We start from the raw sequence: 57,671 nt of genomic DNA, 5'->3' as shown, positions 1-57,671 counted from the left end.
CGGCGTCGACCGCGCCCCGGTGGGCAACGGCCTTCAGCGACTTGATGGCCATCTCGACGATCTCGCGCCGGGGCTTGCCGTCGATGGCGCAGACCAGGCCCACGCCGCAGGCGTCGCGCTCCGACGAGGGGTCATAGGCGCCGCTCTCGATCAGGCGGGCGCGGTTCTCTTCGTATTGCGACAGCCAGTCGGTCATGCCGCGGCCTCCTCGGTGCGCGCGCGCAGGTAACGGTCGATTTCGGCCGCGGCGTCCTGGCCGTCGCGCACGGCCCAGACGACGAGAGAGGCGCCGCGCACGGCGTCTCCGGCGGCGAACACGCCGGGCAGGGTGGTGGCGAAACCGCCACGCGCCACCTGCAGGGTGTTCCACCGGGTCAGTTCCAGGCCGGCGTCGAGCTGCTCGGCGAAGGCCTCGGGCTCGAAGCCGAGGGCCTCGATCACCAGGTCGGCGGGCAGGTCGAAGTCCGAGCCGGGGACGGGGGCGATGTCGCGACGCTGGCCGGGGGCGGCCTCGGCCAAATTCTGGGCAAGCGCCATGCGCTGGGCGCGGACGGCGACGACGGCCTCGCCCTTGGACATCAGGGCCTTGGGCGCGCCCAGCCATTCGAAGCGGACGCCTTCTTCCTCGGCGTTCTGCACCTCGCGGGCCGAGCCGGGCATGTTGTCACGGTCGCGGCGATAGAGGCAGACGACGCTGTTCGCCCCCTGACGGATCGCCGTGCGGACGCAGTCCATGGCCGTGTCGCCGCCGCCGACGACGACGACGTCGCGACCGGCCGCATGGGGCGCGGCGTCGTCGGCGGCGTCGCCGCAGTCGACGCGGTTCTGGGCGATCAGGAAGTCGAGGGCGGCGACGGTGTCATCGGGGCCGCGTCCCGGCACGCTGAGGGTGCGGGCCTGATAGACGCCCATGGCCAGCAGGACCGCGTCGTGACGCGACCGCAGCTCGTCCATCGAGACGTCGACGCCGACCGAGGTGTTGAGCACGAACTGGACGCCGCCTTCGATCAGGCGGTCCACGCGGCGCTGGACGATGCGCTTCTCCAGCTTGAAGCCGGGGATGCCATAGGTCAGCAGGCCGCCGGCGCGGTCGTGGCGGTCGTAGACGACGACAGCGTAGCCTTCGCTGCGCAGGCGGTCGGCGGCGGCCAGACCGGCCGGGCCGGAGCCGATGATGGCGACGCTCTGGCCGCGTTCGGCCAGGGGGCGGATGGGCTCGACCCAGCCGTTGTCGAAGGCGGTGTCGGCGATCCAGGCCTCGACCGAGCCGATGGTGACGCCGTCCCAGCCGGACTGCTGCAGGGTGCAGGCGCCTTCGCACAGGCGGTCCTGCGGACAGATGCGGCCGCAGATCTCCGGCATGGTCGAGGTGGCGGCGGCGACGCGCCAGGCCTCGCGCAGGTCGCCGTCCGCCGACAGGGCCAGCCAGTCAGGAATGTTGTTCTGCAGCGGGCAGGCGTTCTGGCAAAAGGGCACGCCGCAGTCGGTGCAGCGCGACGCCTGGGCCGTCCCGCCGTCGGCGGTCGGCTTGAGCGTGATCTCCGCGAAGTCGCGCACGCGCGCCTCGGCCGGCTGCTTCTCGAGCCGCCGCTGTTCAATCAGGAAACCGCCAGGGTTGGATCGTCCGCCTTTTTGCATTTGCTCATTAAGCGAGACATGGGGCGGTTGTGCAAATATTTTTCCAAGGAAAGCCTAAAATTGACGCATGACGGCACGATGTGGCTTGTCAAGCGCTATTGATCGCATTTTATGGCCGATTTTACGTGTGCGCCGCAGCATTATTTCGCGAGCGGGCGCGATGCGCGCCGCTGGGCTGGTCCATTAAATTTTTGAAAGGTTCATTTCTGGCGGCGTAGCGCCGTTACGGTCAGGCATCGCGATATCGCATTGGGGGAAAACATGACCATCGCCGCACGCCGCCTGGCCCTTCTGGGCGGGGCCGCCGTCAGTCTTCTGGCCGCCGCCGCCCACGCTTCTCCGGCGCCCGCCGCCGCGCCCGCCGCCCAGAGCCGGGCCGCCGCCGCCGCGCTACCGGCCCTGCCGGACGTGGACATCCCCTACACCAAGATGGTGCTGCCGAACGGCCTGACCCTGATCGTCCACGAGGACCACAAGGCGCCGATCGTGGCGGTGAACATCTGGTACCACGTGGGGTCCAAGAACGAGCCGACCGGCCGTTCGGGCTTCGCCCACCTGTTCGAGCACCTGATGTTCAACGGGTCGGAGAATTTCAACAACGACTTCTTCAAGGCGACCGAACTGCTGGGCGCCACCGACCAGAACGGCACCACCAACACCGACCGCACCAACTATTTCCAGAACGTGCCGAAGTCGGCGCTGGACAGCGTGCTGTGGCTGGAAAGCGACCGCATGGGCCACCTGCTGGGCGCCATCGACCAGGCCCGTCTGGATGAGCAGCGCGGCGTGGTCCAGAACGAGAAGCGCCAGGGCGAGAACCAGCCCTACGGCCGCGTCTGGGACGTGATCACCAAGGCCACCTATCCGGCCGACCACCCCTATGGCCACACGGTCATCGGCGAGATGGCCGACCTGAACGCCGCCAGCCTGGACGACGTGAAGGGCTGGTTCCGCGACTATTACGGCGCCGCCAACGCCGTCATCGTCCTGGCCGGCGACATCACGCCCGAGGAAGCCCGCGCCAAGGTCGAGCACTATTTCGGCGACATTCCCTCGGGGCCGCCCGTCACCCAGCCGCAGCGCATGGTGTCGCGGATGGAAGGCGTTCAGCGCGAGGTCATGTACGACCGCGTCGGCCAGCCCCGCCTCTACAAGGTGTGGAACGTGCCGCCGACCGGCGACGCCGCCACCGACTACCTGGGTCTGCTGGGCCAGGTCCTGTCGTCGGGCCGCACCTCGCGCCTGCACAAGCGTCTGGTGTTTGACGATCAGGTCGCGACCAGCGTCTTCGCCGGCACGTCCGAGAGCGAGATCGGCAGCCAGTTCCTGGTCATGGTGACGGCCAAGCCGGGTCAGGATCTGGCCGCCATCGAGCGCGTGGTCGATGAGGAGATGGCCCGCCTGCTGCGCGACGGCCCGACCGCCGACGAACTGGAGCGCGCCCGCACCGTCAACGGCGCCGCCTATGTCCGCGGCCTGGAGCGGATCGGCGGCTTCGGCGGCAAGTCCGACCGTCTGGCCGAGAGCCAGGTCTTCCTGGGCGACCCCGGCGCCTGGAAGGCCGGCTATGAGCGCCTGCTGAGCGCCACCCCCGCCAACCTGACGACGGCGGGCCGCGAATGGCTGACCGACGGCAGCTATGCGCTGGAAGTCCTGCCCTTCCCGGACTTCGCCGCGGCGGCGAACGGCGCCGACCGCACCAAGATGCCGGACCCGGGCGCCGCGCCCCAGGCCGACTTCCCCAGCTTCGAGCGCTTCACCCTGTCGAACGGGCTGAAGGTGGTGCTGGCCCCCCGCACCGGCGTGCCGACCGTCAGCATGAACCTGATCGTCGAGGCCGGCTCGGCCGCCGACCCGACGGGCAAGAACGGCGTGGCCCAGCTGGCGCCGGCCGTCATGACCAACGGCACAGACCGGCTCACAGCCCTGCAGATCAGCGACCAGATGCAGTTGCTGGGCGCCACCATCGGCGCGGGCTCGGCGGTCGACTACACCAACGTCTCGCTGAACGCGATCGAGTCGCGGCTGGCGCCGTCGCTGGCCCTCTACGCCGACATCATTCAGAATCCCGCCTTCCGGGCCGAGGATTTCCAACGGGCCCAGGCCCAGCAGGTGTCGGGCATCCAGCAGTCGAACCGCAACCCGGGCGCCATCGCCGGCCGCGTGTTGGCGGCCAATGTCTTTGGGCCCGAGAACCCCTACGGTCGGCCCATTTCGGGAACGGAGAACAGCGTCAAGGCGCTGACCCCGGCCGACGCCGAGGCCTACCATGCGGCCTGGTTCCGTCCGGACAACGCCACCCTGGTGGTGGTCGGCGACACCACCCAGGCCGAGCTGGCTCCGGCGCTGGAGAAGGCGTTCCGCACCTGGCGCGCCCCTTCGACGCCGCTGCCGGTCAAGGCCGCCGCGCCCGCCCTGCCGTCGCAATCGGGGCCGCGCGTCCTGATCGTGGACCGGGCCGGCCCGCAGTCGTCGATCACCGCCGGCCGTCTGGCCCCGGCCTTCGACGCGGCGACCGAAGGGTCGATTGATGTCGCCAACACCGCTCTGGGCGGCGCCTTCACCAGCCGCATCAACATGAACCTGCGCGAGGACAAGCACTGGTCCTATGGCGCCGGTTCGGGTCTGCGCACCACGCGCGGCGAGCGGATGTTCCTGGTCTCGACCGGCGTTCAGTCGGACAAGACGGCCGAGAGCCTGGTCGAGATCCGCAAGGAGCTGAGCGACGTGGTCGGCTCGCGCCCGCTGAGCGAGGAAGAGATCGCCGCCGTGCGCTCGAACCTGGTTCTGGGCATGGCCGGCAACTGGGAGACCAACGCCGCGGTGGCCGGCGACCTCACCAACATGGTCGTCTACGGCGTGCCGGAAAACTACTACGACGGCTACGCCGCCTCGGTGAACGCGACGAACCCGCAGCGGGCCTCGGTCGCGGCGCGCGCCATCGTCGGCGACGGGCCGACGACCTGGGTGGTGGTCGGCGATCGCGCCGCCATCGAGCCCAAGATCCGCGCCCTGAACCTGGGCGAGGTTCAGGTGGTCGATACCGAGGGTCGTCCCGTCAACTGACGGATCGGCTCTGGGGCAGGGGGAGGGCGGCGCTTCGGCGTCGCCCTTTTTCGTTGGCCTACCGCCCTTCGGGCTACTTGAGGCCCGCGCAGGGTTCCGCGTCATCCCGGAAACGGCGGAGCCGTTATCCGGGACCGCTCAAGACGCGGGCGGTGAGTTTGTGGCGGTCCCGGCTCGGCGCGGCTGCGCCGCTGGGCCGGGATGACGGCGGAGGGATCAGGGCCGGGTCTGGCCCTGGCCGCGCACGACGTATTTGTAGGTGGTCAGCTGTTCGGCGCCGACGGGGCCGCGCGCGTGCAGCTTGGAGGTCGAGATGCCGATCTCGCCGCCGAAGCCGAACTCGCCCCCGTCGGCGAACTGGGTCGAGGCGTTGATCAGGACGATGGCGCTGTCGACGCCGTTGGCGAAGCGTTCGGCGGCGTCGGCGTCGGTGGTGATGATGGCCTCGGTGTGGCCCGAGCCGTAACGGCGGATGTGCTCGACCGCGCCGGCTACGCCGTCCACGACCCGCACCGACAGGACGGGGGCCAGGTATTCGGTGGTCCAGTCGGGCTCGGCCGCTTCGGCGGCTTGGGGGACCAGGGCGCGGGTTTCGGCATCGCCGCGCAGTTCGCAACCGGCGTTGATGAGGTCAGCGGCGACGGCAGGGAGCAGGCGCTCGGCGGCGGCGCGATCGACCAGCAGGGTCTCTGTGGCGCCGCAGACCGAGACGCGGCGCATCTTGGCGTTGACGGCGACGCGGCGGGCGACGTCGAGGTCGGCGGCGGCGTCCAGATAGGTGTGGCACAGGCCTTCGAGGTGACCCAGCACGGGGGCCTTGGCTTCGGCCTGAACGCGGGCGACCAGGCTCTTGCCGCCGCGCGGGATGATCAGGTCGATGGCGCCGTCGAGGCCCGACAGGATGGCGCCGACGGCCTCGCGATCAGGGACCGGGACCAACTGGACGGCGTCGGCGGGCAGACCGGCCTCGGCCACGGCGCGGGCGACCACGGCGGCGATGGCGCGCGAGGATTCCAGGCAGTCGGAACCGCAGCGCAGGATGGCGGCGTTGCCCGAGCGAAGGCAGAGGGCGGCGGCGTCGGCGGTGACATTGGGCCGGCTCTCGTAGATGACGCCCAGCACGCCGATGGGGGTGCGGACGCGGGCGATGTCCAGACCGTTGGCGGGGGTCCAGCGGGCCATCTCGGCGCCGACGGGATCGGGCTGGGCGGCGATGGTTTCGACGGCGACGGCCATGCCCTCGACGCGGGCGGGGGTCAGGGCCAGGCGGTCGATCAGGGCCTCCGACAGGCCGGAGGCGCGGGCGTTGTCGATGTCGCGGGCGTTGGCGGCCAGGATCTCGGCTTCGGCGGCGCGCAAGGCCCCGGCGAGACGGGTCAGGGCCTCGGTGCGGGCGTCCGGCGTGGAGGCGCGAAGCGCGTCGGCGGCGGCGCGGGCGCGACGGCCCATGTCGAGCATCAGAGCGCTTACGTCGGTCATCGGCTTTCCAGCACCAGGTCGTCGCGGTGGATCACGACGGAGGGGCCGCGATAGCCCAGCAAGGTCTCGATCTCGTCGGAATGGCGGCCCCGGATCAGGGCGATCTCGTCGGCGGGATAGGCGGCCAGGCCGACGCCGACGACGGCGCCGTTCGTGTCGATCAGGCGCAGGCTGTCGCCCTTTTCGAAGTCGCCGCTGACCGCGACCACGCCCGAGGGCAGCAGGCTCTTGCCCGACTGCAGCGCGCGCACGGCGCCGTCGTCCAGCGTCAGCGAACCGCCGGGGGCCATGCTGCCGGCGATCCACTGCTTCCAGGCGGCCAGCGGGGTGGCGGGGGCGGTGATCAGGGTGGCGCGTGCGCCCTCGGTCACGGCCTTCAGCGGATGCAGGGTCAGGCCCGAGGCGATGACGGTGGCGCAGCCGGCTGAGCGGGCGATCTGGGCTGCGGCCAGCTTGGTCGCCATGCCGCCGGTGCCGACCCCGGCCGTCGTATTGGCGCCGGTCGCCATGCTGAGGATGTCGGGGCCGAGGGTCTCGACCAGGGGCAGATGGCGGGCCTCGGGATCGCGGCGCGGGTCGGCGGTGTAGAGGCCGTCGACGTCGGACAGCAGGATCAGCAGGTCGGCGCGCGCCAACTGGGCCGCGCGGGCGGCCAGCCGGTCGTTGTCGCCGTAGCGGATTTCCTCGGTGGCGACGGTGTCGTTCTCGTTGACCACGGGGACGACGCCGTGGGCCAGCAGGGCCTCGACGGTGGCGCGCGCGTTGAGCCAGCGGCGGCGGCGTTCGGTGTCGTCGCGGGTCAGCAGGATCTGGGCGGTGATCAGGCCGTGGGGGGCCAGGGCCTCTTCCCAGGCGTGCATCAGCAGGGTCTGGCCGACGGCGGCGGCGGCCTGCTTGTCCTGCAGCCGACCCGGCGAGGTGTTCAGCCGCCCGCGTCCCAGGGCCACGGCGCCGGAGGAGACGACGATGACCTCGCGGCCTTGCGCGCGAAGGTCGGCGATGTCCTGAGCCAGAGAGGCCAGCCAGTCGCGGGCGACGGCGCGGGTCGCATGGTCGATGAGCAGGGAGGAGCCGATCTTGACCACCACGCGGCGGGCGTGCGCCAGCGCCGTCGCGGGCGAGGCCCCGGCGGCGATCTCGGCGGCGGGGGAGGGCGCAGCGGGAACGTTCACGGCTTCTTCCCTAGAGCATCAATCGGGCCGGGGTCACGTCTCGGCGCGCGGAAATCGTGCGGCGCGGCCCAAAAGAAAACGCCCGGCGGGGTCGAACCTGCCGGGCGTTTCCATGTTCAGCGATGATCGAGGATCAGGCTTCCGGGTTGGGGGCCTGATCCCAGCCGCCGGCCAGGGCCTTGAACAGGGCGATCTGGTAGGTGGTGACCTGGGCTTCCGAAGCGGCGAGGGCCGCGTCGGCGCCGGCCAGGGTCCGTTCCGAATCCAGCACCGTCAGGAAGCTGTCGGCGCCGGCGTCGAAACGCAGGCGCGACAGGCGGGCCGCCGTCGCCGCCTGATCCCGCGCGGTGCGCAGGGCCGTGCGGCGGTCCAGTTCGTTGGCGTAGGCGCTGAGCGCCGTCTCGGTTTCCTGCAGGGCCGTCAGCACGGTCTGGTCGAAGGTCGCCAGGGCCGCGTCGGTCTGGGCGTCGGCCTGCTTGATGCGGGCGCGGGCCACGGCGATGTTGGGGAAGTTCCAGCTGATCAGCGGGCCGACGCTGAAGCGGAAGCTGGAATCCTTGCCGAGGTCATTGCTGTCCAGCGCCGTGGTCCCCAGGGATCCGCCCAGGCTGATGGTCGGATAGAGGCTGGCGGTGGCCACGTTGACGCGGGCGGCGGCGGCGGCCAGGCGCGCTTCCGCCTGACGCACGTCGGGACGACGGGCCAGCAGCGCCGCGCCGTCGCCGACCGGGATCGGCTGCGACAGTTGCGGCGGCGACTGACAGCCGCGGGCCGCCTCGCTGGCCTCGGCCGGGGTGCGCCCGGTCAGGGTGGCGAGACGATAGAGGGCGCCGTCGCGTTGGGCCCGCAGCGGCGGCAGGCTGGCGCGGGTCTGTTCCAGCGCCGCGCGGGCGCGGGCCACGTCCAGACCATTGCCGGAACCGCCGTCCAGCAGGCGCTGGGTCAGGTCGACGGTCTTGCCCTGCAGCTCGATGGTGCGTTCGGCGACCGCGATCTGGGCGTTGGCCGAACAGGTGTCGGCATAGGCCCGGGCGGTTTCGGCGGCGACGGTGATGCGCACCACTTCCAGCGCTTCGGCGGCGGCGTCGGCGTCGGCGCGGGCGGCGCGGATGGCCGAGCCGACGCGACCGAACAGGTCGATCTCATAGGCCATGTCGAGACCGGCGCTGTAGGTCTCGCCGTTGTCGAACGCCTGGCCGTTGTTGCCGTCGGCCGTGGCGGCGGCCGAGGCGCGGCCGTACTGGCCCGAAGTGCTCAGAGTGGTGGTCGGCAGACGTCCGGCGCGGGCCTCGGACAACGAGGCCCGGACGGCGCGCAGATTGGCTGCGGCCGCCTCCAGCTCGTTGTTCTCGGTCAGCGCCTGCTGGATCAGACCGTCCAGCGCAGCGTCGTTATAGAGCCGCCACCAGTCGGCGCGGGCCGCCTCGGTCGAAACCGAGGCGGATTGCGAGCCGATGAAGGCGCCCTGGCCCTGGACCGGCAGAGTGGGCGCCGGCGCCTTGGGCCCGACCGCGCAGGCGGCGAGCAGAAGCGCGGCGCTGGAGGCGGTCAGGAGGGGAAGGACTTTACGGTTCATCAGGCGTCTCCCAGGCGCGGGTTGGCCGTGGCGGGGGCAGCCGGCGCGGGGTCGTTGGGGTCGTACGGATCATGCGGCGGGGCGCCATAGGTGGTCGGCAGCTCGCGCGCCTTGACCGGGGGCTTGGGCAGTTTGGCCGAGAGCCAGCGCATCATCACGTAGAAGACCGGGGTGAAGATCAGACCGAAGAAGGTCACGCCCAGCATGCCGGAGAAGACCGACGTGCCCAGCGACTGGCGCATTTCGGCGCCGGGGCCGGTCGCCAGCATCAGCGGCACGACGCCGAAGATGAAGGCGAAGGACGTCATCAGGATCGGACGCAGACGCACCTTGGCGGCGTAAACAGCCGCTTCGAAGCGATCCATGCCCTCTTCCTCTTCCGCCTGCTTGGCGAATTCGACGATCAGGATGGCGTTCTTGGCCGCCAGGGCGATCAGGACCACGAGACCGATTTGGACCAGGATGTTGTTGTCCAGACCGCGGATGTTCACCCCGATCATGGCCGCCAGCAGACACATGGGGACGATCAGCACCACCGCGAGCGGCAGGGTGAAGGCCTCATACTGCGCCGCCAGAACCAGGAAGACGAAGACCACGGCCATGACGAAGATGAGCGAGGCGCCGCCCGAGGCCTGCTTCTCTTGCAGGGCCAGTTCGGTCCACTCGTAGCTGAAGCCTTGCGGCAGGGCTTGAGCCGCCAGGTTCTCCATCGCCGCGATGCCCTGGCCGGACGAGACGCCCGGCGCGGCCTGACCCTGCAGCTCGGAAGCCGGGAACAGGTTGTAGCGGACGACGCGGGCCGGACCGGAGTCCTCGCGCAGGTTGGCGACGGCGCCGATCGGCACCATGGCGCCGGTGGCCGAGCGGGTCTTCAGGTTGGCGATGTCGGCGATGTCGTCGCGCGCCGACGGTTCAGCCTGGGCGGTGACGCGGAAGGTGCGGCCCAGCAGGTTGAAGTCGTTGATGTAGGACGAACCCAGATAGACGCCGAGGGTGTCGAACACGGCCGAGGGCTGGACGCCCATCATCAGGGCCTTGTCGCGGTCGACGTCGGCGGCGATGCGGGGCGAGCCGGTGTTGTAGGTCGAGAAGACCTGCTGCACCTGATCGGGCATCTGGGCCGCGCCGCCCATCATGGCGAAGGTGGCGCCTTCCAGCGCGCGGTAGCCCGCGCCGGAACGGTCCTGGATCATCATCTTGAAGCCGTTGCCGTTGCCCAGGCCTTGAACGGCTGGAGGGGCGATGACGAAGATGTTGGCGTCCTCGATGCCGCCGGTGGCGCCGGTGATGGCGTGGGCCAGGGCGGCGGCGGCCTGTTCCTTGGTGCGGTCCTCGAAGGCGTCGAGGCGCACGAAGATGGTCGCGGCGTTGGAGCCGAACGAGAAGCTGGAGCCGTCGAGACCGGCGAAGGCCACGGTGCCGTCGACACCCTCGGTCTTCTGGATGATCTCGTCGGCGCGCTTCATCACGGCTTCGGTCCGTTCCAGCGAGGCGCCGGCCGGAAGCTGGATGACGCCGATCAGGAAGCCCTGATCCTGGTCGGGAATGAAGCCCGAGGGCGTGTCCACCAGGCGCCAGCCGGTCAAGGCCAGCAGGCCCGCATAGACGATCATGACGAGCATCAGCGAACGGACCAGGCGGGCGGTCAGGCGGCCGTACTTGTCCGACAGCCAGTCGAAGCCCTGGTTGAACTTGGCGCCGGCCCAGCCGAGGTAGTGGAGGATCGTGCCCCACAGGCCCGGCTTGCGCTCATGGTGATCCTGGTGCGGCTTGAGCAGCAGGGCGGCCAGAGCCGGCGACAGGGTCAGCGACACCAGCAGGGAGATCAGCGTCGCCGAGGCGATGGTGACGGCGAACTGGCGATAGAAGATGCCGGGGATGCCAGGGACGAAGGCGGTCGGGACGAACACCGCCGTCAGCACCAGGCCGATGGCGATCAGGGCGCCCGAGACCTCCTGCATCGAACGGTAGGCGGCCTCCTTGGGCGTCAGCCCCTGTCGTAGATATCGCTCGACGTTCTCGACCACGATGATGGCGTCGTCGACGACGATGCCGACGGCCAGAACCAGGGCGAACAGCGACAGGGAGTTGATCGAATAGCCCAGCGCCAGTTGCACCGCGAAGGTGCCGACCAGGGCGACCGGGATGGCGATGATGGGGATGATGGCCGCGCGCCAGGTCTGAAGGAAGATCAGGACGACGATGGCCACCAGGACGACGGCTTCGAACACGGTGTGCTGCACCGCCTCGACCGAGGCGGCGACGAATTCCGTCGGGTTGTAGGGGATGGAGATGGCCATCCCGGCGGGCAGTTCGGCCTTGACGGCCTCGACCTCGGCCAGGACGCGCTCGGCGGTGCCCAGGGCGTTGGCGCCGGGCTGCTGGACGATGGCGATGCCGACGCCGCGCTGGCCGTCGAAGTAGCCGTTGATGCCATAGCTCTGGGCGCCCAGTTCGACGCGCGCCACGTCGCGAACGCGGGTCACGCGGCCGTCGGCGTCGGTCTTGATGACCACGTCTGCGAACTGGTCGGGATCGGACAGGCGGCCCTGCACCTGAACCGGCAGCTGGAAGGCGGCGGCGTTGGTGGCGAAGGGCGGCTGGCCGATGGCGCCGGCCGCGGCCTGGACGTTCTGGGCGCGCAGGGAGGCGACGATGTCGGAGCCGGTCAGACCGCGCTCGGCCGCCTTGGCCGGGTCGATCCAGACGCGCATCGAATAGTTGCCGCCGCCGAAGACCTGGACCTGGCCGACGCCGTCGATGCGCAGCAGGCGGTCCCGCAGCGTCGAGTTGGCGTAGTTGCCGACGTAGTCGTTATCCAGGCTGCCGTCGGGCGAGGTCAGGCCGACGATCATCAGGAAGCCGCTTTCGGCCTTGTTGACCGTCACGCCGATCTGGCGGACCTGCTCGGGCAGTTTCGGCTCGGCCAGGGCGACGCGGTTCTGCACCAGCACCTGGGCGGAATCGAGATCCGTGCCGGGCTGGAAGGTCACGGTGATCGCCACCGCCCCGTCCGAGGTGGACGAGGAGGTCAGGTACAGCATCTTTTCGACGCCGTTGACCTCTTGCTCGATGGGGGCCGCCACGGTCTCGGCCAGGGTCTCGGCCGAGGCGCCGGGGTAGGCGGCGTTGATGGTGATCGTCGGGGGCGCGATCTCCGGATACTGCGACAGGGGCAGCATCGGATAGGCGAACAGGCCGATCAGGGTGATGAACACCGATATCACGCCCGCGAAGATCGGGCGGTCGATGAAGAAGCGGGAGATATTCATCTAGATCAGCCCGCGTTGGCGAAGGAGGCGCTGGAGGCCGGCGCCGCCTGGGTGACGGGGGCCGCGCCTGCTTGCGGGGCGACCGGGGCGATGGTCCCGGTCTTGGGCGAGACCTTCATGCCCGGCATCTGGATGCGTTGGCCGCCCGAGATGATGACGCGGTCGGTCGGCTTCAGACCCGAACGGATGACGCGCAGGCCGTCGACCAGGGGTCCGGTCTGGACCGGGCGCGGCGCCGTCGTGCCGTCGGCGTTGACGACCATGACCACGCGGCGCGCGGCGTCGGTGGCGATGGCGGCGTCGGGCACCAGCAGGGCCTGATAGGAGCCGCCGCCGGCCAGCTGGGCCTGGCCGAACATGCCGGGCTTCAGGAAGCCGTCGGCGTTCGGCACCACGGCGCGCAGGCGGATGGTGCCCGAGGCGGTGTCGATGGCGTTGTCGGTGAAGTCCAGCGTGCCGGTGCGGCTGTAGGCGGTTTCATCCTGCAGGCGGATGCGGATCGGGGCCGGGCCGCCCGTGCGAGCTTCGCGCTGATATTTCAGCGCGAGGGCTTCGGAGCCGTCGAAGACGAAATAGATGGGCGAGGCCGAGACGACGGTGGTCAGGATGTCGCCGGCCGAGGAGCCGCCGCCGATCAGGTTGCCCGGATCGACGCGGCGGTCGGAGACGCGGCCCGCGATCGGGGCGACGACGCGGGTGAACTCGACGTCCAGTTGACGCGCGCGGATGGCGGCGTTGGCGGCCGAGACGGCGGCCTGGGCCTGGGCCACGGCGCCGCGTTTGGAATCGACCTCGGCTTGCGACACGGCCTGCGAGGCCAGCAGGCCCTCGGCGCGGGCGAACTCGGTGCGGGCCAGGGTCAGTTGCGCCTGGGCTTGAGCCAGCTGGGCCTGGGCCGAGGCGAGGGCGGCCTGGGCCGGGCGCGCGTCGAGCGTGAACAGCAGTTGGCCCTGGCGAACGAAATCGCCGTCCTTGAAGTGGACCGACTGGATATAGCCGCCGACGCGGGCGCGCACATCGACCGAGCGGGGAGCTTCGAACCGGCCGGTGACTTCGTCCCAATCAACGACCTGGCGGACCAGCGGCGTGGCCACTGTCACCGGCGGAGCCTGGGGGGCGGGCGCTTCACCGCCCTTGGAACAGCCATAGAGGGCGGTCGCCATCAGTACGGACGCGGCCGCGATCTTCACCGTGCGCATCGGCGCATTCTCCTTGGGAGGGGATTTTGACGTAACAGACATAGCGGAACGGCGCTCATCGGGGGAGGATGCGCCAGTCAACATCGGGTGACTTATTGATGATCATGGTTGCGCTTGTCAACGTCTGATGACAAAGCCATATAGGCGATAAGGTTTATTGGAGTACGACCACTTGGTCCTGTGCGACGCCCCCCGACCACGCAATGCGAACGCCACGCGCCAGGCAATTCTGGAAGCGGCGCGGGAGCGTTTTTGTTCCGACAGCTACGACGACGTCGGCATGCGCGACGTCGCGCGCGACGTCGGCGTGGATGCGGCCCTGATCAGCCGCTACTTCGGCTCCAAGGAAGACCTGTTCGTCGCCGTCCTCGACAGTTGCAAGAACGGCCGCGACCTGATGGACGGCCCGCGCGAGGATTTCGGCGACCGACTGGCGCGCGAGATCGTCTATGGCGACCTGACGCCCTGCGAGGCGGACGGGGATGGGACCCGGATGCGCGGCCTGCTGATCCTGCTGCGCTCGGTCGGCTCGGCCAAGGCGATGGACGTCATGCAGAGGACCTCCAACAACCGCTTCTTCGATCCCCTGGCCGCCTGGATCGGTGGGCCGGACGCCCCGGTGCGGGCGCGTCTGGCGGCGGGCCTGATCATGGGCATGGCGATCGGACGCGAGCTGTCGGACGGCTATTCGTCGCTCGACGAGACGCAGAAGGCGGAGCTGGCGCGGCGGATGTCGGCGGCGTTGCAGGGTCTGATCGACAACTGAATGCAAAAAGGGCGGACCGCGAGGCCCGCCCTTTCTCTTTCATATCCATGCCTAGGCGTGGGTGGCTCAGGCCCAGTGCATCGGCACGTGGCGCGCCGCCGCCCAGTGGATGGCGCGGATGGCGTCGACGATGGCGCGGGTCGCCTCGACCGTGCCCAAGGGGCCGCCCAGATCGGCGGTGACGGCGCCCGAAGCCAGGACGGCGGCGACGGCGGCCTCGATCGAGTTGGCCTCGTCTTCCAGCTCGAAGCTGTGACGCAGCATCATGGCCGCCGACAGCACCATGCCGACCGGGTTGGCCAGATCCTGACCCGCGATGTCCGGGGCCGAGCCGTGGATCGGCTCGAACAGGCCGGGGCCGCTGCTGCCCAGCGAGGCCGAGGGCAGGAGGCCGATGGAGCCGCCCAGCACCGAGATCTCGTCCGACAGGATGTCGCCGAACATGTTCTCGGTCAGGATGACGTCATAGTCGCGCGGTTTGCGGATCAGGTGCATGGCCATGGAGTCGACCAGGGCGTGCTCCAGGGTGATCTGAGGATATTCCTCGGCGTGGATGCGGGTCACGACCTCGCGCCACAGGCGGCTGGTCTCCATGACATTGGCCTTGTCGACCGAAGTGACCTTGCCGCGACGCTGGCCGGCGGCCTGGAAGGCGGCGCGGGAGACGCGCTCGATCTCCTCGACCGTATAGACGCACAGGTCCGAGGCGCTGGTTTCGGTGCGGGTCTTCTCGCCGAAATAAACGCCGCTGGTCAGTTCGCGGAAGACGATCAGATCGACGCCCTCGACGATCTCCTTCTTCAACGGCGAGCGGTGGGCCAGGACCGGCGAGACCTGCAGCGGGCGCAGGTTGGCGTACAGGCCCATGGCCTTTCGGATGGCCAGCAGACCCTGTTCGGGCCGGACCGGCGCGCCGTCCCACTTGGGTCCGCCGACCGCGCCCAGCAGGACGGCGTCGGAAGCCAGACAGGCGGCCTTGGTCTCTGCGGGCAGGGCCTCGCCGGTCGCGTCGATGGCGGCGCCGCCGATCAGGTGCTCGGAGAACTCGAACCGATGGCCGTAGATGTCGCCGATGCAGGTCAGGACCCGCTCGGCCGCGGCGGTGACTTCAGGGCCGACGCCGTCGCCGGGCAGGACCACGATGTTGAAGGTGCGGGTGTTGGGCATCAGATGGTCTCCGGTTCACGGAAGCGTTCGTAGGTCTGGATGTAGGACAGCCTGGCTTGCAGCCAGCCGAGGGTGTCGACGCCGTCGAGCAGGCACTGGCGGGCGAAGGCCTCGACCCTGAAGGGGACGGGGGCGACGTTGCCGCGACGGATCTTGCCGGCTTCCAGGTCGATGGTCACGGGCTGTTCCGGATGGGCGGCCAGGTCGTCCCAGGTCGCCTGATCGACGACGATGGGCAGGAAGCCGTTCTTCAGCGCATTCGAGGTGAAGATGTCGGCGATCTCGGTCGAGATCACGGCTCGGAAGCCATAGTCCAGCAAGGCCCAGGGGGCGTGCTCGCGCGACGAGCCGCAGGCGAAGTTGGGGCCGGCCAGCAGGATGCGCTGCTCGGTCGGGTCGATGCGGTTCAGCACCGCCTCGGGCTTGGCCGAGCCGTCGGCCTCATAACGCCAGTCGTGGAAGGCGTGAACGCCCAGACCCTCGCGCGTCGTGGTGGTCAGGAAGCGGGCCGGGATGATCTGGTCGGTGTCGATATTGGCCTGGCTCAGGGTCAGGGTCTTCGACGTCAGGACTTTGAACGGTTCAGACATGAGCGGCCTCCAAGTAGGCCCGCGGGTCGGTCAGGACGCCGGCGACGGCGCTGGCCGCGGCGGTCGCCGGGCTGGCCAGGATGGTGCGGGCGCCCTTGCCCTGACGGCCTTCGAAATTGCGGTTGGAGGTCGAGACCGCCAACTGGCCGGGGGCGACGAAATCGCCGTTCATGGCGATGCACATGGAGCAGCCGGGGATGCGCCATTCGGCGCCGGCCTCGGTGAAGACCTTGTCCAGACCCTCGGCCTCGGCGTCGCGACGCACGGCCTCGGAGCCGGGGACGACCAGCATGCGAACGCCGGGCTGGATCTTGCGGCCGCGCAGGACGTCGGCGGCGGCGCGGAGGTCGGGCAGGCGGCCGTTGGTGCAACTGCCAATGAAGACCACGTCGACCTTGTGGCCGGTCGTCGCCTCTCCGGCGGTGAAGCCCATGTAGTCGATGGCCTTGCGGTCCGAATCCGAGCGCGGCTGCGGCACCGGGGCGCCGACGGGGGCGCCCGCGTCAGGCGTGGTGCCCCAGGTGGCCATGGGACGGATGGCGGCGCCGTCCAGCGTCACCTCCTGATCGAAGGTCGCGCCGGGATCGGAGGTCAGGGTCAGCCAGTCGGCGGCGGCGCTTTCGAAGTCGGCGGGGACGTGGCGACGGCCGCGCAGCCAGTCGATGGTCGTGCGGTCGGGGGCGATCATGCCCGCGCGCGCGCCCGCTTCAATGGACATGTTGCACAGGGTCATGCGCCCTTCCATGTCCAGCGAACGCACGGCCTCGCCGGCGTATTCGATGACATAGCCGGTGCCGCCGCCGAAGCCGATGGCGGCGATGACGGCCAGGGCCATGTCCTTGCCCGAGACGCCGGGGCGCAGGGCGCCGTCGACAGTGACGCGCATGGACTTGGCGCGACGCTGCAACAGGCACTGGGTGGCCAGGACATGGCCGACCTCGGAGGTGCCGATGCCGAAGGCCAGGGCGCCGAAGGCCCCATGCGTGGCGGTATGACTGTCGCCGCAGACCACGGTCATGCCCGGCTGGGTCAGGCCCAGCTCAGGCCCCATGACGTGGACCACGCCGCGCTGGTCGGAATCCCAGCCCGCCAGTTCGACGCCGTGGCGGGCGCAGTTGGCCTCCAGGGTCTCGACCTGGTTCCTGGCGGCGGCAGTGAAGTAGGGGCGCTCGCCGTCCGCGCCGGCCGGCAGGGTCGGGGTGGAGTGGTCCAGGGTGGCGAAGGTGCGGTCGGGGCGGCGGACCTTCAGTCCGCGCGCCTCGATTTCAGAGAAGGCCTGCGGCGAGGTGACTTCGTGGACCAGATGCAGGTCCACATACATCACCCCCGGCGTCTCGGTCGTTTCCGGCACGACGACGTGCCGGTCCCAGACCTTTTCATACAGGGTGCGGGCGCTCATCGGCGATCCTCCCCTGCGAAGCGGGGGAGGGGGACCATGCGCAGCATGGTGGAGGGGGCGAAGGCCGAGCGCGACGGATGGGGCTCGCCCCCTCCACCGCCTGCGGCGGTCCCCCTCCCCCGTCGCGAGGCGACAGGGGAGGATTGATCATGCCGGCTCATGCACGCGCTCCTGAGGGGCGGCGGCCGTGGCCTCGCCGATGGGCTCCAGCCAGCCGAAGCGGTCGGGGGTGGTGCCGTCGAACAGGCCGCGGAAGGCCTTGTTGACCGCCTTGGTGACCGGGCCTGGACCGTTGGAGCGGGTCGGGATGCCGTCGACCGAGCGGACGGGGGTGATCTCGGCGGCGGTGCCGGTCATGAAGACCTCGTCGGCGACATACAGGGCCTCGCGCGGCAGGACCTGCTCTCTAGCCTCATAGCCCAGACCGCGCGCCAGCTTCATGACGCTGTCGCGGGTGATGCCCTGCAGGATGGAGGCGGCGGCGGGCGGCGTCATCAGCACGCCGTCCTTGACCACGAACAGGTTCTCGCCGGCCCCTTCGGACAGCAGGCCGTCGGCGCCCAGGGCGATGCCCTCGCCGAAGCCGCGAACGCGGGCTTCACGGCCGATCAGATAGCCGGACAGATAGTTGCCGCCCGCCTTGGCGCCCGCCGGGATGGTGTTCGGCGCGACGCGGTTCCAGCTGGAGATGCAGGCGTCGACGCCCTTCTCCAGAGCTTCCTCGCCCAGATAGGCGCCCCAATGGAAGGCCGAGATCATGACGTCGGTGCGGATGTTCTCAGGCGACGGGGACACGCCCATGCCGCACTCGCCCAGGAAGGCCAGGGGGCGCAGGTAGGCCGAACGCAGGCCCTCGGAACGGACCACGTCCTTGCAGGCCTGGACCAGCTCGTCCTCGGTGAAGGGCAGGGGGAAGTGATAGATGCGCGCGCTGTCGAACAGGCGGCGGATGTGGTCGGTCAGGCGGAAGCCGCACGGGCCGTTCGGGGTGTCATAGACGCGGATGCCTTCGAACACCGAGGTGCCGTAGTGCAGGGCGTGGCTCATGACGTGGACCTTGGCGTCGGCCCAGGGCGTCAGGTCGCCGTTGATCCAGATATTCTTAGCCAGCGGTTGCATAGGTCTTGTCCATTTGTGCGGAGGCGCCAGCAGCCGTCACGGCCGCGATGATGGCGGTCAGCTCCGCGTCATTGATCTCGCCGATCTGATCGGCGCGTTGCTTGAAGCCGGCGAAGACATCGGCCAGGCGCTGGCCTTCCAGCACATGGCCCAGGGCTTCGGCCCGCTTGCCGACCGCGTGGCGGCCGGAATGCTTGCCCAGCACGAAGTAGCTGCCCTCGAAACCGACGTCCTGGGGACGCATGATCTCGTAGGTGCGGGCGTCGGCCATCATGCCGTGCTGGTGGATCCCTGCCTCGTGGGCGAAGGCGTTCAGGCCGACGATGGCCTTGTTGCGGGCGATGACCGTCTCGGTCACGTCGCGCAGGGTCTCCGACGCGCGCACCAGATGGCGGCTTTCCGCGCCGACCGTCAGACCATAGCGGTCCGCGCGGGTGCGCAGGGCCATGATGATCTCTTCGATCGAGGCGTTGCCGGCCCGTTCGCCGATGCCGTTGATCGCGCCCTCGATCTGACGCGCCCCGCCCTCGACGGCAGCCAGGGAGTTGGCCACGGCCAGACCCAGGTCGTTGTGGGCGTGCGAGGAGAAGATGATGTCGGCGTGGCGCGGGCGGATGATGCCGTCCAGATAGGCGAAGCGCGCGCGGACTTCTTCCGGCGTGGCGTAGCCGACGGTGTCGGGCACGTTCAGCGTCTGGGCGCCCGCGTCGGCGGCCGCCGTCAGGGCCTCGGCCAGGAAGTCCGGCTCGGTGCGGAAGGCGTCCTCGGCCGAGAACTCGACATCGTCGAACATCGAGGCGGCGTATTCCACCGTGCGCGAGATGGTGGCCAGGACCTCGTTGGTGCTCATCCGCAGCTTGGCCGAGCGGTGGATCGGGCTGGTGGCCAGGAAGACGTGGCAGCGACGATGCGATTTCGGCGCAGGCGACAGGGCCCGGAACGAGGCGTCGATGTCCTTCTCGTTGGCGCGCGACAGCGAGGCGAAGACCGGTCCCTCGATCTCGCCCGCCACGCGGCGGATGCAGTCCTCGTCGCCCGGCGAGGCGGCGGCGAAGCCGGCCTCGATCACGTCCACGCCCAGGTCGCGCAGGACATGGGCCATCTTCAGCTTGGCCTCGGCCGACATGGAGAAGCCGGGCGCCTGTTCGCCGTCGCGCAGGGTGGTGTCGAAGATGATGACGCGGTTGGGATCCGACGCCGCAATTTCGGCTGTTCTGGATACTCGTTCTACTCGGGACATTACGCGGCCTCGGAATGGAAGGACTGGGCGCCGATGCGGGACACGCCGAACAGGCGGTCGATCTGGCAACCCAGGTTGTCGATGGAGCGCGCGGCGTCGCGGCCGCGCACGGTCAGGGCGATGCGGCGGGACGCACCCTCGTCGGCCATGCTCATGCCGTCGATGTGGAAGCCGCGGCGCTCTACAAGGCCGATGAGACGCTGAAGCGAGCCGTCGGCCCGGTCGATCTGGATGTGAATGGTGTCGCTCATGCTCATGCGCCTTCCATCATTTCAGCGTTGCTCTTGCCCGGCGGAACCAGAGGCCAGACGTTCTCTTTGGGGTTGATGATGACGTGGGCCAGGCAGGGGCCGTCGGCCGCCAGCAGGCGGGCGATGCCGGCCTCGACCTGATCGCGTTGGTCGATGCGGAAGGCCTCGATGCCGAAGGCCTCGGCCACCTTCACGAAGTCCGGGTTGTCGGACAGATCGACCTCGGAATAGTTCTCCTCGAAGAACAGCTCCTGCCACTGGCGCACCAGGCCCAGCGAGGAGTTGTCCAGCAGGACGATCTTCAGCGCGACGCCGTAGCGTTTCAGCGTCGCCAGCTCCTGAATGTTCATCATGAAGCCGCCGTCGCCGGCGATGGTGACGACCGTGGCCGAGGGGTCGGCCAGCTTGGCGCCCAACCCGGCGGGCAGGCCGAAACCCATGGCGCCCAGGCCGCCCGAGGTGATGTGGGCTTCCGGCTTGGAGAAGCGGCAGTGCTGGGCGGCCCACATCTGATGCTGGCCGACGTCGCAGGCGGCGACGAAGCGGTCGCCGGCGGCCTCGGACAATTGCTTCAGCAGGGCGGGCGCATAGACGCCTTCGCCCGGCGCGTCATAGCGGGCGGCGTGATGAACGGCGGCCGTGGCGCAGCGGATGACCCAGGGGTCGATGGCCAGAGGCGCAGTCGCCAGACGCGAAGTCAGGGCCTCGACGCCGGGCTTCAGCTCGCCGGCGACCGCGACATGGGTCTCGCGCAGCTTGCCGATCTCGGAGGCGTCGATGTCGAAATGGACGACGCGGGCGTGGGGCGCGAACTCGGCCAGCTTGCCCGTGGCGCGGTCGTCGAAACGGGCGCCCAGGACGATCAGCAGGTCGGACGACTGGACCGCCTCGTTGGCGGCGCGCGTGCCGTGCATGCCCAGCATCCCCAGGAAACCAGGGGCGTCGGTGGCGATGGTGCCCAGGGCGTTCAGGGTCGAGACGGCGGGGATGCCCGTGGCCTCGGCGAAGGCGCGGACGGCCTCGGTCGCCTTGGCGATCTTGACCCCGCCGCCGACGTAGATCAGCGGGCGCTCGGCGGCGCGGATGAAGCGTTCGGCCTCGGCGATCGCGTCGTGGTTCAGCGGGATCGTCTCATTGGGGACGTTGAAGCCGAACGGGGCGACGGCCGTGGCGAACTGGACGTCCTTGGGCAGGTCGACCAGGACCGGGCCGGGGCGACCCGAGGCGGCGATGTGGAAGGCCTGTTCGACGGCGGCCGGGATCTCCGACGCGTCGCGCACTAATATAGAGTGTTTCACGATCGGCAGGGTGACGCCCAGGATGTCGATCTCCTGGAAGGCGTCGGTGCCCATGACGCCCTGGGGGACGTTGCCTGTGATGCAGACCATCGGCACCGAATCCATCATGGCGTTGGCGATGCCGGTGATCAGATTGGTGGCGCCCGGGCCGGAGGTGGCCATGCAGACGCCGACCTTGCCCGAGGCGCGGGCATAGGCGTCGGCGGCGAAGGCCGCGCCCTGTTCGTGACGGACCAGGATATGCTTCAGGCCCGTGCCGGTCAGGGCGTCATAGATGGGCATGATGGCGCCGCCGGGGTAGCCGAAGACCACCTCCACGCCCATCCGCTCCAGGCTGGAGACGAGCAGGCGCGCGCCGGTGGCCGTGTTGTTCACGGTCGCCGGGGCGGAGGCGGTTTTCAGGGCGGGCGCGGCGGCGCTCATCGGGTCAGTCTCTCTTTATATATATGCGGGTCAGGCGGCTTCAGACTTGGCGGTCTGCAGCCAGGCCATGCGCTCGCGCAGGCGGGCCCCGGTCTGTTCGATGTGGGATTGGCGATCGGCGTCCAGCCAGGCTTCGTACTGCGGCTTGCCGGCCTCGTTCTCGGCGATCCAGTTGCGCGCGAAGGTGCCGTCCTGGATCTCGGTCAGGACCTCCTTCATGCGGGCGCGGGTCTCGTCGGTGATGACGCGCGGGCCGGAGGCGACGGCGCCCCACTTGGCCGTTTCCGAGATGAAGTGGTGCATCTTGGAGATGCCGCCCTCGTAGAACAGGTCCACGATCAGCTTCAGCTCGTGCAGGCATTCGAAGTAGGCGATTTCGGGCTGGTAGCCGGCCTCGACCAGGGTGTTGAAGCCCGAGATGACCAGCTCCTTGGCGCCGCCGCACAGGACGGCCTGTTCGCCGAACAGATCGGTCTCGGTCTCTTCGCGGAAGGACGTCTCCAGCAGGCCGCCGGTCGCGCCGCCGATGCCCTTGGCGTAGCCCATGGCGCGGTCGCGCGCCTTGCCGGTCGCGTCCTTCTCGATGGCGAACAGCGAGGGGACGCCGCGGCCACGGGCGAACTCGCGGCGGACCAGATCTCCCGGACCCTTGGGCGCGACCAGGATGACATCCATGTCGTCGCGCGGCGTGATGCGGTCGTAGATGATCGAGAAGCCGTGGGCGAACAGCAGGGCGGCGCCGGGCTTGGCGTTGGGCTCGATGATGTCGCGATAGACCTCGTTCTGGATCATGTCCGGGGTCAGGATGGCGATGATGTCGGCGCCGCGGACGGCCTCGGCCGGCTCGGCGGTGGGGACGCCGTCGGCGGTGGCGTGCTTCCAGCCCGTGCCGCCCTGGCGAACGCCGACGATGACGTCATGGCCCGAGTCCTTCAGGTTCTGGGCGTGGGCGCGGCCCTGCGAGCCATAGCCGATGACGGCGATGCGCTGACCAGCGATAGCGCCCGGCTTGATGTCGTCGTTGGTGTAGATGGTGATGGCCATGGTTCAGGCGTCCTCAGAGATGGGAGCGTTGGAATAGGTTTTGGCCGTTTGGGCCGGCGGCGGATTGGGGATGGTCACGGCCCCTTGCGAGGCGGAGGCGACGGCGGCGCGGTACTTCGCGAAAACGCCTTGCGCCGGACGGACCCGGTTGGGGGCGAAGTCCGCCCGGCGCGCCTCCAGATCGACGAGCACGTCGATCCGGCGGTTGGTGACGTCGATGACGATCGGGTCGCCATCGCGAATGAGAGCAATCGGTCCCCCGACCGCCGCTTCGGGCGAAACGTGGCCGGCGACGAAGCCGTAGCTTGCGCCCGAGAAGCGACCGTCGGTCAGCAGGGCGACGTTCTCGACCTTGCGGCCCTTCAGGGCGGCGGTGACCTGCAGCATCTCGCGCATGCCGGGACCGCCCTTGGGGCCCTCGTAGCGGATGATGATGACGTCGCCTTCGCCGACCGACCCGTCCTGAACCGCGTGGAAGGCGTCTTCCTCGCAGTCGAAGACGGCAGCGGGGCCTTCGAAGCGATCGACCTTGTGGCCAGTCAGCTTGATGACCGCGCCCTCGGGCGCGACGTCGCCATAGATGACGGCGTAGGAGCCGCGCGCCATGACGGGGGCGTCCATGCTGGTCACGACCTGCTGGCCTGGGGTCTCCTCGGCCTCGGCGGCCTCGGTGAACAGGCTGCGGCCGGTGACGGTCGGCGTGTTGACGATCTTGCCCGCCTCGGCCAGGCGCTGGGCGACCAGACGCGTGCCGCCCGCCGCGAACAGGTGCGAGGCCAGGAAGCGGCCGCCCGGCTTCAGGTCGCAGATGACCGGGGCCTCGACGCAGGCCTGGTGGCAGTCCTCGATGCCGAAGTCGACGCCCGCCTCGGCGGCGATGGCGGTCAGGTGCATGACGGCGTTGGTCGAGCCGCCCGAGGCCGAGACCGCGATCGCCGCGTTCTTCAGGCTGGCCTTGGTGATGTATTTGCGGGCGGCGTCGCCGGCGAAGACGCGCTCGACGATCAGGCGGCCGCAGCGCTCGCCTTCTGCGCTCTTGGCCGGATCGACGGCGGGGACGTCGTTGGCGCCCATGGGGCTGATGCCCATCATCGACAGGGCCATGGCCATGGTGTTGGCGGTGAACTGGCCGCCGCAGGCGCCGGCGCCGGGGCAGACCGCGCTCTCGACCGCCTTCAGGCCCTCGTCGGATAGGGCGCCGGCGCCGTGGGCGCCGATGGCCTCGAACACCTCCTGGACCGAGACCTCCTTCTCGCCGATCCGGCCGGGCAGGATGGTGCCGCCGTAATAGACCAGGCCGGGGATATCCATCCGCGCCAGGGCCATGGCCGCCGCCGGGATGGTCTTGTCGCAGCCGACGATGCAGACGACGCCGTCCAGCTGATGCCCCTCGACCGCCAGCTCGATGCTATCGGCGACAACCTCACGGCTGATCAGCGAGGCCTTCATGCCCGCCGTACCCATGGAGATGCCGTCGGTGACGACCACGGTGTTGAAGTCGACAGGATAGCCGCCCGCCGCGATGATGCCGGCGCGAACGTCCTTGGCCAGACGGTCCAGGTGCATGTTGCACGGCGTGACCGTCGACCAGGTGTTGACGATGGCGATCATCGGCTTGTCGAAGTCGGCGTCCTGCATGCCTGCGGCGCGCAGGTAGGAGCGCGCGGCAGCCCGGTTCGGGCCCTGGGTGACGGCGGAACTGCGCGCATTGGGTCGATTTTTGCTGTCGGGCGTCTTGGTCATCGTATTTTTGGAAGGTTCTGTCTGTCGGGTCTGTGCTGGGCACATGAAAAACCCCGCTGCCGGATGGGAGCGGGGTGAAGCGGGCGATTCTGGCTGGGGTCAGGTCAGGTCGCAGGCATCCACACCGCTCGGCTGAGCGGAATAAGAATTACCGAAAGAAGGAGTACGCCCAGCGACAGCACGCGCAGATCGGCCGCCGCTTTCGCGGGGCTCAGGATCGCAGCAATGGCGGCGCGGTGGGACACGGAAGAACCTTTCAACTGGCCGCTCTTATGACGCCGCCCATGCTGCGATGCAACCCGCTTGGCGGCGAACGTGCAATAAAAGTGCGTCCCGGCGCCCGGGCGCCGTCTTGTTGGTCGAGCGTTTCGCTGTGACGCGCTGTCAGCGCAACATTTTACCGACCTTCGGGCGCTGCGTGTCTTGGTGTGCGCTTTGCGGCCGCTTCGGCGGCGCGCCGACGACCTCGGCCCTCCATATATAGGGCGTGGGCCGCGGCGGGCGTTTATGGCGTTCCGGGACTCTGGTTCGTTGAGATAGTTCGCAAATCTGTCATTCGAGGCTTGTGGAGTCCGGGGCGGATCCGTATACCCGCCCCTCGCTCGGAAACGGGCGGCGGCGAGTTCGGTGACGGGCTCGACGGTCGTGCGGCCCGGGAAGCTTCGGTTTTCTGATCTGCGGAAGGGTTGAAAAGCCCGGTTGACATGGAGATCGGCTTTCCCTAGATAGCCGCCTCCGCCGCTTCTCCGGGAGCGGCTTTTGTGAAAAGAAAGTTCTTTAAAAAGAACTGCTTGACACGGAAAACTGAGGCGTCTAGAACGCCGCCTCCGCCGCGGACCGGCGCAAAACAGTCCGGCCGGTTGATCCGGTCGTGGTCTTTGAAATCGTTGATCTGGAAAGAGAAACGCAGGCGGCGGTGTCCTAGCGAAGTTCTTCGGAACTTTAGTCGACACTGACAATCTGCGGTCTTTTTGAAAAGACATACCATGTAACTGATCTTCGGATCGGTGACGTGGGATCTCGTCAATAATACGTAGAACTAATGCCAAGCGATCTTAGGATCGCGATGCTTAGGTCAGATAAGTCAACTCAACCTGAGAGTTTGATCCTGGCTCAGAGCGAACGCTGGCGGCAGGCCTAACACATGCAAGTCGAACGGACCCTTCGGGGTTAGTGGCGGACGGGTGAGTAACACGTGGGAACGTGCCTTTAGGTTCGGAATAGCTCCTGGAAACGGGTGGTAATGCCGAATGTGCCCTTCGGGGGAAAGATTTATCGCCTTTAGAGCGGCCCGCGTCTGATTAGCTAGTTGGTGAGGTAATGGCTCACCAAGGCGACGATCAGTAGCTGGTCTGAGAGGATGACCAGCCACATTGGGACTGAGACACGGCCCAAACTCCTACGGGAGGCAGCAGTGGGGAATCTTGCGCAATGGGCGAAAGCCTGACGCAGCCATGCCGCGTGAATGATGAAGGTCTTAGGATTGTAAAATTCTTTCACCGGGGACGATAATGACGGTACCCGGAGAAGAAGCCCCGGCTAACTTCGTGCCAGCAGCCGCGGTAATACGAAGGGGGCTAGCGTTGCTCGGAATTACTGGGCGTAAAGGGCGCGTAGGCGGATCGTTAAGTCAGAGGTGAAATCCCGGAGCTCAACTTCGGAACTGCCTTTGATACTGGCGATCTTGAGTGTGAGAGAGGTATGTGGAACTCCGAGTGTAGAGGTGAAATTCGTAGATATTCGGAAGAACACCAGTGGCGAAGGCGACATACTGGCTCATTACTGACGCTGAGGCGCGAAAGCGTGGGGAGCAAACAGGATTAGATACCCTGGTAGTCCACGCCGTAAACGATGATTGCTAGTTGTCGGGCTGCATGCAGTTCGGTGACGCAGCTAACGCATTAAGCAATCCGCCTGGGGAGTACGGTCGCAAGATTAAAACTCAAAGGAATTGACGGGGGCCCGCACAAGCGGTGGAGCATGTGGTTTAATTCGAAGCAACGCGCAGAACCTTACCACCTTTTGACATGCCTGGACCGCCAGAGAGATCTGGCTTTCCCTTCGGGGACTAGGACACAGGTGCTGCATGGCTGTCGTCAGCTCGTGTCGTGAGATGTTGGGTTAAGTCCCGCAACGAGCGCAACCCTCGCCATTAGTTGCCATCATTTAGTTGGGAACTCTAATGGGACTGCCGGTGCTAAGCCGGAGGAAGGTGGGGATGACGTCAAGTCCTCATGGCCCTTACAGGGTGGGCTACACACGTGCTACAATGGCAACTACAGAGGGTTAATCCTTAAAAGTTGTCTCAGTTCGGATTGTCCTCTGCAACTCGAGGGCATGAAGTTGGAATCGCTAGTAATCGCGGATCAGCATGCCGCGGTGAATACGTTCCCGGGCCTTGTACACACCGCCCGTCACACCATGGGAGTTGGTTCTACCCGAAGGCGATGCGCTAACCGCAAGGAGGCAGTCGACCACGGTAGGGTCAGCGACTGGGGTGAAGTCGTAACAAGGTAGCCGTAGGGGAACCTGCGGCTGGATCACCTCCTTTCTAAGGATGCTTCTCCAGTGTCTCTCACGAGACATTATTGAGGCTCCGATTTAGCTTCCAGTGCTTGCACTGAGAGGCATTATGCGGGACGCCGCCGTCTCCGTTTCTCTTTCCTCATTCCGTCATCGACGCCAGGACCATTCGGGTTCCGGTATTGATGACGCGATCGCGAGCCTGGGCTCTTCAGCCTGGCTGTCGTGCCGCCATAGGCCCGTAGCTCAGGTGGTTAGAGCGTACGCCTGATAAGCGTAAGGTCGGCAGTTCGAGTCTGCCCGGGCCTACCAGCTTCTGAGCTGGTCCGTGGCATCGTCGACGGCTCACCCGGCTTGTTCCCTGATTGGGGCCATAGCTCAGTTGGTAGAGCGCCTGCTTTGCAAGCAGGATGTCGTCGGTTCGACTCCGTCTGGCTCCACCATTTCTCTTGGTGCTAGCGCCGTAACGGCTGCTTGAGCACCAGGTGATAGGCACATCGCGATCTGACAGGTTTGCATCCAATCGCAAGATTGGCTGCATTGACATTGTGAAGGAAGAATTTGTCCGGCCCCTCATAGGCTTTCAGGACAGGTTCGAGAAGACATCGTCTGGCAAGTAAAATCAGGCATTGGATCCGGCGGATACCTCTTTCCATCCCCCGGGCAGTCCATGCATGAGTTTTGCTGAGAAACGATCAAGCGTTGAAGGGCTTCTGACGGATGCCTTGGCGTAGAGAGGCGATGAAGGACGTGGCAAGCTGCGATAAGAGCCGGGGAGGCGCTAGCACCCTTTGATCCGGCTATTTCCGAATGGGGAAACCCACCTTTACAGTCTTCCAACTTTGCTTTCCCTCGGGAGGGTAAGGATTGGTAGGTTGTTTAAAGGTATAATGAGCTGAATACATAGGCTTCATTAAGCGAACCCGGTGAACTGAAACATCTCAGTAACCGGAGGAAAGGACATCAACCGAGACTCCCGTAGTAGTGGCGAGCGAACCGGGACCAGGCCAGTGCTCTTGTGAAATAAAGGCGAACAAGCTGGAAAGCTTGGCCATAGCGGGTGACAGCCCCGTAGCCGTCAAACAGCAAGAGACTCGAGTAGGGCGGGACACGTGAAATCCTGTCTGAACATGGGGGGACCACCCTCCAAGCCTAAGTACTCCTCTACGACCGATAGTGAACAAGTACCGTGAGGGAAAGGTGAAAAGCACCCCGACAAGGGGAGTGAAACAGATCCTGAAATCGGAAGCCTACAAGCAGTCGGAGCCCCCAAGCGGGGTGACGGCGTACCTTTTGTATAATGGGTCAGCGACTTCATGTGTCGAGCAAGCTTAAGCCGTTAGGTGTAGGCGTAGCGAAAGCGAGTCTGAATAGGGCGCTAAGTTCGACGTATGACGACCCGAAACTAGGTGATCTATCCATGAGCAGGTTGAAGGTTAGGTAACACTAACTGGAGGACCGAACCCGTGAATGTTGAAAAATTCTGGGATGACTTGTGGATAGGGGTGAAAGGCCAATCAAACCTAGACATAGCTGGTTCTCCGCGAAATCTATTTAGGTAGAGCGTCCGACGAATTCCTTGGGGGGTAGAGCACTGGATGGTTGCGGGCTGCGCGAGCGGTACCAATACTAACCAAACTCCGAATACCCAAGAGAACTATCGGGCAGACACACGGCGGGTGCTAACGTCCGTCGTGAAAAGGGAAACAACCCTAACCATCATCTAAGGCCCCCAAGTCATGGCTAAGTGGGAAACGATGTGGGATTGCTTTGACAATCAGGAGGTTGGCTTAGAAGCAGCCATCCTTTAAAGAAAGCGTAACAGCTCACTGATCAAGCGATCCTGCGCGGAAAATGTAACGGGGCTAAAGCCATGCGCCGAAGATATGGGTTTGCAGTTTACTGCAAGCGGTAGCGGAGCGTTCCGTAAGCCTGTGAAGGTCAACCGTGAGGTTGGCTGGAGGTATCGGAAGTGAGAATGCTGACATGAGTAACGATAAACAGTGTGAGAAACACTGTCGCCGAAAGACCAAGGGTTCCTGCGTAAAGCTAATCTGCGCAGGGTTAGTCGGCCCCTAAGGCGAGGCTGAAAAGCGTAGTCGATGGGAAGCAGGTAAATATTCCTGCACCAGCTGGAAGTGACGGATGGCATAACTTGTAAGGGCTTATTGGATTGTCCTTGCAGGGGCGTTGTCCCTGGAAATAACTCCAGCAGAGACCGTACCCGAAACCGACACAGGTGGTCAGGTAGAGCATACCAAGGCGCTTGAGAGAACTGTGCTGAAGGAACTCGGCAAATTGCACGCGTAACTTCGGAATAAGCGTGACTCACCCTGCGCAAGCAGGAATGAGTGGCACAAGCCAGGGGGTAGCGACTGTTTAGCAAAAACACAGGGCTCTGCGAAGCAGCAATGCGACGTATAGGGTCTGACGCCTGCCCGGTGCCTGAAGGTTAAAGGGAGGAGTGAAAGCTCCGAACTGAAGCCCAGGTAAACGGCGGCCGTAACTATAACGGTCCTAAGGTAGCGAAATTCCTTGTCGGGTAAGTTCCGACCTGCACGAATGGCGTAACGACTTCCCCACTGTCTCCAGCACAGGCTCAGTGAAATTGAATTCCCCGTGAAGATGCGGGGTTCCCGCGGTCAGACGGAAAGACCCTATGAACCTTTACTATAGCTTCGCCTTGGCGTTAGCGACCGTATGTGTAGGATAGGTGGGAGGCTATGAAACCGGGGCGCCAGCTCTGGTGGAGCCATCCTTGAAATACCACCCTTACTGTCGTTGACGTCTAACCGAGGACCGTTATCCGGTCCCGGGACATGGCGTGGTGGGTAGTTTGACTGGGGCGGTCGCCTCCCAAAGTGTAACGGAGGCGCGCGATGGTGAGCTCAGAGCGGTCGGAAATCGCTCGTCGAGTGCAATGGCATAAGCTCGCCTGACTGCGAGACTGACAAGTCGAGCAGAGACGAAAGTCGGCCATAGTGATCCGGTGGTCCCGAGTGGAAGGGCCATCGCTCAACGGATAAAAGGTACTCTAGGGATAACAGGCTGATTTTGCCCAAGAGTCCATATCGACGGCAAAGTTTGGCACCTCGATGTCGGCTCATCACATCCTGGGGCTGGAGCAGGTCCCAAGGGTATGGCTGTTCGCCATTTAAAGTGGTACGTGAGCTGGGTTCAGAACGTCGTGAGACAGTTTGGTCCCTATCTGCCGTGGGTGTTCGAAGCTTGAGAGGATCTGTCCCTAGTACGAGAGGACCGGGATGGACATACCTCTGGTGGACCTGTCATGGCGCCAGCCGTGCAGCAGGGTAGCTAAGTATGGAATAGATAACCGCTGAAAGCATCTAAGCGGGAAACTAACCTCAAAACAAGGCTTCGCTGAGGATCGTGGAAGACTACCACGTTGATAGGCCAGGTGTGGAAGTGCGGCGACGCATGAAGCTTACTGGTACTAATAATCCGATCGGCTTGATCGTTTCTCAGCAAAACTCATTCGGTTCTACTTGCCGATAACAAAACGCGACGATGTCTTCTCATTATATTCGGGCTAACGCGCATTCGCGCTGCTTCAGCCCGGATGCTTTTTTATGTGTCTGGTTGACCCCGTGGCTATGTCGGAGGTTCCACACCCGATCCCATTCCGAACTCGGTCGTTAAGCCCTCCAGAGCCAATGGTACTTCGTCTCAAGGCGCGGGAGAGTAGGTCGCCGCGGGGTCTACCAGATACATAAAGAAGTCTTCTCATATTTCTTGTCCTACCGCCCTTTGGGTTACTTGAGGACGAGGATCGAACCACATTCTTCCTTCGCACACCGCCTTGCCGCGGGATGGAGCAGCCCGGTAGCTCGTCAGGCTCATAACCTGAAGGTCGCAGGTTCAAATCCTGCTCCCGCACCCAAGATCCAAAACCCCCGCAGCCCCAAGCTGCGGGGGTTTTCTTGTCTGGGCTGCCCTCACGCCCAGGAGGGCCGACAGGCTGCCGCCCAGTCGACAAGCTCAACCAACTTGCGCTGCTCCGTGCGAGCCCAATGTCGTCCGAGCCGGCGGGTGTTTGGACCGCCCTTGTTCGTCCAGCCGGGCCCGGGCTGACCGGGGGCTTGAGAAAATTGACCGCCAACGCCGCGCGTCGCGGCCCGTGGTCTCATCGGTGGTCGTCGGCAACGACGGCGCGACCGCAAACCTCCGGGCGATCAGCATCGAGCCAGAAATCTATCCGCCCGGCCATGGCGGCGGCCGCCATGGCCGGCGGTCGTTCTACCGGCCTCGCCCGCTGTCGATGAAGACCTTCACCGAGGCGGTGTTGCGGCCCTGGGCGCGGGCGCCGTCGCAGGCGATCGCCTGGATATAGGAGGTGAGGCTGTTCGGGGCGATGTCTTCCCACCCAGCCGTGGCGTTCTCGATGCGGTCGATCTCTGCGCCGTCGGCGCCGTATTCCAGTTCCAGCACGACGCGGGACTGTTTGGCGGCGCAGCGAAGGGCGACGTCTTCCTCCGAGTGGCTGTAGTCGCCGGCGGCGCCGTCGAGCGGCACCCGGGCGATGCGGATCGTCGTGTCGTCGCCGAGCGTGCTGAGGCCGCCGACGTCGGCGAGATAGATCGTGCGGGCGCTACGCGTCCGGCGCCCGGTCGGCCGCCGGCCGCCGGCCGGCGCCGCCAATGCGCGGCCGATCAGGGACTGATCTCCTGGCTGAACAGCCGGGTGAACCTGCTGGGCGATTCTGGCGGCTTCTGCACCCGCTTCACTCTGTTCGACGCGCGCCGCGTGGCCGCGCGCGGCTGCAACGTCGACCAGGTCATCCTGAACCGGGACGTGAGCGACATGCCGCTCGACGCGTTCGATCCCGCGGCTGTCTCTCGGGACATGACCGGCTATCGGATCCCGCCGCTAAAGCTGACCGGCTATGTCGAGTTTGCGCCGGACGCCTGCGAAGACGGCGCGTCCGGACGTCCTGTCCATGATCGACGGCCAGCATCGCTGGACCGGGGGCTGATCAGCCTTGGCGGCTCGGTCCTTTCAGCGGCGAAACTGCGCCGCTGGAGCGCCAGGCCTCGATCTCGGTCAGGTCCCACACCACGCATCGTGAGGTGAGAACGAACCGCCTCGAGAGCTGGCGCGCCAGGGGGGGCAGGCTCAGTAGCGGCGACATGGCCCGTTGATCGCGCGCCGTCGTCAGTGCTCTGAACCGTCCCGACTAGAATCGCGTGCTCAGGGTCAGGCGCGCGTTCAGCGGCGCTCCCGTCGAGATGTTGGCGTTGTTGTGCGCGTCCGGGAAATAGGTCGTGTCGAACAGGTTTTCGACGTTCAGCTGCAGTTGGACCGTATCGCTGACCTCGTAGAACACCGCGGCGTCGACGCGGGTGAAGGCCGGCAGCCGCGTCGTGGTCGGCGAGGTGCGGATCGCCGCGAACTGGCTGGCCTGATGGATCACGCCCAGGCCGAAGCCCAGGCGGCGGCTGACATCGTAGCGATTCCACAGGCTGAACTGCTGCCTCGGCGTCTGGGCCAGTCGGACGGAGTCATTGCCCTGCAGTCGCGCATCCTGCCAGGAATAGCCGCCGCTGACCTGCCAGTTCGGCCGCAGCCGCCCGGTGACGGCCAACTCCACGCCCTCTGTTCGCGTCTTCCCGACATTGATGGTGACTGTCGGGTTCAGCGGGTCGGGCGTGGTCGCATTGGTGCGGTCCAAACGGAACACGGCTGCCGTAACGTTGAGGTCGGGACGGATGTCCCACTTGGCGCCGATCTCGTGGTTGGTGAATTCCTCGGGCTCGAGGTTCTGCTGCGTCGGCGACAAGGTCAGGAACTGGTCTCCCGATCGCGGCAGGAAGGACTGGCTATAGCTGCCGTAGATCGAAACCGTCGGCATCGGCTTGTAGATCAGGCCCAGTCGCGGCGAGACCTTGTCGTCGGCGCGGGCGAAGGGGCGGTCGGGATTGGGCTGAAGGTCGGTTCCGGTGATGTCGAAGCGGTCGTAACGCAGGCCGGCGACGATCTCGAACTGCTCGTTGAGGCTGATCTGGTCTTGCACATAGGCCGAGACGGACTCGACATTTGAGACCGTGTCACGGCTGAGCGCCGAGAAGGCGACCGTGGGAAACACGGGATTGGCCAGATTGAAGGTCGCGTTGGACAGGACGCCGTTCCGGCGCTGGTTGGCCGAGTCCTGATCGCCGTACTCGAGGCCGAACAACACCTTGTGGGTCATGCCGCCGGCGGCGAAGTCCCAGACCAGATTGCTCTGGACCAGCAGGTTCTGGCGGTTGGTAGGGTCGGTGTAGGCGGACAGCGGGACTGTGCCGTTCTGCGCTGTGGCGGGTCCGTTGGCGAAGACGTTGGTGTAGACCTTGTCGTAGTCGCCATACAGGACCGTGGTCGAAATCTCGACGTTGTCTGACAATGCGCCATCCAGGCGCAGCTTGGCGATATTGGCCTCCAGCGTCGTGCGGTTCACGCCTGGAATGCCGAAGAACTGGTCGCGATATCCCGTGAGGGGGCCACCGGCCAGGGAAGGAACGCCTCGGTCGACGACGCGGTCGTCGTTGACATACTCATAGGAAAGGCCGGCCCGCCAGCCGGCGCCGAGGTCCACGGCGACATAGGGGTTCAGCGCGTATCGCTCGCCTTCGAAGAAGTCCCTGTGGTTGTCGAGGCTTTCGTAGACGGCGTTGATCCGGAAGGCCGCGCTGTCGCTGAGCGGGGCGTTCACGTCCGCTGAGACGTCCCAGGCGCCGAAGCTGTTGGCGCTCACCCGCCCGCCCCTGAAGACGCCGCTGGTGCTGGGCGTCTTCTGCACCCGGTTGACGATGCCGCCGCCGCCGCCGCGCCCGAAGATCAGGGCGTAGGGACCCTTCAGCACCTCGATCCGCTCCAGATTGTACAGGCCTCGGAAGTACTGGGTGTCGTCACGCACGCCGTCGAGGAAGAAGTCGGCCGTGGTGTTCTGGCCGCGCAGGGTGATCTGGTCGCGATTGCCCTCGCCTTGGCCGACACTGGTCCCGGGTACATAGCGCAGGACATCGCCGACGCTGCGCAGCGCCTGATCGTCGAGTTGTTCGCGGGTCACGACATTGATGCTCTGGGGGACATCCAGAAGGGGCGTGTCGGTCTTGGTCGCCGTCACCGAATTGACCGCGACATAGCCTCGTGACTGGCCGGTCACGATGATCGGCTCCAGATTTGTCACCGGCTCCTGCGCGATCGCGACTGCAGGGAGCGCCAACAGGATGGCAGTCGAAGTCAGGACGCGCATGGGGTCAATCGTCTTTGAATTTCCGCAAGATCGCCGTTCATAGTGCGACACACTCTCATTCGCAAGGCGGTTTTGCGGCGCCCGTCCGACGGGGGTTCGACGACGTTTCTCCAACCCTCGGCTCAGGGGACTGAAGGTCTTGATGGCGACGCTTTCGCCCTGACGAGAGGCGGAGGGGGCGGCTATCCGCCAGAAGGACGTCCCAGAGATAATGACGCGCCGCCGGAGCGCCTCGTTCGGCGCACTGGTGGTGGAATGAGCCTACCGCAATCCGTCCGGCCTCGCAGGACGACTGCCATGGAGAGCGAAGGACAGAATGACGGCGTCGATGGCTGTGTGGAGTTGGGCTTGAGCGTGGGGCGCGAGGACGGCTTCCCGGCCTGACCCGCGCAGGATCGACAGGCCTTCGATCAGGGCGACGATCAGGACTGCGCAATCCCGCGCGGCCTGAGGCGCAAGTTCAGGCCAGGCCGCCGACGCCAGATCGGCCACCCGATCCAGATAGGCGGCGTAGAAGCGGGTCAGGGCGGCGTCGGCGGCGGGATCGCGGCTGGACATGGCCCACAACTCCCAGAGCAGACGGCAGTCCTCGCCCTGGGTCTGGCTGTCCAGGACAGCGTCGATCGCCGAATGCAGGTCGCGCGCCGTGTCAGCGAGGCGCGCGTCCCATCCGGCCAGGTAGCGGTCCACCAGGGCGCTGAGCAGGGCCTCCAGAGAGGTGAAGTAATACTGGACGTGGCTGAGGCCCAGGCCGGCCTCAGCCGCGACGGCGCGGAGGCGAAAGCCATGCGCTCCGTCGCGCGCGAGCACCGTGGTCGCCGCCGCCAGAATGGCTTCGCGCCGCGCCTCGCCTCGTTCCGCCATCATCTTCGCCTTCGTGTTGGTGGCCCGGATTCTAGCGGGACTTGTTCAAACGACCAAGTTTGCATATTTGGTCAATTGACCAAGTTTATGCAGGAGGATGGAATGCAAACGAAGACGGTGATCCTGGCGGGCGGCGCCGGGGTGGTGGGGCGTCAGGTCGCGGCCATCCTGCGGCGGCGCCAGCCGGACGTGCGGTTGGTCCTGGCGGGGCGGCGGCTGGATGCGGTGCAGGCTGTCGCCGCGCCGCTGGAGGCCGAGGCGATGCGGCTGGACCTCGACGCGCCAGACCTGGGCGAGGCGGAGGCGGGCGCGATCATCGTCGGCGTCGCCAATGATCTGAACGACGCGCTGCTGACGGCAGCGCTGAAGGCCGGGACGCCCTATCTGGACGTGACGCGCTGGACCACGGCGCAGAAACAGGCGCTGACCACGGTCGCCGCGCGCGGACGGCCCGCCGCGCCGGTGGTGTTCGCCTCCAGTTGGATGGCCTCGAGCATCGGTCTGACGGCGCGGGACGCCGCGCGCGACATGGCCTCGGTCGAGCGGATCGACATCGGCGTCCTCTATGGATTGGCGGATCGGGCGGGGCCGAACTCGGTCGCCTATATGGACCGGATCTCGACGCCCTTCCTGACGATGGAGAACGGAGTGTGGCGCGAGCGGAACGGGTTCCGCGACGGTCAGGCGAGGGACTTCGGCGAGGGCGGGGTTCACACCCTCTATCGGTTCGATACGCCGGATCAGGCCGTCTTGCCGGCCCTGACCGGCGCCCGGACGGTGGAGGCGCGCATCGCCTTCGACAGTCCGCTGGAGAGCCGCCTGCTGCACCTCCTGGCGGCGAGCGGCGTGTGGAAGCCTCTGTCCGGGCCGCGCTTCGAGGGGCTGCGCCGCTCCATGCTCTACAACCCCGGCGCAGGCGCTGCCCATCGGGTCCGCATCGGGCTTGAGGGACGAGATGACCGCGGCGAAACCATCCGGCGCACAATCCAGGTCGTCGAACCCGAGGGGCAGACGCGCCTCACCGCCCTGGGCGCCGTGGTTCAGATCGAACGGTTGTTGGGGCGGCTGGGCCCGGTGCTGGAAGCCGGAGTGCATCTGGGCGAGGCCATGCCTGATCCGGCGTCGGCGATCGCCCTGCTGCGTGAAGAGGGCGTCCGCATCACGGCCTAGGCGATCCTGTCGGCCGTCGCCTTCAGGCGTATGGGGTCGACGCCCAAGGCGCGGAGCGCCCGCGCCGCCACGCCGTCCGACATGTCCGCGACGATGCCGACGACGTGAGCGCCGTGCAGCGGGCCCCGGCCCTTGCGGGTCGCGGTCAGCCTGCGCATGACTTCCTGGCCCGAGGCGGCGGCGTGATAGACGCCGGTGTTGGCCGACATCTGCGCGCCGGCCGGATTGTCTGCTTTCAACCCGAGCGCGCGCAGGGCGTCGTCATACTGTCTTTCGATCGCGGCCTTCAGGTCGTCGGGCGAGGCCCCGGCCTGTTCGAAGGCGAGGCGTGCTGCGCCGTCCGGCAGGTCCAGCGCCGCCAGCAGGAAATGCTCGGCGCCGGGTTCGCGCTGCTGGTCCTTGAGGGCATAGACTTCCGCTGTTTCGCAGAGAAGCTTGATGACGCCCATGTCGTTGAGCTTCGATTTGATGCCTTGGAACATCGCAATCCTCCTATCTAGAGTTGTTGTTCGGCGCGACGTCCGACAGTCGCTTGTGGGCGGCCTGTTTGGTGATGCCCAGGGCCTGGGCGATCCTCGACCATGACCATCCCTGACTGAGGGCTGAGCCGACGGCTTCGCGCTCGATGCGGTCGGCCAACCGGCGCAGAGCGACGACCGCGGCGAGCGCCTCGGCGGGGTCGGTCGGAACGGCGATGTCGTGCAGGTCAATCATGCGTCAACATTAGTTGACGATGGCGGCACCGTCAACAAGGGTTGACGATGATACGGGGCGCCGAGCGCAGCGTGGGCTGCGCTCGGCGGGTCGCTTGATCGCATGGCGCCGGGTTGGGCGCGGACCGATCTGTCGTCTGAAGCGGGGCCTCGCGCCTGGCGTATCCACTGCCAGGCGCCGGGTCACTGACCGCTGCAGGCAGATCGACGTCATCCTTGAGGCCCCATGCTCGTGTCGGCGATCGATCCTCAGGCGATCGCGAAGGTCGGGGGCGGCAGGGTCAGTTTGGTGTCGCTCACGGCCTCCTCACGGAAGAACTTGACCAGCAGGGGCTGAACCTCGGGGTGAGCCTCGAAGACGTTGTGGCCGGCGTTTTCGACCACCACCTGCGTCTTGTTGTGGAACTGGGCGATGACCTCGGCCTGTTCCTCCAACGGGGTGCGGCCGTCAAGCGAGCCGGCGACCAGAAGGGCCGGGGTCTCGATGCGGATGGGCTGACGGAAGTCCTCGCCCAGATCGACGCCGGGGATGGCGCCCAGCAGATGCGGCATGGGCAGGTTGAAGGCGTCGCCCAGAACCGCCGTCTTCGCCTCCTTCTCGATCAGCGCCAGGCGGGCCGGCGAAATGCCGGACGCCATATCCATCGCCTCGGGCATGCCGGAGATGCCGAAGTAGCGGTGGGGCGGCGGGATGATCGACGCCAGGGTATCCGTCTTGCCGGCGTCGAGCGCCAGATAGATTTTCGGCAGCATGGTGAGTTGCGGCGGATTGGCGACCAGGGCGGAGGCCAGAAGCTGGACCCCGAAACCGCCCACCTTGACGTCGACGGGGCCGTTTTCACCGGCGAAGGTCACGGTCGCCGGATCGGCCTCGAGCCGCTCGTGCACGCGGCGCATCAGGGCCGGCATGTTGGGGATGGCCGCGCGAACGGCGGGGTCCTGGCCCATCAGATGATCGACGCGGTCCAGGAACATGTCGATGTGGGCCGGACGCTTGATGGTCTGGTCCTGACCTTCGAGGCTGGCCAGTGCGACGCGGCCGATCGAGTTCGGATGCCGTTTCAGCACCGACAGGGCCAGGTGGGTGCCGTAGCTGATGCCCCACAGATTGACCTTTTCCACGCCCAGATGGCGGCGCAGGTCTTCGATGTCGTCGGCATTCTGTTCGGTGTTGTAGCCGGTCATGGCGATGCCGGCGCGGCTCCAGTCGATCCAGGCCTTCTGCATCTCTTCGCGGTACCAGGCGGTGACGCCGGCATGGGTCATCACGGGATGGGGCGTGGTCGTGGCCCGGTCAGGAATGCTGGACGACAGGCCGACGCCGCGTTGATCGAAGGCGATGACGTCGGCCACTTCTCTCAGGGCCATGAAGATCGGGAAGCGCGGGCCCATCGCCGTGCGCACGCCCGATCCGCCCGGTCCGCCGGCCAGATAGATGATGGGCGGTCCCGGATTTTTCGCGGTCGAGGCGAAGCGCACATAGCCGAGGCGGATGCGACGCGAGCCGGGGATGCGGCGATCCTCGGGCACCTCGAAGAAGCCGCGTTCGGCGTCGACCTCCTGGCCGTCGCCGGACTTGTAGCGGAAGGGGCCGGCCTGGGGCTGGGCCTCCTGAGCGCGGGCGGCGCTGGACAGAAGCGCCATGCCGGGAACGGCGAGGCCGGCGGCGGCGAGGATGGAGCGGCGGTTCAGGAATGTGTGGGTCATGACCACGGTTGAAGCAGGGTTTTCGACCGGGCAGGGGCCGCTTCGGCGAATGGCGATTCTGCGTCGGTGAACGGCAGCGCTTTCCGGCGAATGGCGATAGGGTCGCCGCCATGTGGCGGATTCTTCTCATCGCGATTCTTTTGACCTCGCTCCCGACGGCGCTGCGCGCCCAGGAGCCGCCCCCGGAACAGGCATGGCAGACGTGTCGCGGCGAGCCAGGCGCTGCGGCGCCCGTGCTCCGCGACTGTCGCCCGGTCGAGGGCGTCATCGACCCGCAGGGGCGGGAGCTTTGGCTGCGCTCCGTCGTGCGTCGCCCGACGGGCGACGAGCCGGCGGCCCTATATGTCGTCGGGTCCGCCTCCTCGGAGGTCTGGCTCAATGGTCAAAGGCTGGGCGCGAACGGACGGCCGGACGCCTCGCGGGCGACGGAAGCGCCCGGACGCTACGAGGCGGCCTTTCCGATCCCCGAACGGATGTGGCGACCTGCGGACAACCTCGTCGTGATCCACATGTCATCGTTCCACGGAGTGGTGCGCCTGGATAATCCCGTCGGCGGGATCATGGTCGCCCCCTATCCCTGGCCGTCGCGGACGGTTCCCGTGGCGATCGCCTTCATCGCGGCCGGCGCCCTGTTCGCCGCCGCCTTCGGCTTCGGCGTCATCTACAGCCTGCGGCGCACCGGTTCGAGCCTGGCGCTGGCGGCCATGGGCGGCGTCGCGGGTCTGCAGGCGATCCTGGAGAGCCTGAGGGCGCTGGCGCCCTATGCCTATCCCGTTCACGGTTTGCGGTTAGTCGGCATCTGGGTTCTGACCGCCGCCTTCGCGGTTCTGCTTGTCTCCTACGTCGTGTCGCGCTTCTGGCCGCAGGCGCGGCGTCCGCTGATCGCCCTGGCCGTGGCGGCTGTGGGCGCGACCTGGCTCGCCCCCGGGTTCGATCTGAAGACCGTGCTGGCCCTGATGGTCGGCCTGGGGCTTTCCGCTGCGGTGGCGGCTGTCGCCGTGCACCGTCGTCGCCCGGGCGCGCGTCTGCCCCTGGCCTATCTCGCCGTCTTCATCGCGATCGGGGTGATCTTCCCCACCTGGCTCGTCGATCTGTCCTATTTCCTGTTCGCCCTTGGACTCGTGCTTCCTCTTTTGATGGCCGAAGTCGTGCGGCTGGGCCGCGACGATCAGGAGCGGGAAGTCGCGCTCACCCGCGCAGCCGCTCGCCCGAACTGTCTGACGGTGGCGTCGTCACGCGGGGTCGAGCGGGTGCCGCTGGGCGACATCGTGGCCGTCGTCGGGGCCGACGACTATGTAGAGCTAAGACTGACGAACGGGCGGCGATTGCTGCACGCCGCCCGTCTTGATCGGCTTGAAGCGGAACTGCCGGCGAGCTTCCTTCGGGCCCACCGTTCGGTGATCGCCAACCTCGCCCACGTCCGCGGCTTCGAGCGGGACGGCGGGAGGGGGCGGTTGCTGATGGATGAAGGCGCGCCCCTGCCCATCAGTCGAAACCGTCTTCCGGCCGTTCGCGACGCGCTCGATGAATCCGACCAGTCCAATCGGCAGGATGTCGGCCCGGCTGTCTGATGATTCCCAAGGGCGGCGTTGACGATCGTCGACGCCGCCCTGACATCTATGCGCCTGGACTCCCTTGGGAGGACGGTTCCGCATCCGCTGATGAGATTCCGCATGACGATCCGCCGCCTGTTTCTGACGCTGTCTTCGGTCTCGGCCATCGCTCTTGCGGCTGCGGGAGGGGCGGCTCTGGCGGCCTCGCCTTCGTCGCCGGCGCCGGAGGCCGCTGACGTCGCGGTCGATCTCAAGGCCCTCTATGAGGCGGACTGGGCCTTCCTGAAGGGAGAGGGGGGCAGCGACCCGGACGGCGAGGGCGGATGGCGCGATGCGTCTCGCCTGCCCCGGGTCGACACCGCCAGTCAGCAGGTCCGCATCGAGCACGCCAACAAGATTCTCGCCGCGCTGGACGCCCTGCCTCTGGCGCGCCTTTCGGACGAGGACAAGATCAACGCCGCGGTGTTGAGGACCAATCTCGAGCGCGTCCTGATCGACGGCCGCGCGCGGGCGTGGGACGCGCCTTTCAACAGCGACAGCAATTTCTGGACCTATCTGGATCGTTCCCGGGGGCTGCTGACCGCCGCCGACTATCGCGCCTATCTGGGCCGAATGCGCGACGTGCCGCGCTTCTTCGACGAGCAGACCGTCAACATGCGCGCTGGTCTGGATCGGGGCTTCACGCCGCCGCGTGTGACGGTTGAGGGCCGCGAAAGCTCCATCTCGGCCTTCATCACTGCGGATGCCGAGAGCAACGCCTTCTACCGGGCCTTCGTGCAGATGCCCTCGACCATTTCGGCCGAGGAGCAGACGCGCCTCCGCGCCGAGGCGCGCGACGTCGTGCTGAACGGCGTCGTGCCGGCCTATCGCCGTCTGCTGGCCTTCTATACCCAGGACTACCTGCCGCGCGCCCGCGTAAGCCTGGCGGCCCGCGACCTGCCGAACGGCGAAGCCTTCTACGCCGACCAGATCCGCAAATACACGACGCTGGACCTGACGGCGGACCAGATCCACGAGATCGGCCTGTCGGAGGTGGCGCGCATCGAGGGCGAGATGCAGGGCGTCATGCGCGAAACCGGGTTCAAGGGGACCTTGTCGGAGTTCGTCAACTTCCTGCGCACGGACCCGCAGTTCTACGCCAGGACGCCGGATGAACTGCTGATGGTGTCCGCCTGGACGGCCAAACGGGTGGACGGCAAGCTGGGCGAAGTTCTGGGCCGTCTGCCGCGTCGGCGCTTCGCCATCATCCCGGTGCCGGACGCCCTGGCCCCGTTCTACACGGCAGGGCGCGGCGGGCTGGAGGCGTGTCAGATGAACACCTACGACCTGCCCAGCCGGCCGCTCTACAACATCCCGGCGCTGACCCTGCATGAATGCGCGCCCGGCCACAGTCTGCAGGCCGCCCTGGCCGAGGAACGGGAGGGCGTTCCCGATTTCCGGCGCCACACCTACTTCTCCGGTTATGGCGAGGGCTGGGGCCTCTACACCGAATGGCTGGGTGTGGAGATGGGCATCTACCGGACGCCCTATGAGAATTTCGGACGCCTTTCCTACGAGATGTGGCGCGCCGCGCGCCTGGTGATCGACACCGGCATTCACCAGAAGGGATGGAGCCGCGAGCAGGCCCAGACCTATCTGGCCGACCACACCGCCCTGTCCCGGCGCGAGGTCGAGACGGAGGTGGACCGCTATATCAGCTGGCCGGGCCAGGCCCTGTCCTACAAGCTGGGCGAGCTGACCATCCGGCGGCTGCGACGCGAGGCCGAGGCCGCTCTGGGACCGAGGTTCGATCTGCGCCGGTTCCACGACGCCATTCTCGACCTCGGCTCCGTGCCCCTGCCGACCCTGGAAGACCGCATCGCCGCCTTCATCGCGGAGGAGGGGCGTGCGCCTCAGAAGGGCAGCCCCGTCACGCAGGCGTCCTCGCCGCTCTAGGGCGTAAACCGCGCGCGCAATGGAGCCGCCTGTGTTCTAGTTTCGCGTTTCTGATCGGATCAGATGTTGGAGCTGAGGGGGGAAATCCAGTTCGAACGCCGACCGCTCAGCGGCGACTCCGAAGGTGGCTTCTCCATCGCGGCCGGCGTGGCGGCCCAGCAGCGTCGAATAGGTGTAGAAGCGGATCTTTCGGGCGTCGGTGTCGAACGCCATGAAGCGCAGCCAGCCCGCGCCGCCGTTGGCTGAGCCAGCCGCGCCGTCCGGCCCGACCGTATTGCCCTGATAGTCCTGGATCAGCTGATAGACCGGATGTCCGGCGTCGTTGAGGTCGATCCGCAGATTCTCGCCGTTGGATACGCCGTCCGCCGGGCGGGTGTAGTTGTGCCCGCTCAGCACCATGAAGATCATCGCATTCTTGCGGATGAATCGATCCCAGACCTGGTCGGGCGCAAGGTTGTCGGCGCCGGCGAAGTAGCTGTCGTAGCCGTTGGAGCGCTCATGGGCGTCCGGCCTCAGCCACTCATGGGTGGTGATGATGACCGGCAGACCGGGATGGGCGTCGATCACGCCCTGGGCCCAGTCCAGCGCGGCCTGCGGCGGCTGCATCTCCAGCGACAGGTGCAGGAAGGCCTGCCCCCCGCCGCTGAACGTCTGGTAGCTGTTCAGTTCGTTTTCCGAAGCGCCGCCGTACCAGGCCTTGCCGGCGAAATGGCGCGAGTCCGGTCCGAAGTAGAGGCCCCACGTCCGGCCGCCGGCCAGCGGCCTGGAGGCGCCGGGGCCGGCGTCGCTCCACCAGGAATAGTTGTCGTAGTCGTGGTTGCCTGGAACCAGGCCGAACGGCAGGCCGCTGCGACCCAGGATCGAGATCGCGCGGTTCGCGATGTCCCATTCCTCGCGCGTGTCGAAGGACTGGTATTCTCCCTCGGCGTGCGGGATCGCCCGACGAAACTGGCCGTCGCCGTGCTGGACGATGTCGCCCACGAAGCTGACGAAGGCGAGGTTCTTTTCTTCGCGCGTGTCCACCAGGTAGCGCATCTGCTGGGCGAAGGTGTCGGATCCGCGCGGCTGCGGCAGGGTGATGTCGGAATAGTTCTGGGTGTCCGAAACCACGGCCACGGTGAAGACCTCGGCCCAGGCCGGACCTGCGGTCGCCAGCAGCGACGCGCCCAGAGACAGGGCCAGGGCGAAGGTCGCGCCGATCCGTTTGAACATGTCCATGAGCCTTATCCCGAACTGCGGCGTTCGGACGCCCATAGCGACGCTGTGTGACGGTTTTCCTCCGAGCCTGTCGCGCTGCGGGACCGATACGCGATTGTCGTTCAATCGACATCACACGGTGACGCTTCGGCGTCATCAGCCGCCCGTGAGCCAGCAGCCTGGAAAACCGATCGGCGCGGATCTTCCGTCATCAGACCTCGCGCCCGACGACGGGTTCGGGGGGCTGACGCGACGGCTGCGCGGCCCGCTTTTTCATTTCTTTCTGCGTCGCGCCAGGTCGTCGGCCGACGCCGAGGAGATGGTGCAGGACCTCTTCGTGCGGCTGCTGCGGCGCGCGGACCTACTCAGTCTCGAAAACGTCGACGGCTATGTGTTTGAGGCGGCGGCCAACATGGCGCGAGACCGCGGGCGCTACGAGCAGGCCAGGGGGCAGGGGCGGCATGTGGAGATTCACGACCTGGTCGCAGAGAGCGAGGCGCCGGGCGCCGAGCAGATCATTGCGGGGAAGCAGCGCTTGAAACGGATGCTGGCGGCGCTGAACGCCCTGCCGCCTCGGGCGCGCGAGGTGGTGATCCTGCGACGGTTCGAGAACCTGACCTATCCCCAGATCGCCCGCCGCCTGGGCATATCCGTGAGCGCGGTCGAGAAGCACATGGCGCGCGCGATGGCGGCGCTGAGGCTGGATCTGATCGAGGGGGAGCGATGATGTTTTCCGCCCCCTTCGGACCGAGCAACGACGATCACGCCGACCCCGCCGCCTTCTGGTTCGCGCGGATGAACAGCGGCGGCGCGCCCAGTCCAGAGGACGAGGTTCATTTCCGCCGCTGGCTGAACGAAGATCCGGAGAACGGCCGCGCCTATCGAAGCTGTCAGCAGGCCTGGCGCCTGCTGGAGCTGGACGCCGGGGAGATCGAGGTCTTGGCGCTGCGGTCGGCGGCCCTGCGGCCTGAGGCTCGGCGCTTCACGCGCCGGCGCGCTCTGTTCGGCCTGACCGGCGGCGCCGTCGCGGCCTCATGCGGCGGCCTGTGGGTGATGACGGCGGCGTCCTCGGCGCGGGCCCTGATCACAACCGAGGCGGGGCAGAGGCTGACCGCGCCCCTGCCGGACGGGTCGGAGGTGACGCTGGCCCCGTCGTCGCGCCTGCGTCTCGACTACGCCGCCGATCGCCGCGCGGCGGTGCTCGAAGGCGGCCAGGCCTATTTTCATGTCCAGCCCGGCGCCGCGCCGTTCGTATTGCGCGTCGGCGGCCAGGTGATGACGATCGACCAGGGGCGGTTCCAGACCGCCTATCGAGATCGGCAGCCCGACGTGGTCGTCGAGCAGGGCCTGCTTCGGGTGTCGGATCGGCGAGACCCGTCCGCGATGCTGCTGCTGAAGGCCGGCCAGGGAGCCGACGCCCGAGCCAGCGAACTGCGCGTCGCCCCCGTCGACGTCGAAGCCAAGACGGCATGGCGATTGGGGCGGCTGGTCGTGCGCGACCGGCCGTTGCGCGAGGTGATCGAGAGCTTCAACCGCTACGCCTCGGATCGGCTGGTTCTGGCCGATCCGGCGGCCGGCGAGGTGCGTATATCCGGCTCGTTCCGCTACGACGGCGGGCAGGAGTTCGCTCTGGCCCTGGCGCGCGGTTTCGACCTGTCGGTGCAGCGGATGGCGGACGGCGTCTGGCGCGTCGGATCGCCGGCCAGGTCGCCTGACGGAGCGGCTACGCTTTGATGAAATTTCCAAGACGGGGTGGGGGTCCGCGGGGCGCCTTTCGTTTCTGAGGGGGAGCCGACGACGAGCGGCTGACCAGATCTCAGGGGCTACCCATGTTCATTTCCAAGCCGCGCGCCGGCGCCTTCAAGCGCACGCTTCTGGCCTGTTCGGCGGTGGCGACGGTCATCGCGGCGATCGGGGCGGCGACGCCCGCTTCCGCCCAGTCGCCGAGCGGCGGCGCGGCCGTCTCCTTCGCCATCGAAAGCCAGTCGATGGAGGAGGCGCTGACGACCCTGGCGCGCGCCGCCGACGTGCAGGTGCTGTTCGCGCCGGACGCCGTGCGCAACCGTCGCGCCAATCGAGTGGTCGGGGTTCTTGCGCCCGCCGAGGCGCTGCGCCGCATGGTGGAAGGCACGGGCCTGACCGTGACGCCCGTCGGCGCCCGCACCTTTTCTGTTGGGGTCGCCAGCGCCGACCTCGGATCGGAAGGCGTCACGGCGATCGAGGACGTGATCGTCACGGCCCAGAAGCGCGCCCAGCGCATCCAGGACGTGCCTCTGGCCGTCACGGTGCTGGACGGCGGCGACGCGGCGCGTCGGGGCATCGACAGCGTGACCGACCTGGTCGACGAGGTTCCGGGCGTCTCGGTCAACTACGCCTTCGGCGGCACCAACTATGGCCTGATCAGCATCCGCGGCATCGGCGGCGCCGACGACTACAAGCCCAATGGGAATCCTTCGGTCGCCCTGCACGTGGACGGCGTCTATCAGACCTCCAACGCCTATCTGGGCATGCCCCTGTTCGACCTGGACCGCGTCGAGATCCTGAAGGGGCCGCAGGGCACCCTGTACGGGCGCAACACCACGGCGGGCGTGATCAACGCCATCACCCAGGGACCCGGCGACGTCGTCGAGGGCGGCGGGCGCGTCGAGATCGGCAGCCATGATTACCTCGCCATGGAGGCGGCGATCGGCGGTCCGCTGGGCGACAAGGTCGGCGTGCGTCTGGCCGTGCTGGCCGAGCAGGGCGGCGGCTTCATGACCGGCGCGGGCGCGGGCGATCTCGCTGGCTACCGACCCGTCATCGGCGGCGTCGTCCAGACTCAGGTTCCCGCCATCGTCGATCCGGGCCGTCGCGAAGGTTTCGGCGACAAGGATCTGTTCGCCGGTCGCGCCACGGTCGCCTTCGACTTCAGCCCCGAGACGAACCTGACCCTGAAGCTGTTTGGCAGCCGCGACCGGGGCGACACGCGCCAGTACGACCGGATCTCGGCGGCGCTGGACTCCAACATCGCCAATGCGGGCGAGAACGACGATCCCTACGAATTCTATGCGTCGGAGTACCCGACCCAGAGCATCGACATCTACGGCGTGTCGGGCGTCCTGGAGCACAGGCTGGGCGACAACCTGAACCTGGCCGTGATCGGCAACGTCCAGGGCACGACCCGCTCGGTCCAGGGCAACGGCGACGGCTCGCCCTATCCGGCCTCGCGCTTCGACGCGGACGAGACGCTGAGCCAGACCTCGCTGGAAATGCGCCTCAGCGACGACACCGGCGGCCGTCTGGATTGGATCGCGGGCGCCTTCTACGTCTCGGACGACATCGACTTCGACACCCACTGGACCAGCTATACGGCCCGGACCAAGTACGACAATCTGCACCAGCAGACCCGCAACAGCTTCGCCGTCTTCGGCCAGATCGACTTTGACCTGACCGACAAGCTGACCCTGTCGGGCGGTCTGCGCTACACGCGGGACGAGGCGACCTTCAGTGGCCGCAACGACGACCTGAACCCGTGGGGCATCTCGACCTTCACCACCACCTTCGCCACGACCAATCCCTTCGTCTGGGACCGCGCGTTCGAGGACGACAACGTCTCGGGGCGGGTCACGGCCAAGTACGCCTTCACCCCGAACCTGAATGTCTTCGTCTCGGCGGGCACCGGCTATCGCGGCGGTGGTTTTGACGGCACGTCGATCTTCACCCAGGCCGAGACCCTGCCGTTCGATTCCGAAACCGTCACGGCCTATGAGGCCGGGCTGCGCTGGACGACCGACCGCCTGCGCGTGTCGCTGGACGCCTTCTCCTACAAGTTCAAGGAACTGCAGGCGACGACCCGCCTGGCCAACGACACCAACGGCCGCGCCAACGTCGGCGAAGCCGAGAGCAAGGGGATCGAGTTCGCCGTCAACGCCCTGCTGTTCGACGGGGCGAACCAGACGCTGGATCTCGACGTGGCGGCCGCCTTCCTGGACACCGAGATCATCTCCTTCAGTTCGGCGCGGGTGGCCGAGGTGCTGTCGACGGTCGGCGATCCCCTGCCGGGCGCGCCGGACGTGACCGCGACCCTGTCGCTGAACCATGGCCTGGCCCTGGCGAACGGCTGGCGTCTCGACACGCGTCTGGCCGTCTCGCACCACGGCGAGGAATCCAATCGCCTGAATGCGGCGCCGGGCAATACGTCTGAGGCCTACACGCTGCTGAACGCCCGTGTGGAGTTGGCGACCGCGGCGGACTGGGCGGTCTACGCCTACGGCCGCAACATCACCGACGAGGTCTATTTCCCGGAGCTGAACGGCGCTTCGCGCCTGGTCGGCGCCCCGGCGACCTACGGGGTGGGGTTGCGCTACAGCTTCTGACCCCTTGGCGCGCTGCGGTTCGTTTCGCAGCGCGCCAGCGAAGCTTCGGCTAAAACAGCCCCTGAGGCGGCGTCCTCAGGGGCTGTCCGGTCGTCTCTTTCAGTTTCAGTCGGCGACCGGATATTCGAACGGATCGCTGGGCGTCGGCTGGGTCGGCAGGGGCATGCGCGGCAGGGGCGCGTCGCGGTTTGCCGCGTTCAGCAGGAAGCTGGCCAGGATCACCGCCGCCTGACGCAGATCTTCGGGCTTCAGGTGGTCATAGCTGTCGATGCTGGTGTGGTGGATGCGGCTGGAATAGTCGAGCGGGTCCTGGATGAACTGATATCCGGGGACGCCCACCGTCTGCATATAGACGTGGTCGGTGCCGCCTGACGGACGCAGCGAGACGGTGGTCGCGCCCATGCTGGCGAACGGGGCCAGCCATTCCTGGAAGACCGGGGCGGCGGCGACATTGCCCTCGGCGTTGATGCCGCGGATCTTGCCCGAACCGTTGTCCAGATTGAAGTAGGCCACCAGGTCGCGATAGCCGGGGCGCGGCTCGACCGGCCAGCGGTTCCGCCAGGTCCGGTTGGCGGGCAGGGCGGCCAGCGCCGGGTCCGACGACGGCGCGCGCGTGGCCAGGTAGCGGTCGACATAGGCCAGCGAGCCCAAGATGCCCTGTTCCTCGCCGTTCCACAGGGCGAAGCGGATGGTGCGTTTGGGCTTGACCTTCATCTGCGACAGGATGCGGGCCGCCTCCATGACGACGGCGCTGCCGGCGGCGTTGTCCTGGGCGCCGTCAGACGCGACCCAGCTGTCGAGGTGGGCGCCGGCCATGACGTATTCGCCGGATCGGTCCGTGCCGGGAATGTCGGCCAGGATGTTGTAGGCGTTGACGTCCTCGTCGTGGAACTGGACCTCGCTGAGCAGCTCCAGCGTCGGCGGGGTGTCGGTCAGGGCCAGGCGGGCGAGGCGGCGGTAATCCTCGGCCGCGATCTCCATGCCCGGCAGCTTGGGCGTGGCGCCGACGCGGTAGCTGTAGCCCGTGCCGTGCAGCAGGCCGCCGTCGCGCTGCGACATCTTCACCCAGGCCAGGGCGCCTTCTTCGGCGAGGAAGGCGTCCAGACGCTCGGCGAAGTCGCCGTCGCGCAGCTGGCGCTCGATGGCGGCGGGCGAGTATTTGGGCTGAACATAGGAGACGCGGTTGCGAAGCTCCTCGTCGGTCAGGCGGCGGAACGGCGCCTCGATCGGTTCAGAGCCAGTGTCGGGGCGGGTGATCATGACGATCTTGCCGCGCAGCTGGCCGCGCCACTTGTCGAAGTCGGCGGCCTTGGTGATCGGGGCGACCACGATCCCGGCGCTGATCGCGCCATTGGTCGAGGGCGTCCAGGCCACCGGAATGGCGCGCAGTTCGATGGGGCGCGGCGCCGTCATGCGGGCGCTGGAGCGGACGATGGACCAGCCGCGTCCGAACTCGAACCCTTCGGCGCGGACGTTGCTCAGACCCCAGTCGCGAAAGCGCTGCTGGCTCCATTGCTCGGCCTGGCGCATCTGCGGCGAATTGGTCATCCGCCCGCCGATCCGGTCGGTGAGATAGGCGGCGGTCTGCATCACCTCGCTGTGGTTCAGACCCTGATCAATGATGCCGTTGATGGCGACGCGGTCCACCGACTGGGCCAGCGCGGGCGTGGCGATGCAAAGGGCCGACAGGCCGACGAGCAGACGTTTCATATGGAAGCCCCCAAAAGATGCAGCAGGCGGCATTTGACGTGATCCGGCCGCGCTCTGCAAACCGCCGCTTGAGAGCGCCGCTGCTGCGGGAGCCAGGGGGCGATTCAGCCGTTTTCCAGTCTCCACCGGAGAGACGTCATCATGAAACCGACCTTCAGACTGAGTTCGCTCACGCTTGATCCTCTGGAATGGCGCGTAACTGCCGAATTCACGGACGAGTCGACCGTGATCGCCGCTCATTTTCCGTTCCGTCCCGAGTACGACATGCCGTTCGGGCGGGTGAGGGAGCTGGCCGAGCAGCGCGCGTTGGAGCTTTTCAGCTATGCGCCCAAGGAGGTCTCGGCGCCCCCCGAGCCCTTCTAGAACGGCGGCGTCACGCCCCTGAAGCGTGGCCAGGATCGACGCCGATCAACGGTCTTGTCGGAAGACATGAGCGGACTCGCGCTTCGTTTGATATCTAGCTTGGCGACACGCGCCGCGCTCCTCGGCCTGACCGCTTCGAAAGGACTTTTGCATGACCGACACGCTTGAACTCTCCCACTGGATCGGCGGCGAGAAGGTCGGCGGGGCGCTGGCGGGCGAGAGTTTGAACCCGTCCGATATCCGGGACGTGGTGGCGCGTACGCCCAAGGGCGGGGCGGCTGAGGTCGATCAGGCGGTGCAGGCGGCGCGCGCCGCCTTCGGGCCTTGGGCCGACGCCTCGCCGGAAGTCCGCTTCGACGTGCTGGATCGGGCGGGTTCGTTGATCATGGAGCGCCGCGAGGCGATCGGCCGCCTGCTGTCGCGCGAAGAGGGCAAGACCCTGCCCGAGGGCATAGGCGAGACCGTCCGCGCCGGCCGCATCCTGAAGTATTTCGCTGGCGAGGCCCTGCGCGTCCACGGCCAGAACCTGACCTCGACCCGTCCGGGCGTGGAGATTCAGACCTATCGCCAGCCGGTCGGGGTGTTCGGCCTGATCACGCCGTGGAACTTCCCCATCGCCATTCCGGCCTGGAAAATCGCGCCGGCCATCGCCTTCGGCAACACCGTCGTCATCAAGCCCGCCGGTCCGACCCCAGCCACGGCCGAGGCCCTGATCGCCATCCTGCATGAGGCGGGCCTGCCCAAGGGCGTGGTCAATATGGTCATCGGCGACGGCGACGTGGGCCGCGCCATCGTCGCCCACCCCGGTGTGGACGGCATCAGCTTCACCGGCTCGCAGGGCGTCGGCGCCGGCGTGGCCGAAGGCGCGATGAAGCGTCAGGCGCGGGTGCAGCTGGAGATGGGCGGCAAGAACCCGCTGATCGTTCTGGACGACGCCGATCTGGAGCGGGCGGTCAGCATCGCGCTGGACGGCAGCTTCTTCGCCACCGGCCAGCGCTGCACGGCCTCCAGCCGCCTGATCGTGCAGGACGGCATCCACGACCGCTTCGTGGCCCTGCTGGCCGAGAAGGTCGCGGCGCTTCGGGTGGGCGACGCCCTCGATCCCAACACCCAGATGGGGCCGGCCGTGACCGAGGCCCAGCGCGAGGTCTCCTACAACTACATCGACATCGCCAAGGGCGGCGGCGGCCGCGTCGTCGTCGGCGGCGAGCGCCTCAGCCTCGACAAGCCCGGCTGGTACGTCCAGCCGACCCTGATCGCCGACACCCTGCCGGACGCGCGCATCAACACCGAGGAGGTCTTCGGCCCCGTCGCTTCGACCATCCGCGTGGCCAGCTATGAAGAGGCCCTGGCCGTGGCAAACGGCGTCGAGTTCGGCCTGTCGGCGGGCATCGTCACCCAGTCGCTGAAACACGCCCGCGACTTCCAGAGGAACGTCCGGGCCGGCATGACCATGGTCAACCTGCCGACGGCGGGCGTCGATTATCACGTCCCATTCGGCGGCACGAAGAAGTCCAGCTACGGCCCGCGTGAGCAGGGCTACGGCGCCGTGGAATTCTACACCCAGGTCAAGACCAGCTATTCCGCGATCTGACCGGCGCCGCAGGGCGAACGGGCGGCGTTCTGTGCGCCGCCCCTCAGCGTCGCTCTAGAACCAGGCCTTGATCCCGACGACCAGGCGCGTGGCGTCCGCATCCTCGCCGCGCGCCCGGGCGTAGTCGGCGGCAGCGCCGAACGAACGGCTCCACTCGACCCCGACGTAGGGGGCGAACTCCTTGCGGATCTCGTAGCGCAGGCGCAGCCCGGCCGTAACCGAGGTCAGGCCCGAACCGATCTCAAGCTCGGGAATGTCGCCAGCCGACAGGGCGACTTCGACGGCGGGCTGCAGGATCCATTTCTGGGTGAGGCGCTGGTCGTATTCGGCCTCAAGGCGGGCGGTCAGATCACCCTCGGTCGACAGGAAGGCGGCGGCGCTCATCTCGAACCAGTAGGGGGCCACGCCCTGAACCCCGACGGTCAGATGGGTCGTGTCGTCGCCGTCGGGGCGGAAGTCCTGGCGCACGCCCGCCTGCACGTCCCAGAAGGGGGCGACGGCGCGGCTGTAGAGGGCTTGGACCTCGGCCTCGTGCAGTTGGCCGTCGAATTCGCCCTCGCCCTCGGTCTTCCACCAGAAGCGGTTGATGTCGCCGCCGGTCCAGCCCTGGGCGTTCCAGCTGTAGCCTTCCTCGCCGTCGCCGAACCCAGCCTCGATGGAATCGATCAGGACGGCGGTGGTGCGCACGTCGCCGTTCTCGACCAGCAATTGTTTGCGCGACGCCGCCATGACGGCCGGGTCGAACAGCAGGTCCGCCGCATGGGCGGGCGCAGCGCGCGCCGCAGCGGGAGGCGGCGTCTCGACCATCCGTCCGCCGACGGCGTCCACGCTGGTCGGGATATTGGGCGCGCCGCCCGCCATGGCCGACATGTCGTGCCCGGCGTGAGGATCGGCGGCAGGCGTCTTGGCCGGAGCCGTCTGCGCGCCGCTCATGTCATGACCAGCGTGAGGATCGGCCGCAGCCGCCGGAGCGGCGCCCATGTCGTGGCCCGCGTGGGGGTCGTGAGCCGCGCCGCCCTCGGCGCATTTCGGGCAGGTGCAGGTCTTGGCGCTCGGTTGCTGCGTCGTCGTTTGAGCCGCCGCAGCCGATCCCATGTCGTGGCCCGCATGAGGATCGGCGGCGGGCGTCTGAGCCGGAGCCGCCTGTATCCCGCTCATGTCGTGACCCGCGTGAGGGTCGGCCGCAGCCGCCGGGGCGGCGCTCATGTCGTGGCCGGCGTGGGGGTCGGCGCATTTCGGGCAGGTGCAGGTCTTGGCCGTCGGTTGCTGCGTTGTCGCTTGAGCCGCCGCAGCCGATCCCATGTCGTGGCCCGCATGAGGATCGGCGGCGGGCGTCTGAGCCGGAGCCGCCTGCATCCCGCTCATGTCGTGACCCGCGTGAGGGTCGGCAGCAGCCGCCGGGGCGGCGCTCATGTCGTGGCCCGCGTGGGGATCAACAGCAGCAGGCGCCTGAGCCGGTTGCGTCGGCGGGGCAGCGCGTCGGGGCTGGGGCGTGGCGGCGCGGGGCTTGGGCGCGGGCCTCGGCCGGGCTTGCGGCGGGCGCGCTTGAGCAGGACGGGCGGGCGCGGCGTGGGCACCGTGGCCTCCGTGGGCCTGGGCGACGGCGGAACCGGCGGCCAGCATCAGGGGCAGGACCGCGACGGCGGCGAACAGGGCGCGGCTCATCGGGCGGCTCCTTCCAACGGACGAACCGTGACGACGTTGAACATCCCCGCATGCATGTGCATCAGCAGGTGGCAGTGGAAGGCCCAGTCGCCGGGCGCGTCGGCGGTCAGGTCGAAAGTCACCTTCGATCCCGGCGCCACATTGACCGTGTGCTTCAGCGGCTGATGCCCGTCGTGGCCGTTGACCAGCTGGAAGAAGTGGCCGTGCAGGTGGATCGGGTGGGCCATCATGGTGTCGTTGACCAGGGTGACGCGGACCCGCTCGTTCAGCTCGAAGCGGATCGGCTCGACCAGCTCCGAGAACTTGCGGCCGTCAAAGCCCCACATGAACCGCTCCATATTGCCGGTCAGGTGGATTTCCATTGACCGCGACGGCGGGCGCGCATCCTTGTTCGGCTCAAGGGAGCGCAGGTCGGTATAGACCAGCACCCGGTGGTCGACGTCCTGCAAGCCCTGCGGCCGCTCGCCCAGTCGGTTGGCGGGCGCGGGCGAGATCATGTCCACCCCGACGCCGACCGCCATGTCGGCGGGGGCGTTGTTCGGGTCGCGCATGCTCATGGCGCCGTGATCCATCGGCGCGGCGGCGGCCCCTGCGGCTGCGCCCGCTGCTGCCCCATGCGCCGAGTGGTCCATGCCCGCCATCGAGCCGTGATCCATGCCCCCCATGCCGCCCATGCCCATGTCGCTCATGGTCAGGTTGGGAACCTTGCGCAGCGGCGGAACCTCGGCCGTCATGCCCAGGCGCGGGGCCAGGGTGGCGCGGCCCATGCCCGAACGGTCGATGGCCTCGGAGACGATGGTGTAGGCCCGGTCCTCGGTCGGACGGACGATGACGTCATAGGTCTCGGCGACCGAGATTTGGAACTCGTCGGTCTCGACCGGGCGCACGTGCTCGCCGTCGGCCTGGACCACGGTCATGGCCAGGCCGGGAATGCGGACGTTGAAGATCGACATGGCCGAGGCGTTGATGACGCGCAGCCGCACCCGCTCGCCGGGTCGGAACAGGCCGGTCCAGTTCTCCTGCGGGCCGTGGCCGTTGATCAGATAGGTATAGGTGGTGCCATTGACGTCCAGGATGTCGCGCGGGTCCATCCGCATCCCGCCCCACATCCGGCGCTCGGCCAGGCTCATGCCGTCCGACCCGTCCAGCAGGCCCGCCAGGGTGGTCTTCTGCATGTTGAAGTAGCCGGGGCTCTTCTTCAGCTTGGCCAGGATTTCGTGCGGATGCAGGAAGCTCCAGTCCGACAGGACCAGAACATGCTCGCGGTCATAGCCGACCGGATCGACCCCCGCCGGGTCGATGACGATGGGGCCGTAGTGGCCCATGGCCTCCTGCAGCCCCGAATGGCTGTGATACCAATAGGTGCCCGACTGCTTGATCGGGAACTCATAGACGAAGGTCTCGCGCGGCTTGATGCCGGGGAAGCTGACGCCCGGCACCCCGTCCATCTGGAACGGCAGCAGCAGGCCGTGCCAGTGGATCGAGGTGTCCTCGTCCAGGGTGTTCGTCACCGACAGGCGCACGTTCTGCCCCTCACGCATCCGCAGCAGGGGCGCGGGCAGCAGGCCGTTGACGGTGAAGGCATGGCCGGTGCGGCCGCCGACGGTGAAGTCGGAGCGACCCACGGTCAGGTCGATGTTCGGCCCCGTCAGCGTCGGCAGGTCGGCGCGCAAGCCAGCCGAACCCGTCTGCGCCCAGGCGGGCATCAGGCCCTGAAGGCCAAGAAGGCCGCCGCCCAGGGCGGCGCCGCGCAGCAGGGTTCGACGGTCGAGGGGTGTTGTAGCCATGGGGCGCATTAAACTCGGCAGGAGGCAGGGCGTCGTCGACAGGCGCCAGCGAAACAGGATTGATCCTAAGCGATACGCGGGGCCTTAAGACATCCCTCGCGAAGGGCCTCGCGACAGGGCGCCGCAGGCCCGATCCCGGATCACCTCGGCAGTGTCGCCGCCAGCTTCTGGCGGGCGCGGGCGATGCGCGTTTCCACCGCCTTGGGCGTGACGCCCAGAATCTCGGCGACCTCGGCGTGGGAGCGGCCTTCCAGCGCGGACAGCAGCAGCGGGGCCTTCAAGGCGTCGGGCAGATCGGCCAGGGCGCGGTTCAGGGCGTCGAGGCGTCGCCGGTCGTCAAGACGGTCTTCCGCATCGGGGGCGTCGTCGCCGACGCACATGGCCTCGGGCGCGTCCAGCCCCATGGCGCCGCGCACGATGCGCCGCACGGTTCGCTTGCGGCCCCAATCCCGGCACTTGTTGACGGCGATGCTTCTGAGCCAGGTCGGGAAGGGCCGCGACGGATCGTAACGCCGTATGGCCAGCCAGGCGGAGGCGTAGGTCTCTTGCAGCAGGTCATAGGCCTCGTCATCGTCCCCGACGTAGCGGCGGACGAAGCGATGCAGGTCGGCCTTGGTCGCGGTCATCAGCGCGGTGAAGGCCGCGCGGTCGCCGCGCGCCGCGCGCGCCTCGATGGTTTCCTCGGACCCCACCCGGGCCCTACCGTGGTTCTTGAACCAGGGCGCCGGCGATGCGCTTGTCGAAGGCTTGGGCCTGTTCGGGCGTCAGAACGGACCGCATTTCAAAGACGTGGGCGATGGTGGCCTTCTGCAGGGCGCCCATGGCGTCGTGGAAATGATCGACCGCCGCCTGCACCTGCGGGCTGTCGCCCTGATTGGCGGCGATGGCGGCGGCCAGTTCGCGATTGGCGGCGCGAACATCGGCTTCGAGACGGGCGCGTTCGGGGGCGAAACGCGCCTCGATCGCGTCAAGACGCGCATCCTGCTCGGCGGTCAGGTTCAGATGGCGATGGACGATGTCGTGCAGACTGGGGGTTTCGTGCTGTTTCATAATCCATTCCGCGCCCGCCCAGGCGCCGACGCCGCTGGCCAGGGCGGCCAGAACCGCCGTCACGGCTATGGACTTCCAGCCGCCGCTCATCCGCCGACCTCCAGGCGCGACAGCGGCGACAGACCGGCCGAGACGCTGAAGACCTGAATGTCCGAGGGGCGCGGCTTGGGCGTCAGCACGAACAGGCCGCCGTTCGCCGCGCCGACGATCAGGGCCATGACCATGACGGTCAGGCGGACCTGTCCCATGCGGCGGCGGGCCTGACGGTCCTCGATGCGACGCCACACCTCGGCCTCCAGTTCGGCGAGCGGCGCGGCGCCGGGCGCCGTGATCTCGATCATGCGGTCTATGGCTTCAGTCATCCTGCACCTTCCCAGCCCCGACCGTCATACGCGCGGGGCGGCGGCGTCCCTCGAAATTTCAGGTGAGGGATCGACCGCGACCATGCGTAAGTATCAGAGATCGGCCGCCGGGGCTGCCGGTCGGGGGCGGGGAGCCGATGAGATTTTCAGAACCAGCCGACCGCTTGATGGCCGCCACGTCATGCGGCGATCGTCGAGCGGTCGGCCTCGCAGATTCGAGTTCATGCCCATGACGTCCCTGATCAATCGCCGCCTTCTCATTGCTTCGGCGGGCCTGTTCGGCATCAGCAGCGCCGCCTTCGCCCAGACGCCGCGCGGCGCGGCGCTGGCGGTCTACAAGACCCCCGCTTGCGGATGCTGCGACGGCTGGGTCGCCCATATGCGCGCGGCGGGCTTCGCGACGACGGTCCATGTCGTGCCTGACACGCGCCCCATCCGTGTCAGGCGCGGCCTGCCCGACGCCCTGGCCTCCTGTCACACGGGACTGGCAGGCGGCTATCTGGTCGAGGGGCATGTGCCCGCCGCCGACGTGCGCCGCCTGCTGGCCCAGAAGCCCGATGCGGTGGGCCTGGCCGTGCCGGGCATGCCGATGGGCTCGCCCGGGATGGAGACGCCCCGGAACGATCGCGACCCTTATGACACCCTGCTGGTTCTGCGATCCGGCGCGACGCGGGTCTTCGCCCGCCACAATCAATCAAGCTGAGCCCGGTCATGAAAGTTCTGCGCCTCTCGACCCAGATCCATAAGTGGGTCGGCCTGGTGGTCGGCATCCAGGTTCTGTTCTGGGTCGGCGGCGGTCTGGTCATGACCGCCATTCCCATCGAGACGGTGCGCAGCGAACATCGTGTGCGGGCGCAGGCCCCCGCGCCCCTGGCGCTGGAGGCGGTGCTGCCCCTGGCCGAGGCGGCGCGCATCGCCGACGTGGCGCCGACCCGCGCCGAGTTGCGTGCGACGCAGCGCGGAGCGGCCTGGGTCCTGACCCCGGCCGGCGGAGAGCCCGTCACGGTTTCGGCCCGCACGGGGCGTCCGTTCGAGGCCATGTCGCGCGCCGAGGCCTCGGCCCTGGCGGCGGCGGCCTACAAGGGCGAAGGGGCGCCGCTCCGGACGAGCCTGCTGGGCCAGGCGCCCAGCGAAACCGGGCGGACCGGACCGATCTGGAAAGTCGACTTCAACGACGCCGAACGGACGACCTTCTACCTCTCGCCCCAGACGGGCGAGGTGCTGACGCGGCGCTCGGCGGTCTGGCGCTTCTATGACTTCTTCTGGCGGCTCCACATCCTGGACTTCAAGAACGGCGAGAATTTCAATCACCCTCTGCTGATCGGCCTGACCCTTCTGACCCTCAGCATCGTCGTCACGGGCTTCGTCCTGCTGTGGATCCGCCTGGCGCGGGATCTGAAGACGGCGCGGGCCGTTCGCGCGGCCCAGC

General features: G+C 67.4%; 43 protein-coding genes, 3 tRNA genes and 3 rRNA genes (2 of these 49 only partly in view). 19 read left to right on the top strand and 30 right to left on the bottom strand.

Annotation, left to right across the window (positions count from 1 at the left end):
- Together gltB and AC3IS2_RS13475 are read right to left on the bottom strand one after the other, a co-directional pair.
- On the bottom strand, positions 1–196 hold the 5' end (the start) of the coding sequence (gene gltB / locus AC3IS2_RS13480) for a glutamate synthase large subunit (protein ID WP_489198296.1). Its footprint begins 4,316 nt before the window's first position; 196 of the gene's 4,512 nt are visible here — the first part of the coding sequence; it begins with the start codon at positions 194–196; the stop codon falls past the left edge of the window.
- Positions 193–1,638 carry an NAD(P)-dependent oxidoreductase gene (locus AC3IS2_RS13475; protein WP_489198294.1) on the bottom strand — a complete coding sequence of 482 codons (1,446 nt, stop codon included), beginning with the start codon at positions 1,636–1,638 and terminating at the stop codon, positions 193–195. Before AC3IS2_RS13475 ends, gltB begins: the two co-directional genes overlap by 4 nt.
- A 261-nt stretch (positions 1,639–1,899) precedes the next feature.
- On the opposite strand from AC3IS2_RS13475, the gene AC3IS2_RS13470 reads away from it, so the two are divergent.
- A complete protein-coding gene (locus AC3IS2_RS13470; RefSeq protein WP_489198292.1) occupies positions 1,900–4,704 on the top strand; it encodes a M16 family metallopeptidase in 2,805 nt (934 codons plus the stop codon).
- A gap of 216 nt (positions 4,705–4,920) precedes the next feature.
- On the opposite strand, the gene AC3IS2_RS13465 is transcribed toward AC3IS2_RS13470, so the two are convergent.
- The 5 genes from AC3IS2_RS13465 to AC3IS2_RS13445 form a co-directional block, all read right to left on the bottom strand.
- Complete coding sequence (locus AC3IS2_RS13465) at positions 4,921–6,183, bottom strand: glutamate-5-semialdehyde dehydrogenase (RefSeq protein ID WP_489198290.1); 1,263 nt, start codon at positions 6,181–6,183, stop codon at positions 4,921–4,923.
- On the bottom strand, positions 6,180–7,319 hold the full coding sequence (gene proB / locus AC3IS2_RS13460; protein ID WP_489200156.1) for a glutamate 5-kinase: 1,140 nt from the start codon (positions 7,317–7,319) through the stop codon (positions 6,180–6,182). Before proB ends, AC3IS2_RS13465 begins: the two co-directional genes overlap by 4 nt.
- 169 nt (positions 7,320–7,488) lie before the next feature.
- Complete coding sequence (locus tag AC3IS2_RS13455) at positions 7,489–8,931, bottom strand: efflux transporter outer membrane subunit (protein ID WP_489198289.1); 1,443 nt, start codon at positions 8,929–8,931, stop codon at positions 7,489–7,491.
- Complete coding sequence (locus AC3IS2_RS13450; RefSeq protein WP_489198288.1) at positions 8,931–12,203, bottom strand: efflux RND transporter permease subunit; 3,273 nt, start codon at positions 12,201–12,203, stop codon at positions 8,931–8,933. Before AC3IS2_RS13450 ends, AC3IS2_RS13455 begins: the two co-directional genes overlap by 1 nt.
- 5 nt (positions 12,204–12,208) lie before the next feature.
- On the bottom strand, positions 12,209–13,402 hold the full coding sequence (locus tag AC3IS2_RS13445; protein WP_489198286.1) for an efflux RND transporter periplasmic adaptor subunit: 1,194 nt from the start codon (positions 13,400–13,402) through the stop codon (positions 12,209–12,211).
- Between the two features lie 280 nt (positions 13,403–13,682).
- Between AC3IS2_RS13445 and AC3IS2_RS13440 the strand changes: the two genes are divergently transcribed.
- The gene (locus tag AC3IS2_RS13440) at positions 13,683–14,168 is read left to right on the top strand and encodes a TetR/AcrR family transcriptional regulator (protein WP_489198285.1); all 486 of its coding nucleotides are present in this window, start codon (positions 13,683–13,685) and stop codon (positions 14,166–14,168) included.
- 66 nt (positions 14,169–14,234) lie between these two features.
- Here AC3IS2_RS13440 and leuB read toward each other — a convergent pair whose 3' ends face one another.
- The 10 genes from leuB to AC3IS2_RS13390 form a co-directional block, all read right to left on the bottom strand.
- Complete coding sequence (leuB, locus tag AC3IS2_RS13435) at positions 14,235–15,335, bottom strand: 3-isopropylmalate dehydrogenase (RefSeq protein ID WP_489198284.1); 1,101 nt, start codon at positions 15,333–15,335, stop codon at positions 14,235–14,237.
- Entirely contained in the window at positions 15,335–15,925 is a 591-nt protein-coding gene (gene leuD / locus AC3IS2_RS13430; protein WP_489198283.1) for a 3-isopropylmalate dehydratase small subunit, read from the bottom strand. Before leuD ends, leuB begins: the two co-directional genes overlap by 1 nt.
- A complete protein-coding gene (leuC, locus tag AC3IS2_RS13425; RefSeq protein ID WP_489198282.1) occupies positions 15,918–17,324 on the bottom strand; it encodes a 3-isopropylmalate dehydratase large subunit in 1,407 nt (468 codons plus the stop codon). Before leuC ends, leuD begins: the two co-directional genes overlap by 8 nt.
- Positions 17,325–17,471: 147 nt before the next feature.
- Entirely contained in the window at positions 17,472–18,443 is a 972-nt protein-coding gene (locus AC3IS2_RS13420) for a branched-chain amino acid transaminase (protein WP_489198280.1), read from the bottom strand.
- Positions 18,427–19,683 (bottom strand): 2-isopropylmalate synthase, encoded by a 1,257-nt coding sequence (locus AC3IS2_RS13415; RefSeq protein WP_489198278.1) that lies wholly within the window; start codon positions 19,681–19,683, stop codon positions 18,427–18,429. Before AC3IS2_RS13415 ends, AC3IS2_RS13420 begins: the two co-directional genes overlap by 17 nt.
- Complete coding sequence (locus AC3IS2_RS13410) at positions 19,683–19,934, bottom strand: ACT domain-containing protein (protein WP_489198277.1); 252 nt, start codon at positions 19,932–19,934, stop codon at positions 19,683–19,685. Before AC3IS2_RS13410 ends, AC3IS2_RS13415 begins: the two co-directional genes overlap by 1 nt.
- Before the next feature lie 2 nt (positions 19,935–19,936).
- Complete coding sequence (gene ilvG, locus AC3IS2_RS13405) at positions 19,937–21,655, bottom strand: acetolactate synthase 2 catalytic subunit (protein ID WP_489198276.1); 1,719 nt, start codon at positions 21,653–21,655, stop codon at positions 19,937–19,939.
- Between the two features lie 30 nt (positions 21,656–21,685).
- Positions 21,686–22,699: a ketol-acid reductoisomerase gene (ilvC, locus tag AC3IS2_RS13400; protein WP_489198275.1), complete on the bottom strand. Its 1,014-nt coding sequence runs from the start codon at positions 22,697–22,699 to the stop codon at positions 21,686–21,688.
- A 3-nt stretch (positions 22,700–22,702) separates the two neighbouring features.
- Positions 22,703–24,442, bottom strand: a complete 1,740-nt coding sequence (ilvD, locus tag AC3IS2_RS13395) for a dihydroxy-acid dehydratase (RefSeq protein ID WP_489198274.1) — start codon at positions 24,440–24,442, stop codon at positions 22,703–22,705.
- Between the two features lie 104 nt (positions 24,443–24,546).
- Entirely contained in the window at positions 24,547–24,702 is a 156-nt protein-coding gene (locus tag AC3IS2_RS13390) for a hypothetical protein (protein ID WP_489198272.1), read from the bottom strand.
- An 830-nt stretch (positions 24,703–25,532) separates the two neighbouring features.
- Here AC3IS2_RS13390 and AC3IS2_RS13385 point away from each other — a divergent pair.
- From AC3IS2_RS13385 to AC3IS2_RS13360, 6 genes are all read left to right on the top strand, one after another.
- Positions 25,533–26,993, top strand: a 16S ribosomal RNA gene (locus AC3IS2_RS13385).
- Positions 26,994–27,200: 207 nt separating this feature from the next.
- Positions 27,201–27,277, top strand: a tRNA-Ile gene (locus AC3IS2_RS13380).
- 55 nt (positions 27,278–27,332) lie between these two features.
- Positions 27,333–27,408: transfer RNA gene (locus AC3IS2_RS13375), tRNA-Ala, on the top strand.
- A gap of 250 nt (positions 27,409–27,658) precedes the next feature.
- Positions 27,659–30,444 (top strand): 23S ribosomal RNA (locus AC3IS2_RS13370).
- Positions 30,445–30,569: 125 nt separating this feature from the next.
- Positions 30,570–30,684, top strand: a 5S ribosomal RNA gene (rrf, locus tag AC3IS2_RS13365).
- The 16S, 23S and 5S rRNA genes sit together here with 3 tRNA genes alongside, the layout of an rRNA operon.
- A 105-nt stretch (positions 30,685–30,789) precedes the next feature.
- Positions 30,790–30,866, top strand: a tRNA-Met gene (locus tag AC3IS2_RS13360).
- 356 nt (positions 30,867–31,222) lie between these two features.
- On the opposite strand, the gene AC3IS2_RS13355 is transcribed toward AC3IS2_RS13360, so the two are convergent.
- Complete coding sequence (locus AC3IS2_RS13355) at positions 31,223–31,624, bottom strand: hypothetical protein (protein ID WP_489198270.1); 402 nt, start codon at positions 31,622–31,624, stop codon at positions 31,223–31,225.
- Positions 31,625–31,666: 42 nt separating this feature from the next.
- Here AC3IS2_RS13355 and AC3IS2_RS13350 point away from each other — a divergent pair, with 42 nt between their 5' ends.
- Complete coding sequence (locus tag AC3IS2_RS13350) at positions 31,667–32,056, top strand: hypothetical protein (protein ID WP_489198268.1); 390 nt, start codon at positions 31,667–31,669, stop codon at positions 32,054–32,056.
- 103 nt (positions 32,057–32,159) lie between these two features.
- Here AC3IS2_RS13350 and AC3IS2_RS13345 read toward each other — a convergent pair whose 3' ends face one another.
- Positions 32,160–34,217, bottom strand: coding sequence for a TonB-dependent receptor (locus AC3IS2_RS13345; RefSeq protein WP_489198266.1), 2,058 nt, complete (start codon positions 34,215–34,217; stop codon positions 32,160–32,162).
- Positions 34,218–34,478: 261 nt separating this feature from the next.
- Positions 34,479–35,084: a TetR/AcrR family transcriptional regulator gene (locus AC3IS2_RS13340; RefSeq protein ID WP_489198264.1), complete on the bottom strand. Its 606-nt coding sequence runs from the start codon at positions 35,082–35,084 to the stop codon at positions 34,479–34,481.
- Between the two features lie 99 nt (positions 35,085–35,183).
- On the opposite strand from AC3IS2_RS13340, the gene AC3IS2_RS13335 reads away from it, so the two are divergent.
- A complete protein-coding gene (locus tag AC3IS2_RS13335) occupies positions 35,184–36,251 on the top strand; it encodes a saccharopine dehydrogenase NADP-binding domain-containing protein (RefSeq protein WP_489198263.1) in 1,068 nt (355 codons plus the stop codon).
- Here the strand turns inward: AC3IS2_RS13335 and AC3IS2_RS13330 are convergent.
- The 3 genes from AC3IS2_RS13330 to AC3IS2_RS13320 all read right to left on the bottom strand — a co-directional run bounded on the left by AC3IS2_RS13330 (position 36,248) and on the right by AC3IS2_RS13320 (position 38,671).
- Positions 36,248–36,733, bottom strand: coding sequence for a Clp protease N-terminal domain-containing protein (locus tag AC3IS2_RS13330; protein WP_489198262.1), 486 nt, complete (start codon positions 36,731–36,733; stop codon positions 36,248–36,250). The genes AC3IS2_RS13335 and AC3IS2_RS13330 overlap by 4 nt on opposite strands.
- A 10-nt stretch (positions 36,734–36,743) precedes the next feature.
- Positions 36,744–36,965 carry a helix-turn-helix domain-containing protein gene (locus AC3IS2_RS13325; RefSeq protein WP_489198261.1) on the bottom strand — a complete coding sequence of 74 codons (222 nt, stop codon included), beginning with the start codon at positions 36,963–36,965 and terminating at the stop codon, positions 36,744–36,746.
- A 248-nt stretch (positions 36,966–37,213) separates the two neighbouring features.
- Positions 37,214–38,671: an alpha/beta fold hydrolase gene (locus tag AC3IS2_RS13320; protein ID WP_489198259.1), complete on the bottom strand. Its 1,458-nt coding sequence runs from the start codon at positions 38,669–38,671 to the stop codon at positions 37,214–37,216.
- Positions 38,672–38,904: 233 nt separating this feature from the next.
- Between AC3IS2_RS13320 and AC3IS2_RS13315 the strand changes: the two genes are divergently transcribed.
- On the top strand, positions 38,905–40,242 hold the full coding sequence (locus AC3IS2_RS13315; protein ID WP_489198257.1) for a LytR/AlgR family response regulator transcription factor: 1,338 nt from the start codon (positions 38,905–38,907) through the stop codon (positions 40,240–40,242).
- Positions 40,243–40,344: 102 nt separating this feature from the next.
- Positions 40,345–42,159, top strand: a complete 1,815-nt coding sequence (locus AC3IS2_RS13310; RefSeq protein WP_489198256.1) for a DUF885 domain-containing protein — start codon at positions 40,345–40,347, stop codon at positions 42,157–42,159.
- 36 nt (positions 42,160–42,195) lie between these two features.
- Here the strand turns inward: AC3IS2_RS13310 and AC3IS2_RS13305 are convergent, their stop codons facing one another.
- A complete protein-coding gene (locus AC3IS2_RS13305) occupies positions 42,196–43,377 on the bottom strand; it encodes a metallophosphoesterase (protein ID WP_489198255.1) in 1,182 nt (393 codons plus the stop codon).
- Between the two features lie 145 nt (positions 43,378–43,522).
- On the opposite strand from AC3IS2_RS13305, the gene AC3IS2_RS13300 reads away from it, so the two are divergent.
- From AC3IS2_RS13300 to AC3IS2_RS13290, 3 genes are all read left to right on the top strand, one after another.
- Positions 43,523–44,083, top strand: a complete 561-nt coding sequence (locus tag AC3IS2_RS13300) for an RNA polymerase sigma factor (RefSeq protein ID WP_489198253.1) — start codon at positions 43,523–43,525, stop codon at positions 44,081–44,083.
- Positions 44,080–45,090: a FecR family protein gene (locus tag AC3IS2_RS13295; RefSeq protein WP_489198252.1), complete on the top strand. Its 1,011-nt coding sequence runs from the start codon at positions 44,080–44,082 to the stop codon at positions 45,088–45,090. The genes AC3IS2_RS13300 and AC3IS2_RS13295 overlap by 4 nt, the downstream gene beginning before the upstream one ends.
- A 95-nt stretch (positions 45,091–45,185) precedes the next feature.
- Positions 45,186–47,711 carry a TonB-dependent receptor gene (locus AC3IS2_RS13290; protein WP_489198251.1) on the top strand — a complete coding sequence of 842 codons (2,526 nt, stop codon included), beginning with the start codon at positions 45,186–45,188 and terminating at the stop codon, positions 47,709–47,711.
- A 105-nt stretch (positions 47,712–47,816) separates the two neighbouring features.
- Here AC3IS2_RS13290 and AC3IS2_RS13285 read toward each other — a convergent pair whose 3' ends face one another.
- Positions 47,817–49,421: a M20/M25/M40 family metallo-hydrolase gene (locus tag AC3IS2_RS13285; RefSeq protein WP_489198249.1), complete on the bottom strand. Its 1,605-nt coding sequence runs from the start codon at positions 49,419–49,421 to the stop codon at positions 47,817–47,819.
- 141 nt (positions 49,422–49,562) lie between these two features.
- Between AC3IS2_RS13285 and AC3IS2_RS13280 the strand changes: the two genes are divergently transcribed.
- On the top strand, positions 49,563–49,784 hold the full coding sequence (locus tag AC3IS2_RS13280; RefSeq protein WP_489198248.1) for a hypothetical protein: 222 nt from the start codon (positions 49,563–49,565) through the stop codon (positions 49,782–49,784).
- A 151-nt stretch (positions 49,785–49,935) separates the two neighbouring features.
- The gene (locus tag AC3IS2_RS13275) at positions 49,936–51,378 is read left to right on the top strand and encodes an aldehyde dehydrogenase family protein (protein WP_489198247.1); all 1,443 of its coding nucleotides are present in this window, start codon (positions 49,936–49,938) and stop codon (positions 51,376–51,378) included.
- Positions 51,379–51,432: 54 nt separating this feature from the next.
- Here AC3IS2_RS13275 and AC3IS2_RS13270 read toward each other — a convergent pair whose 3' ends face one another.
- The 5 genes from AC3IS2_RS13270 to AC3IS2_RS13250 form a co-directional block, all read right to left on the bottom strand.
- Entirely contained in the window at positions 51,433–53,043 is a 1,611-nt protein-coding gene (locus tag AC3IS2_RS13270; RefSeq protein ID WP_489198246.1) for a copper resistance protein B, read from the bottom strand.
- On the bottom strand, positions 53,040–54,830 hold the full coding sequence (locus tag AC3IS2_RS13265; RefSeq protein WP_489198245.1) for a copper resistance system multicopper oxidase: 1,791 nt from the start codon (positions 54,828–54,830) through the stop codon (positions 53,040–53,042). The genes AC3IS2_RS13270 and AC3IS2_RS13265 overlap by 4 nt, the downstream gene beginning before the upstream one ends.
- 140 nt (positions 54,831–54,970) lie before the next feature.
- Positions 54,971–55,522, bottom strand: coding sequence for an RNA polymerase sigma factor (locus AC3IS2_RS13260; RefSeq protein ID WP_489198244.1), 552 nt, complete (start codon positions 55,520–55,522; stop codon positions 54,971–54,973).
- Positions 55,523–55,529: 7 nt separating this feature from the next.
- Positions 55,530–55,970, bottom strand: a complete 441-nt coding sequence (locus tag AC3IS2_RS13255) for a Spy/CpxP family protein refolding chaperone (protein ID WP_489198243.1) — start codon at positions 55,968–55,970, stop codon at positions 55,530–55,532.
- Complete coding sequence (locus AC3IS2_RS13250) at positions 55,967–56,242, bottom strand: hypothetical protein (RefSeq protein ID WP_489198242.1); 276 nt, start codon at positions 56,240–56,242, stop codon at positions 55,967–55,969. The genes AC3IS2_RS13255 and AC3IS2_RS13250 overlap by 4 nt, the downstream gene beginning before the upstream one ends.
- Positions 56,243–56,465: 223 nt before the next feature.
- On the opposite strand from AC3IS2_RS13250, the gene AC3IS2_RS13245 reads away from it, so the two are divergent.
- Both AC3IS2_RS13245 and AC3IS2_RS13240 read left to right on the top strand, forming a co-directional pair.
- On the top strand, positions 56,466–56,945 hold the full coding sequence (locus tag AC3IS2_RS13245) for a DUF411 domain-containing protein (protein WP_489198241.1): 480 nt from the start codon (positions 56,466–56,468) through the stop codon (positions 56,943–56,945).
- 8 nt (positions 56,946–56,953) lie between these two features.
- Positions 56,954–57,671, top strand: partial view of a PepSY domain-containing protein gene (locus AC3IS2_RS13240; RefSeq protein ID WP_489198240.1) — the 5' portion only. The gene runs 17 nt beyond the window's last position; 718 of the gene's 735 nt are visible here — the first part of the coding sequence; it begins with the start codon at positions 56,954–56,956; the stop codon falls past the right edge of the window.

Source organism: Brevundimonas sp. KH_025, from assembly GCF_057839885.1.
Note: the sequence above shows the minus strand (reverse complement) of the source record. Positions and strands in the feature narration are given on the sequence as shown.

Coding starts and splice junctions, on each gene's coding strand:
- AC3IS2_RS13475 (WP_489198294.1), bottom strand. CDS start 1,638: ATGCAAAAAGGCGGACGATCCAACCCTGGCGGTTTCCTGATTGAACAG.
- AC3IS2_RS13470 (WP_489198292.1), top strand. CDS start 1,900: ATGACCATCGCCGCACGCCGCCTGGCCCTTCTGGGCGGGGCCGCCGTC.
- AC3IS2_RS13465 (WP_489198290.1), bottom strand. CDS start 6,183: ATGACCGACGTAAGCGCTCTGATGCTCGACATGGGCCGTCGCGCCCGC.
- AC3IS2_RS13455 (WP_489198289.1), bottom strand. CDS start 8,931: ATGAACCGTAAAGTCCTTCCCCTCCTGACCGCCTCCAGCGCCGCGCTT.
- AC3IS2_RS13450 (WP_489198288.1), bottom strand. CDS start 12,203: ATGAATATCTCCCGCTTCTTCATCGACCGCCCGATCTTCGCGGGCGTG.
- AC3IS2_RS13445 (WP_489198286.1), bottom strand. CDS start 13,402: ATGCGCACGGTGAAGATCGCGGCCGCGTCCGTACTGATGGCGACCGCC.
- AC3IS2_RS13440 (WP_489198285.1), top strand. CDS start 13,683: ATGCGCGACGTCGCGCGCGACGTCGGCGTGGATGCGGCCCTGATCAGC.
- leuB (WP_489198284.1), bottom strand. CDS start 15,335: ATGCCCAACACCCGCACCTTCAACATCGTGGTCCTGCCCGGCGACGGC.
- leuD (WP_489198283.1), bottom strand. CDS start 15,925: ATGTCTGAACCGTTCAAAGTCCTGACGTCGAAGACCCTGACCCTGAGC.
- leuC (WP_489198282.1), bottom strand. CDS start 17,324: ATGAGCGCCCGCACCCTGTATGAAAAGGTCTGGGACCGGCACGTCGTC.
- AC3IS2_RS13420 (WP_489198280.1), bottom strand. CDS start 18,443: ATGCAACCGCTGGCTAAGAATATCTGGATCAACGGCGACCTGACGCCC.
- AC3IS2_RS13415 (WP_489198278.1), bottom strand. CDS start 19,683: ATGTCCCGAGTAGAACGAGTATCCAGAACAGCCGAAATTGCGGCGTCG.
- AC3IS2_RS13410 (WP_489198277.1), bottom strand. CDS start 19,934: ATGAGCGACACCATTCACATCCAGATCGACCGGGCCGACGGCTCGCTT.
- ilvG (WP_489198276.1), bottom strand. CDS start 21,655: ATGAGCGCCGCCGCGCCCGCCCTGAAAACCGCCTCCGCCCCGGCGACC.
- ilvC (WP_489198275.1), bottom strand. CDS start 22,699: ATGGCCATCACCATCTACACCAACGACGACATCAAGCCGGGCGCTATC.
- ilvD (WP_489198274.1), bottom strand. CDS start 24,442: ATGACCAAGACGCCCGACAGCAAAAATCGACCCAATGCGCGCAGTTCC.
- AC3IS2_RS13345 (WP_489198266.1), bottom strand. CDS start 34,217: ATGCGCGTCCTGACTTCGACTGCCATCCTGTTGGCGCTCCCTGCAGTC.
- AC3IS2_RS13340 (WP_489198264.1), bottom strand. CDS start 35,084: ATGATGGCGGAACGAGGCGAGGCGCGGCGCGAAGCCATTCTGGCGGCG.
- AC3IS2_RS13335 (WP_489198263.1), top strand. CDS start 35,184: ATGCAAACGAAGACGGTGATCCTGGCGGGCGGCGCCGGGGTGGTGGGG.
- AC3IS2_RS13330 (WP_489198262.1), bottom strand. CDS start 36,733: ATGTTCCAAGGCATCAAATCGAAGCTCAACGACATGGGCGTCATCAAG.
- AC3IS2_RS13325 (WP_489198261.1), bottom strand. CDS start 36,965: ATGATTGACCTGCACGACATCGCCGTTCCGACCGACCCCGCCGAGGCG.
- AC3IS2_RS13320 (WP_489198259.1), bottom strand. CDS start 38,671: ATGACCCACACATTCCTGAACCGCCGCTCCATCCTCGCCGCCGCCGGC.
- AC3IS2_RS13310 (WP_489198256.1), top strand. CDS start 40,345: ATGACGATCCGCCGCCTGTTTCTGACGCTGTCTTCGGTCTCGGCCATC.
- AC3IS2_RS13305 (WP_489198255.1), bottom strand. CDS start 43,377: ATGGACATGTTCAAACGGATCGGCGCGACCTTCGCCCTGGCCCTGTCT.
- AC3IS2_RS13295 (WP_489198252.1), top strand. CDS start 44,080: ATGATGTTTTCCGCCCCCTTCGGACCGAGCAACGACGATCACGCCGAC.
- AC3IS2_RS13290 (WP_489198251.1), top strand. CDS start 45,186: ATGTTCATTTCCAAGCCGCGCGCCGGCGCCTTCAAGCGCACGCTTCTG.
- AC3IS2_RS13285 (WP_489198249.1), bottom strand. CDS start 49,421: ATGAAACGTCTGCTCGTCGGCCTGTCGGCCCTTTGCATCGCCACGCCC.
- AC3IS2_RS13280 (WP_489198248.1), top strand. CDS start 49,563: ATGAAACCGACCTTCAGACTGAGTTCGCTCACGCTTGATCCTCTGGAA.
- AC3IS2_RS13275 (WP_489198247.1), top strand. CDS start 49,936: ATGACCGACACGCTTGAACTCTCCCACTGGATCGGCGGCGAGAAGGTC.
- AC3IS2_RS13270 (WP_489198246.1), bottom strand. CDS start 53,043: ATGAGCCGCGCCCTGTTCGCCGCCGTCGCGGTCCTGCCCCTGATGCTG.
- AC3IS2_RS13265 (WP_489198245.1), bottom strand. CDS start 54,830: ATGGCTACAACACCCCTCGACCGTCGAACCCTGCTGCGCGGCGCCGCC.
- AC3IS2_RS13255 (WP_489198243.1), bottom strand. CDS start 55,970: ATGAGCGGCGGCTGGAAGTCCATAGCCGTGACGGCGGTTCTGGCCGCC.
- AC3IS2_RS13250 (WP_489198242.1), bottom strand. CDS start 56,242: ATGACTGAAGCCATAGACCGCATGATCGAGATCACGGCGCCCGGCGCC.
- AC3IS2_RS13245 (WP_489198241.1), top strand. CDS start 56,466: ATGCCCATGACGTCCCTGATCAATCGCCGCCTTCTCATTGCTTCGGCG.